The sequence below is a fragment of the Arthrobacter pityocampae genome, from assembly GCF_002927275.1.
GTDB classification, from domain to species: domain Bacteria; phylum Actinomycetota; class Actinomycetes; order Actinomycetales; family Micrococcaceae; genus Arthrobacter_D; species Arthrobacter_D pityocampae.
The window spans coordinates 569,876-626,457 of the sequence record NZ_PRKW01000001.1; the positions used below are offsets into that span (position 1 = coordinate 569,876).

General features: G+C 71.5%; 51 protein-coding genes and 1 tRNA gene (2 of these 52 running past the window's edge). 24 read left to right on the forward strand and 28 right to left on the reverse strand.

Annotated elements, in window-relative coordinates:
* From secA to mtrA, 7 genes are all read right to left on the reverse strand, one after another.
* Window positions 1-640, reverse strand: the beginning of a protein-coding gene (secA, locus tag C4K88_RS02685) for a preprotein translocase subunit SecA (RefSeq protein ID WP_104120061.1). 2,069 nt of this gene lie to the left of the window's left edge; the window shows 640 of its 2,709 coding nt (coding positions 1-640); it begins with the start codon at window positions 638-640; its stop codon lies off the left edge, out of view.
* 120 nt (window positions 641-760) lie between these two features.
* Complete coding sequence (locus C4K88_RS02690) at window positions 761-1,972, reverse strand: winged helix-turn-helix domain-containing protein (RefSeq protein ID WP_104120062.1); 1,212 nt, start codon at window positions 1,970-1,972, stop codon at window positions 761-763.
* A gap of 95 nt (window positions 1,973-2,067) precedes the next feature.
* A complete protein-coding gene (hpf, locus tag C4K88_RS02695) occupies window positions 2,068-2,784 on the reverse strand; it encodes a ribosome hibernation-promoting factor, HPF/YfiA family (protein ID WP_104120063.1) in 717 nt (238 codons plus the stop codon).
* Between the two features lie 108 nt (window positions 2,785-2,892).
* Window positions 2,893-3,897: a ComF family protein gene (locus tag C4K88_RS02700; protein ID WP_146065593.1), complete on the reverse strand. Its 1,005-nt coding sequence runs from the start codon at window positions 3,895-3,897 to the stop codon at window positions 2,893-2,895.
* A gap of 61 nt (window positions 3,898-3,958) precedes the next feature.
* A complete protein-coding gene (locus tag C4K88_RS02705) occupies window positions 3,959-5,713 on the reverse strand; it encodes an LpqB family beta-propeller domain-containing protein (protein WP_104120065.1) in 1,755 nt (584 codons plus the stop codon).
* Window positions 5,713-7,524: an MtrAB system histidine kinase MtrB gene (gene mtrB, locus C4K88_RS02710; protein ID WP_104120066.1), complete on the reverse strand. Its 1,812-nt coding sequence runs from the start codon at window positions 7,522-7,524 to the stop codon at window positions 5,713-5,715. Before mtrB ends, C4K88_RS02705 begins: the two co-directional genes overlap by 1 nt.
* Before the next feature lie 94 nt (window positions 7,525-7,618).
* On the reverse strand, window positions 7,619-8,296 hold the full coding sequence (mtrA, locus tag C4K88_RS02715) for an MtrAB system response regulator MtrA (protein WP_104120067.1): 678 nt from the start codon (window positions 8,294-8,296) through the stop codon (window positions 7,619-7,621).
* A gap of 169 nt (window positions 8,297-8,465) precedes the next feature.
* Here mtrA and C4K88_RS02720 point away from each other — a divergent pair, with 169 nt between their 5' ends.
* The 5 genes from C4K88_RS02720 to C4K88_RS02740 are packed head-to-tail and all read left to right on the forward strand — an operon-like array spanning window position 8,466 to window position 14,195.
* Entirely contained in the window at window positions 8,466-9,806 is a 1,341-nt protein-coding gene (locus C4K88_RS02720) for a DUF7847 domain-containing protein (protein ID WP_167398953.1), read from the forward strand.
* Window positions 9,807-9,849: 43 nt separating this feature from the next.
* Entirely contained in the window at window positions 9,850-10,527 is a 678-nt protein-coding gene (locus tag C4K88_RS02725; protein WP_104120069.1) for a DUF4129 domain-containing protein, read from the forward strand.
* Complete coding sequence (locus C4K88_RS02730) at window positions 10,524-11,732, forward strand: DUF4350 domain-containing protein (RefSeq protein WP_104120070.1); 1,209 nt, start codon at window positions 10,524-10,526, stop codon at window positions 11,730-11,732. The genes C4K88_RS02725 and C4K88_RS02730 overlap by 4 nt, the downstream gene beginning before the upstream one ends.
* Complete coding sequence (locus C4K88_RS02735; RefSeq protein ID WP_104120071.1) at window positions 11,729-12,844, forward strand: AAA family ATPase; 1,116 nt, start codon at window positions 11,729-11,731, stop codon at window positions 12,842-12,844. Before C4K88_RS02730 ends, C4K88_RS02735 begins: the two co-directional genes overlap by 4 nt.
* Window positions 12,845-12,902: 58 nt before the next feature.
* Window positions 12,903-14,195, forward strand: a complete 1,293-nt coding sequence (locus tag C4K88_RS02740) for a DUF58 domain-containing protein (protein ID WP_104120072.1) — start codon at window positions 12,903-12,905, stop codon at window positions 14,193-14,195.
* Window positions 14,196-14,246: 51 nt separating this feature from the next.
* Here the strand turns inward: C4K88_RS02740 and C4K88_RS02745 are convergent, their stop codons facing one another.
* On the reverse strand, window positions 14,247-15,092 hold the full coding sequence (locus C4K88_RS02745; protein WP_104120073.1) for a class I SAM-dependent methyltransferase: 846 nt from the start codon (window positions 15,090-15,092) through the stop codon (window positions 14,247-14,249).
* A 75-nt stretch (window positions 15,093-15,167) separates the two neighbouring features.
* Between C4K88_RS02745 and C4K88_RS02750 the strand changes: the two genes are divergently transcribed.
* Window positions 15,168-15,836 carry a DUF4166 domain-containing protein gene (locus C4K88_RS02750; RefSeq protein WP_104120074.1) on the forward strand — a complete coding sequence of 223 codons (669 nt, stop codon included), beginning with the start codon at window positions 15,168-15,170 and terminating at the stop codon, window positions 15,834-15,836.
* A 114-nt stretch (window positions 15,837-15,950) separates the two neighbouring features.
* On the opposite strand, the gene C4K88_RS02755 is transcribed toward C4K88_RS02750, so the two are convergent.
* The 4 genes from C4K88_RS02755 to C4K88_RS02770 are packed head-to-tail and all read right to left on the reverse strand — an operon-like array spanning window position 15,951 to window position 19,830.
* Window positions 15,951-16,982, reverse strand: a complete 1,032-nt coding sequence (locus tag C4K88_RS02755; RefSeq protein WP_104120075.1) for a uroporphyrinogen decarboxylase/cobalamine-independent methonine synthase family protein — start codon at window positions 16,980-16,982, stop codon at window positions 15,951-15,953.
* Window positions 16,975-17,433: a chorismate mutase gene (locus C4K88_RS02760; RefSeq protein WP_241521665.1), complete on the reverse strand. Its 459-nt coding sequence runs from the start codon at window positions 17,431-17,433 to the stop codon at window positions 16,975-16,977. The genes C4K88_RS02755 and C4K88_RS02760 overlap by 8 nt, the downstream gene beginning before the upstream one ends.
* A gap of 43 nt (window positions 17,434-17,476) precedes the next feature.
* Window positions 17,477-18,610, reverse strand: coding sequence for a tRNA 2-thiouridine(34) synthase MnmA (gene mnmA, locus C4K88_RS02765; RefSeq protein WP_104120076.1), 1,134 nt, complete (start codon window positions 18,608-18,610; stop codon window positions 17,477-17,479).
* A complete protein-coding gene (locus tag C4K88_RS02770) occupies window positions 18,607-19,830 on the reverse strand; it encodes a cysteine desulfurase family protein (RefSeq protein WP_104120077.1) in 1,224 nt (407 codons plus the stop codon). Before C4K88_RS02770 ends, mnmA begins: the two co-directional genes overlap by 4 nt.
* Window positions 19,831-19,934: 104 nt before the next feature.
* On the opposite strand from C4K88_RS02770, the gene folP reads away from it, so the two are divergent.
* The 7 genes from folP (at window position 19,935) to C4K88_RS02805 (ending at window position 25,920) form a co-directional block, all read left to right on the forward strand.
* Complete coding sequence (gene folP / locus C4K88_RS02775) at window positions 19,935-20,879, forward strand: dihydropteroate synthase (RefSeq protein ID WP_438502317.1); 945 nt, start codon at window positions 19,935-19,937, stop codon at window positions 20,877-20,879.
* Complete coding sequence (locus tag C4K88_RS02780; protein ID WP_104120078.1) at window positions 20,876-21,619, forward strand: pyrimidine reductase family protein; 744 nt, start codon at window positions 20,876-20,878, stop codon at window positions 21,617-21,619. The genes folP and C4K88_RS02780 overlap by 4 nt, the downstream gene beginning before the upstream one ends.
* 229 nt (window positions 21,620-21,848) lie before the next feature.
* Window positions 21,849-22,844, forward strand: coding sequence for a J domain-containing protein (locus C4K88_RS02785; RefSeq protein WP_104120079.1), 996 nt, complete (start codon window positions 21,849-21,851; stop codon window positions 22,842-22,844).
* Between the two features lie 9 nt (window positions 22,845-22,853).
* Window positions 22,854-23,321, forward strand: coding sequence for a tRNA (cytidine(34)-2'-O)-methyltransferase (locus C4K88_RS02790; protein ID WP_104120080.1), 468 nt, complete (start codon window positions 22,854-22,856; stop codon window positions 23,319-23,321).
* Between the two features lie 19 nt (window positions 23,322-23,340).
* Entirely contained in the window at window positions 23,341-24,267 is a 927-nt protein-coding gene (locus C4K88_RS02795) for a class I SAM-dependent methyltransferase (protein WP_104120081.1), read from the forward strand.
* 176 nt (window positions 24,268-24,443) lie between these two features.
* The gene (gene sigK, locus C4K88_RS02800) at window positions 24,444-25,061 is read left to right on the forward strand and encodes an ECF RNA polymerase sigma factor SigK (protein ID WP_104120082.1); all 618 of its coding nucleotides are present in this window, start codon (window positions 24,444-24,446) and stop codon (window positions 25,059-25,061) included.
* Window positions 25,062-25,077: 16 nt separating this feature from the next.
* The gene (locus C4K88_RS02805) at window positions 25,078-25,920 is read left to right on the forward strand and encodes an anti-sigma factor (RefSeq protein WP_167398954.1); all 843 of its coding nucleotides are present in this window, start codon (window positions 25,078-25,080) and stop codon (window positions 25,918-25,920) included.
* A gap of 77 nt (window positions 25,921-25,997) precedes the next feature.
* Here C4K88_RS02805 and C4K88_RS02810 read toward each other — a convergent pair whose 3' ends face one another.
* The 4 genes from C4K88_RS02810 to C4K88_RS02825 all read right to left on the reverse strand — a co-directional run bounded on the left by C4K88_RS02810 (window position 25,998) and on the right by C4K88_RS02825 (window position 30,040).
* Window positions 25,998-26,750: a PIG-L deacetylase family protein gene (locus C4K88_RS02810; protein ID WP_104120084.1), complete on the reverse strand. Its 753-nt coding sequence runs from the start codon at window positions 26,748-26,750 to the stop codon at window positions 25,998-26,000.
* A gap of 1 nt (window position 26,751) precedes the next feature.
* Entirely contained in the window at window positions 26,752-27,699 is a 948-nt protein-coding gene (locus C4K88_RS02815; RefSeq protein ID WP_104120085.1) for an electron transfer flavoprotein subunit alpha/FixB family protein, read from the reverse strand.
* Window positions 27,700-27,743: 44 nt separating this feature from the next.
* Complete coding sequence (locus C4K88_RS02820; protein ID WP_174705198.1) at window positions 27,744-28,571, reverse strand: electron transfer flavoprotein subunit beta/FixA family protein; 828 nt, start codon at window positions 28,569-28,571, stop codon at window positions 27,744-27,746.
* A 167-nt stretch (window positions 28,572-28,738) separates the two neighbouring features.
* A complete protein-coding gene (locus C4K88_RS02825) occupies window positions 28,739-30,040 on the reverse strand; it encodes a S1C family serine protease (RefSeq protein ID WP_438502318.1) in 1,302 nt (433 codons plus the stop codon).
* Window positions 30,041-30,456: 416 nt separating this feature from the next.
* Between C4K88_RS02825 and C4K88_RS02830 the strand changes: the two genes are divergently transcribed.
* The 6 genes from C4K88_RS02830 to C4K88_RS02855 all read left to right on the forward strand — a co-directional run bounded on the left by C4K88_RS02830 (window position 30,457) and on the right by C4K88_RS02855 (window position 37,577).
* Entirely contained in the window at window positions 30,457-32,553 is a 2,097-nt protein-coding gene (locus C4K88_RS02830; RefSeq protein ID WP_306418594.1) for a TPM domain-containing protein, read from the forward strand.
* A gap of 55 nt (window positions 32,554-32,608) precedes the next feature.
* A complete protein-coding gene (locus tag C4K88_RS02835) occupies window positions 32,609-33,427 on the forward strand; it encodes a PspA/IM30 family protein (RefSeq protein WP_104120088.1) in 819 nt (272 codons plus the stop codon).
* A 141-nt stretch (window positions 33,428-33,568) separates the two neighbouring features.
* Window positions 33,569-34,960 (forward strand): cryptochrome/photolyase family protein, encoded by a 1,392-nt coding sequence (locus C4K88_RS02840; protein WP_104120089.1) that lies wholly within the window; start codon window positions 33,569-33,571, stop codon window positions 34,958-34,960.
* 291 nt (window positions 34,961-35,251) lie between these two features.
* Window positions 35,252-35,689, forward strand: coding sequence for a DUF7144 family membrane protein (locus C4K88_RS02845; protein WP_104120090.1), 438 nt, complete (start codon window positions 35,252-35,254; stop codon window positions 35,687-35,689).
* A gap of 117 nt (window positions 35,690-35,806) precedes the next feature.
* On the forward strand, window positions 35,807-37,207 hold the full coding sequence (locus C4K88_RS02850) for a hypothetical protein (protein WP_104120091.1): 1,401 nt from the start codon (window positions 35,807-35,809) through the stop codon (window positions 37,205-37,207).
* The gene (locus tag C4K88_RS02855) at window positions 37,200-37,577 is read left to right on the forward strand and encodes a DUF1622 domain-containing protein (RefSeq protein WP_241521666.1); all 378 of its coding nucleotides are present in this window, start codon (window positions 37,200-37,202) and stop codon (window positions 37,575-37,577) included. Before C4K88_RS02850 ends, C4K88_RS02855 begins: the two co-directional genes overlap by 8 nt.
* Before the next feature lie 40 nt (window positions 37,578-37,617).
* Here the strand turns inward: C4K88_RS02855 and C4K88_RS02860 are convergent, their stop codons facing one another.
* From C4K88_RS02860 to C4K88_RS02880, 5 genes are all read right to left on the reverse strand, one after another.
* Window positions 37,618-38,238, reverse strand: a complete 621-nt coding sequence (locus C4K88_RS02860) for a hypothetical protein (protein ID WP_104120092.1) — start codon at window positions 38,236-38,238, stop codon at window positions 37,618-37,620.
* 66 nt (window positions 38,239-38,304) lie between these two features.
* Window positions 38,305-38,886, reverse strand: coding sequence for a DUF6286 domain-containing protein (locus tag C4K88_RS02865; protein ID WP_146065595.1), 582 nt, complete (start codon window positions 38,884-38,886; stop codon window positions 38,305-38,307).
* The gene (locus tag C4K88_RS02870) at window positions 38,883-39,353 is read right to left on the reverse strand and encodes an Asp23/Gls24 family envelope stress response protein (RefSeq protein WP_104120094.1); all 471 of its coding nucleotides are present in this window, start codon (window positions 39,351-39,353) and stop codon (window positions 38,883-38,885) included. The genes C4K88_RS02865 and C4K88_RS02870 overlap by 4 nt, the downstream gene beginning before the upstream one ends.
* Before the next feature lie 5 nt (window positions 39,354-39,358).
* Entirely contained in the window at window positions 39,359-39,541 is a 183-nt protein-coding gene (locus tag C4K88_RS02875) for a hypothetical protein (protein WP_104120095.1), read from the reverse strand.
* A gap of 164 nt (window positions 39,542-39,705) precedes the next feature.
* Window positions 39,706-40,227, reverse strand: a complete 522-nt coding sequence (locus tag C4K88_RS02880; protein WP_104120096.1) for an Asp23/Gls24 family envelope stress response protein — start codon at window positions 40,225-40,227, stop codon at window positions 39,706-39,708.
* A gap of 406 nt (window positions 40,228-40,633) precedes the next feature.
* Here C4K88_RS02880 and C4K88_RS02885 point away from each other — a divergent pair, with 406 nt between their 5' ends.
* Genes C4K88_RS02885 through C4K88_RS02895 form a run of 3 tightly spaced genes read left to right on the forward strand, consistent with a single transcriptional unit; the run spans window position 40,634 to window position 42,301 of the window.
* Window positions 40,634-41,317 (forward strand): RNA polymerase sigma factor, encoded by a 684-nt coding sequence (locus C4K88_RS02885; protein ID WP_206604331.1) that lies wholly within the window; start codon window positions 40,634-40,636, stop codon window positions 41,315-41,317.
* Window positions 41,308-41,910, forward strand: a complete 603-nt coding sequence (locus tag C4K88_RS02890; protein ID WP_104120098.1) for an Asp23/Gls24 family envelope stress response protein — start codon at window positions 41,308-41,310, stop codon at window positions 41,908-41,910. The genes C4K88_RS02885 and C4K88_RS02890 overlap by 10 nt, the downstream gene beginning before the upstream one ends.
* Complete coding sequence (locus C4K88_RS02895; protein WP_104120099.1) at window positions 41,900-42,301, forward strand: hypothetical protein; 402 nt, start codon at window positions 41,900-41,902, stop codon at window positions 42,299-42,301. Before C4K88_RS02890 ends, C4K88_RS02895 begins: the two co-directional genes overlap by 11 nt.
* Before the next feature lie 54 nt (window positions 42,302-42,355).
* On the opposite strand, the gene C4K88_RS02900 is transcribed toward C4K88_RS02895, so the two are convergent.
* From C4K88_RS02900 to C4K88_RS02910, 3 genes are all read right to left on the reverse strand, one after another.
* Window positions 42,356-42,429 (reverse strand) — tRNA-Met (locus C4K88_RS02900).
* Window positions 42,430-42,496: 67 nt separating this feature from the next.
* On the reverse strand, window positions 42,497-45,451 hold the full coding sequence (locus tag C4K88_RS02905) for a UPF0182 family membrane protein (protein WP_277621630.1): 2,955 nt from the start codon (window positions 45,449-45,451) through the stop codon (window positions 42,497-42,499).
* 327 nt (window positions 45,452-45,778) lie between these two features.
* Complete coding sequence (locus C4K88_RS02910) at window positions 45,779-46,873, reverse strand: YlbL family protein (protein WP_241521668.1); 1,095 nt, start codon at window positions 46,871-46,873, stop codon at window positions 45,779-45,781.
* 354 nt (window positions 46,874-47,227) lie between these two features.
* Between C4K88_RS02910 and C4K88_RS02915 the strand changes: the two genes are divergently transcribed.
* Entirely contained in the window at window positions 47,228-48,670 is a 1,443-nt protein-coding gene (locus tag C4K88_RS02915; protein ID WP_104120312.1) for a zinc-dependent metalloprotease, read from the forward strand.
* Here C4K88_RS02915 and C4K88_RS02920 read toward each other — a convergent pair.
* From C4K88_RS02920 to nudC, 3 genes are read right to left on the reverse strand one after another with little or no spacing between them, the layout of a single operon-like run.
* A complete protein-coding gene (locus C4K88_RS02920; protein WP_104120101.1) occupies window positions 48,667-49,233 on the reverse strand; it encodes a M48 metallopeptidase family protein in 567 nt (188 codons plus the stop codon). The two genes, C4K88_RS02915 and C4K88_RS02920, sit on opposite strands and share 4 nt — an antisense overlap.
* Before the next feature lie 3 nt (window positions 49,234-49,236).
* Window positions 49,237-51,390 carry an ATP-dependent DNA helicase UvrD2 gene (locus tag C4K88_RS02925; protein ID WP_104120102.1) on the reverse strand — a complete coding sequence of 718 codons (2,154 nt, stop codon included), beginning with the start codon at window positions 51,388-51,390 and terminating at the stop codon, window positions 49,237-49,239.
* On the reverse strand, window positions 51,342-52,298 hold the full coding sequence (gene nudC / locus C4K88_RS02930) for an NAD(+) diphosphatase (RefSeq protein ID WP_104120103.1): 957 nt from the start codon (window positions 52,296-52,298) through the stop codon (window positions 51,342-51,344). The genes C4K88_RS02925 and nudC overlap by 49 nt, the downstream gene beginning before the upstream one ends.
* Window positions 52,299-52,459: 161 nt before the next feature.
* Here nudC and C4K88_RS18220 point away from each other — a divergent pair, with 161 nt between their 5' ends.
* Entirely contained in the window at window positions 52,460-54,034 is a 1,575-nt protein-coding gene (locus C4K88_RS18220; RefSeq protein WP_438502319.1) for a phosphotransferase, read from the forward strand.
* A 101-nt stretch (window positions 54,035-54,135) separates the two neighbouring features.
* On the opposite strand, the gene C4K88_RS02940 is transcribed toward C4K88_RS18220, so the two are convergent.
* A protein-coding gene (locus C4K88_RS02940) for an ATP-dependent helicase (RefSeq protein ID WP_241521669.1) crosses the window boundary here: on the reverse strand, window positions 54,136-56,582 show its 3' portion. Its footprint extends 991 nt past the window's final position; the window shows 2,447 of its 3,438 coding nt (coding positions 992-3,438); its start codon lies beyond the right edge, outside the window; its stop codon occupies window positions 54,136-54,138.

The window sequence follows — 56,582 nt, forward strand, 5'->3', positions numbered from 1 at the left end:
GGATGGAGTCGACCTCGTCCACGATGGCGAAGCTGTGGCCGCGCTGCACGAGCTCCGTGGCACTCCAGGCCATGTTGTCGCGCAGGTAGTCGAAGCCGAACTCGTTGTTCGTGCCGTACGTGATGTCCGCGGCGTACTGCTCGCGGCGCGTCGCCGGGTCCTGCTTCGAGAGGATGCAGCCGCTGGTCAGCCCGAGGAAGCGGTAGACGCGTCCCATGAGGTCCGACTGGTACTCGGCCAGGTAGTCGTTGACGGTGACGACGTGGACGCCCTTGCCGGACAGCGCGTTGAGGTAGGCGGGCGCGGTGGCGACGAGGGTCTTGCCCTCACCGGTCTTCATCTCGGCGATGTTCCCCAGGTGGAGGGCGGCGCCGCCCATCAGCTGGACGTCGAAGTGGCGCAGGCCGAGCGTGCGGCTCGACGCCTCACGGACCGCGGCGAAGGCCTCGGGAAGGAGATCGTCCAGGGTGGCGCCGTCGGCGAGACGCTTCTTCAGCCGATCGGTCTCCCCGCGCAGCTCCGCGTCGGACATCTCGCGGAATTCGTCCTCCAGGACGTTGATCGCGTCAGCGTAGTTCCGGAGCCGCTTCAGTGTCTTCTTATCGCCGGTGCGGAGAACTCGTTCAAGAAGTGATGGCACTGGTATTTACTCCCAATCTGATGCTGCCGAGGATGGCGTCTCTAGTCTAGGGGACGACGTTCCGCCTCCCGCTGCAGGTCCCCTGCGGCGCGCTGCAGCGCGGCCGAACTGCATATGCGCTCAGAGTAGCGTGCCGGCCTGCGCGGAGAGCGCCGGGGCGAGGTCGCCGCGGTCCTCGACGACGACGTCGTCGAGTCCCAGCCACTGCGCGAGCAGGCGCAGTTCGTCGGCGAGCTCTGCCGCCGTGTCGGCGGGGGCATCGGACTGCGCATGCGCGGCGCGGACCAGCAGGCGTCCGGCCGCCCGGTCCGCCTTGAGATCCACGCGCGCCACGAACGAGTCGCGCAGCAGGAAGGGCAGCACGTAGTACCCGTGGGTGCGCTGTTCCGCCGGCGTGTAGATCCCGATGCGGTAGTGGAAGCCGAAGAGCCGGTGGAGCCGGTCCCGCTCGAAGACCACCGAGTCGAAGGGGCTGAGGAGTGCCCTCCCCCGGGCCCGGCGCGGGTGGACCGCGGTCGGGTCCAGGTACCAGGGCTCCGTGCCGGCGTCGACGGTCACGGCCTCCAGTGCCCCGGCGTCCACCAGGGCGTCGAGAACGGCCCGCGTCTGGCGGACGGGGGTGCGGAAGTAGTCGGCGACAGAACGCGCGGACGCGACGCCGAGCGCCCCCGCGGCCCGCCCGGCCAGTACGGAGAGGGACTGCGTCCGGTCCGGGGCGACGACGGCGAGCGCGGGGTCGGGCAGGATGCGCTCGATGGGGGCGTACAGGCGCTCGAACTGGTCCGACCGTCCGGCGGAGCCGATCTCCCCGCGGGCGAACAGATCCTCGAGGACCCGCTTCGTGGCGGTCCACCGCCACCCCCACCCGTCGGCGGGGCGTCCGGTGTCCCCGCCGAGCAGGCGCTGGACGGTCGAGGCGCTCAGCGGCGTCCCCGCGCCGAGGAGCTCGAGGATCGCGGTTTCGAGGGACTCGCGCAGAGCGGGCGGCATCCTGTCCGCACCCATCCACGTCCGGCGCTGCCATGCCCTCAGGTGGGGGAACAGCTCGGGCGGTACGAGGCTCGCCTCGTGGGCCCAGTACTCGACGAGCCGGCGCGGGGACCGGGAGGAGAGGGCGTCGAACCGGGCGCGGTCGTAGGGGCCGAGGCGGGAGAACAGCGGCAGGTAGTGGGACCGGGCGAGGACGTTCACCGAGTCGATCTGGATGACCTGGAGGCGTCGGGCGGCGCTCGCGACGGCCCGCGCCGAGGGGGCCGCCTCACGGCGGGGGCGATGCAGTCCCTGGGCGGCGAGGGCGATCCGGCGGGCCTGGGCGAGGGTGAGGTTCGGCATGGGCTCCTGCACGGAACTGCCTCCGCGCAGGACGCGGAGGCAGTTCCGGTAGATGTCGATGGGGTCACGGCCTGGGGCGGCCGGGCGTGGCGCGGCTAGGCGGACGCCGCCTCCTGAGCGCGGTAGGCGAGCAGCTCCTCGGTTCCTTCCGAGCCGTTCGAGTCGAGCGTGATGACGCCGTAGGTCCAGGCCTGGCGCCGGTAGACCACCGACGGAGCCCCGGTCGCGGAGTCGACGAAGAGGTAGAAGTCGTGTCCCACGAGCTCCATGCTGTCGACGGCGTCGTCCAGGGTCATCGGGACGCCGGAGAAGACCTTGCGGCGGATCAGGACCGGCGAGTCGCCCGCGGGGACGTCGTCCGGCGCGGCATAGGCGTCCTCGGGCTGCGGTGCAGGCTCCTGGGCGGCCGGAGCCTCCGCTGCCACGTCGAGGTAGAGGGGCTTCGCGGGATCGGCCGGTTCGAGCGCGGCCGTGGCCACGCGGACGGCCACCGGGGTGTGGCGGCCGTGATGGACCTTGCGACGGTCACGGGCACGGCGCAGTCGCTCGAGGAGCTTGCCGTACGCGAGGTCGAAGGCGGCGAACTTGTCGGCCGCGGAGGCTTCGGCCCGGACCACCGGGCCCCTGCAGATCACCGTCAGTTCGACGGTGAGGGAGGTCTCCGCCATGCGGGCACTGGGCTCCTTGGTGATTTTCGCATCGACGCGCTGCACCTTGTCGCCGAGTTGCTCTATCTTGTCGATCTTCTCCGTCGCGTACTCACGGAAACGGTCCGATACCGCCAGGTTCCGACCATTGATCACGAATTCCATGGTGCCCTCCACATCACTAGGTGATACGGCGGCGGTCGAGGCGTTTCCGCAGAGCCGCCGCCGACGGGTACGTATCGTCGCTGTGTTGTACCCGTACTTCAAGGTAGTTCACCCCCCTCCGTAATTCACCCTTCGCCACTCCGGAACTTCCTGTACGTCGACGGACGGAGTCTGTGTAGGGTCGTGGACATCATGCCCGCCGGGTGAGGACGTCGCCGCGATCACCACCGCGCCCAGGACCCGCGCTCCGCAGCCGCGCAGCACGCGGTGCACCTCGCCGATCGTCGCCCCGGTGGTGAGGACGTCGTCGACGATGATGCAGTCGCGGTCCGCGAGCACGGCCCGCGCATCCCTCCGGCCGCGCATCGAGTGCAGGACGTTCGCGCGGCGCCGGCGCCGGCCCAGGCCCTTCTGCCCTCCGCGCGGCCCGGAAAGCGCGGCCAGTCCGTCCCGGACGAGTCCTCCGCGCACCAGCACACGCCCCACGCGGGACACCGCCGACCTGTGACGGACGCCCGCAGCGAGCATCGCGCCGGCGGGGAGGCCGCCCCTCCGGTCCAGGCGGGACAGCAGCAGCAGCAGCGGGTCGTAGCCGCGCCGTCGGCGTGACGAGGCACGGCCGGGCACCGGGACGAGCAGCACCGGACGGACCCCGCCCGGACCCGGCCGGGCACGGCACAGGTGCTCCACGGCTTCGTGCAGCGCACCGGCCAGGGCCGCCTCCACCGGGCCCGCGAGGTCCACGTGCCCGTGGTTCTTGAAGGCGAGCAGGACTCCCGACACGGCGCGCCCGTAGCGCCCGGCGGCGACGACGGGGAGCGGACCGTAGGTCGGGTCGGGGTCGTGGGGGCCGCGGGCCGGCCCGGGAGCGACGTCGGGCAGGACGACGTCGGGCAGGGACTCCGCTCCTGCTTCCGCCCGGAACGGACGCGCCGTCGCGCGCCGGAAGGCGGCGCTGCACGGAGGGCAGAGGGAGGTGTCCCACCGCCCGCAGAGCACGCAGGACGACGGCAGGACGAGCGCAGCGAAGGCAGCGAGGGCCGCCGCGGTGCGCCGATAGGGCTGCCCGAGGACGATCCGGTCCAGGACGGACGACGGGTCGGGAATCTGCATGCCCCAGCGCACCATGCGGCGTCGCGGGCTTCGTGCGGTACCGCCCCTATGTGGACATCCGCTACCCCGGGAAGGCCGGGTCCGTCACCGTGAGCTGCTCGTCGACCCAGCTGCCTCCGATGCGCCGGTAGAGCGTGCCGCCCGCCTCGGCGTAGAGGGTGTCCTCGGCGTCGGATCCGGCACTGATGCCGACGACGCCGTCGAGCGCGGCCATCGCCTGGCGGTCGCCGTCGAGCTGGAGGATCACCGGGGTCGCTTCACCTGCTCCGACGGACGAGGCGACGATCACGCTCTGGCCCGCCCACGTCGCCGTGTCGATCGACCCGTCGGTCGGCAGCGTCAGCGGCGTGGTGAGCGACTGCGGAACGCCCTCCGTCGAGCGCGTGATGCCGGCCAGCAGCACCTCGCCCACGCCACTCCGATCCGTGACGACCAGCGCGCGGGATCCGTCGCGGGCGATGCGGAGTTCCCTGACGCTCCGGTCGCCGAGCCACCCGGCCGAGAGGACGGCGGAGTTCGCCTCCGTGCCACCCGGGGGAACGGCGAGGACCTCGGTCCGGCCGTCGACCGCCCGGGTGGTCCAGACCCAGTTCTCGGGATCGAAGGAGGGTTTCGTGAGGTTCCTGCCCCCGACGACGGCGCGCGCCTCGCTGCCCGGTGCCGTGACGTAGAGATTCTCCCGGTCGGCGTCGAGGAAGGCGTAGGCGCTGCCCGAGACGGACGTGGCGGGGTCCCGTGGGTCGAGTTCTCCCACGGGGTCCAGTCCCTCGATGTCGGTGACGGCGCCGTTGCGGACCCGTACCAGCTCGCCCTCCGCGACGGCCACCTGCTCGCCGCCGACGTCGGGGGTCAGCTCGGGGACGATCAGGTCCGGAGCGGGCGGTCCCAGCTGGATGGGCTGGTCGCTGGCCATCTCCACCGACGTGACGTCGTTCAGGTCGAGCAGGTTGACCGCGAGCTGCTGGTTCATCTGCTGGAGGGCGAGGTTCGTGGCGTTCTCGAGGACCTCCGGCGAGAGCTCGACCGTCGCCTTGCCGGACGTGATCGGGACGGAGTCCCGGGCGAGCGTGACCCCCTCGGGGAAGGCGCTGGTGACTGAGCCCTGCAGGTAGGGCGCCGGACCCGCGAGCATCGCGCCGACGATCCGCGCGGTCACCCCGGTGCGCCGGACGAACCAGCGGGCGTCGGGCACCCAGTGCCGGTAGTTGCTGCTGTAGAAGTACAGGCTGTGCGAGATCAGGAGGTCGCGGGCACTGCTCTGGGCCAGCATGATGCCGTCGGGGATCTGGTCGATCCGCCATTCGCCGTCGAACTGGACCATCCGCACACCCAGGGTCTCCGTCGCGGGCACGACGGTGTTGGTGCGCACCCCGCGGGCGTCCACGGTCCCCGCCGTCTCGAGCTGGATCTGGTAGACGCCCTCGGCGGCGCGCTTCTCGACGCGCGGGTCGCCCCGGAACAGGACGATCCGCTCCTCGGGCTGCCACGTGTCCCGCAGGTCGGGACTCAGGAACTGGCGTGCCACGCTGTACCCGTCACCCGCACCCGTCCCGGCGGTGATGAAGTCGCGGAGGATCTGCTCGGGCGTCGCCCCGGGCGCGGGCCCCTCGGGGTCGAACACCGGGGCGACGGCGTCCGGCTCGCCGTCGGGCACCTCGATGACCCCCACCGGTCCCTTCGTCGGGATGGCCGAGCACCCCGTGAGCACGAGGAGGCAGGCGACGAGCAGCACGGCGAGCCTGGCCGCCCAGGCACGGGCGCCGCTGTCGACGCCGGCGGGATGCGCGCGCCGCATGATCGTGACGTGATGTCCCACTACTCCCCCTCGCTCGGTTCGCGTGTTCGTTCCGCCGGGATGTCGTGGGCGGATGGGTCCGGGCCGGGCCCGGGACCGGCCACCGCCGGCGGCGGTGGCAGGGCCAGGGGCGACGACGTCAGCGCCGTGCCCTGCGTCCTGGGCAGCGTCAGGCGGAAGCAGGCTCCCTCTCCGGGCCTGCCCCAGGCCTCGAGCCAGGCGTTGTGCAGCCGCGCGTCCTCCATGGCGATCGACAGTCCGAGCCCGCTGCCGCCGGTCGTCCTCGCCCGGGCGGGATCGGCCCGCCAGAAACGGTCGAACGCCCGCGAGGCCTGCAGCGTCGTCATGCCGATGCCGTGGTCCCGGACCGCGACGGCGACCGCCTCGGGGCCGCACGCGATGTGGATCTCCGTCGGCTTCCCCTCGCCGTGCTCGAGGGCGTTGACGATCAGGTTGCGCAGGATGCGGTCGATCCGGCGCGCATCGGCCTCCACGATGCACCGTGTCCCCTGCGCCACGATCGTGAGGTCCGAGCCGAGCCGCTCCGCCAGGGGCCGCGCCCCGTCGATCGCGTGCTGGACGAGCTGCACGATGTCGACCGATTCCGCCTCGAGGACGGCCGCTCCGGCGTCGAACCGGGAGATCTCGAGCAGGTCCGCGAGCAGGTCCTGGAACCGCTCCACCTGGTCGAACAGGATCTCGGCGGACCGCTTGTTGACGGGGTCGAACTCCTCGCGCGCATCGTGCAGGACCTCCGCGGCCATCCGGACCGTGGTGAGCGGGGTCCGGAGTTCGTGGGAGACGTCGGACACGAAGCGCTGCTGCATCTGCGACAGCTGGGCGAGCTGGGTGATCTGGTCCTGCAGGCTGCCGGCCATGTGGTTGAAGGAGACGCCGAGCCGGGCCACCTCGTCCTCGCCCCTGACCTCCATGCGCTCCTGCAGCTGCCCCGCGGCGAGCTTCTCGGAGACGGACGCCGCGTGGCTCACCGGCCGGACGACGCTCCGCGTCACGTACCAGGCGATCGCCCCGATGACGAGCAGGAGGACGACGCCGGCCAGCCACAGCACCCGGTGGATGTCGTCGAGGGTGGTCTGCATCGCCGACAGGTCGTAGTAGACGTACAGCGCGTACGAGGCCTGGTCCGGCGGGAGCTGCACCTGGGTGCCGAACGCGATGCCGGGGGCGTTGGTGGCACCGCTCTCCGTGACGGGGATCGTCATGGGCGCCCAGTGGATGTCCGGGCTGTCCGCGACGGTGTCCTGCAGGTCCGGCGGGAGCATGCTGGCCGTCACGCCCTGCTGGCTCACCGTCGTCGGGATGAGGACGTTCCCCGAGATCGGGACCAGGATCGCGTGGCGGGGCGCGTCGGTGTCCAGGCTGACGAGGGCCTCGACGGAGTCCAGGACGAGGCGGCTGGTGGTGTCGCTGTCGGTCGCGGAGGAGTCCCTGAAGACCGCCTTCGTCCGGGTCAGCTCCTCGGTGGCCTCGGCGCTGAACTGGTCGAAGCGCTGGTCGTAGAGGGCGCCGGCGATCTGGTTCGAGAGGAAACCGCCGACGGCGACGAAGGAGACCGACGTCAGCAGCATCGTGGCGACGACGGTTCGGAACTGGAGTGACCGGCGCCAGTGCTGCGCCACCGACTGCACCAGCGAGCGGGAACGGGCCGACGCGGCGTGCAGCCGGGAAGCGACCGGGCCGGTCGGCGTGCGCCGACCTGTCGTGGCCTGGTCCGTCGCGGGCGGGGCGACCCCCGGAACGGGCCGGTCCGCGATGCGGGCGTCCGTCGCTCCGGTGCCCGGACCGGCGTGCACCGCCGTCGACGGAGTCATCGGAGCGGGCCCGGCGGCAGACCCCGCCGCGGCGGGGTCTCCGTCGGCGGGAGGAGTGCGGGAGCCGGAGGAGCGGCTGTCCGCCCTCCCTCCATCACCCCTGTCCGGCCTTGTACCCGACACCACGCACCGTCAGGACGATCTCGGGCGCCTCGGGATCGCGTTCGATCTTGGAGCGGAGCCGCTGCACGTGGACGTTGACGAGCCGTGTGTCGGCCGCATGCCGGTACCCCCACACCTGTTCGAGGAGGAGTTCACGCGTGAAGACCTGCCACGGCTTCCGGGCGAGGGCCACCAGCAGATCGAACTCGAGGGGGGTCAGCGAGACCCGCTGCCCCGCGCGCACCACCTCGTGGCCGGCCACGTCGATGCTCACGTCGCCGATCCGCAGGGTCTCGGGGGCCTTGGACTCCGCCGGTCGCAGGCGCGCACGGACCCGCGCCACCAGTTCGGCCGGCTTGAAGGGCTTGGGAACGTAGTCGTCGGCACCCGATTCGAGGCCGCGTACGACGTCGGAGGTGTCGGACTTCGCAGTCAGCATCACGATGGGGAGATCGGATTCCGCGCGGATCTGGCGGCACACCTCGATCCCGTCCATGCCCGGCAGCATCAGGTCCAGCAGCACCAGATCGGGCTGCGTGGAGCGGAAGACGCCGAGCGCCGCCGCACCATCGGCACAGAAGACCGGGTCGAAGCCGTCGTTCCGGAGAACGATGCCGATCATTTCGGACAGGGCCTCGTCGTCGTCGATGACCAGTATGCGTGCCTTCATGCCTCAATACTGGCCTATCGGCCCAGCAAAGTCCCATCCGCCGCGGGGTGCGGGACGGCGCGTCGCACACGGCCCTGCGCGGCTGCCTCGAACGGGCGCACGTCTCACTATGATGCTGGAGGGGGCCGCTGATCGCCTGCCTCCGGAGAACACCGACCGAGGGGATGCCATGAACGAGCAGGTGGAGGGTTCGCCGGACGGCCGCCCGGCGGACGACCGGACGCCGCCCGGACAGACCGGCCCGCCCGTTCCGGCCAACCCGTGGGGGCAGCCCCAGGGCCCGTCGCGTGCCGACGCCCCCGGACACCCCGGCCCGCCCCCGACCGGGGGCTTCCCGCCGCCCTACGGACAGAGCGCGCCGCCCTCCGGACAGACCGCACCGTCCGGGCAGCCGCCGCAGTACGGACCTCCTCCGGGCAGCCAGGGCTGGGGCACGGTCTACCCCCCGCGCGGGCCGGGACAGGGCGGCCCCGGGTTCGATCGGCACCCGGGCTACCAGGCCCCGCCGAAACCGGGAGTCATCCCGCTGCGCCCCCTCGGCCTCGGAGAGATCCTCGACGGCGCGTTCCAGGCGTGCCGCAAGAACCCTCTGGCGACGTTCGGGATCGCCATCCTCCTGCAGGCCGTCGTCGCGCTCGTGACCGTGCTCCTGCTCGGAAACTTCATGTCCTCCCTCGAGGTCTTCGAGTCCGCGACCCCCACGGAGGACGACCTCATCGGCGTCGCCGCCGGCATCGGAGCCCTCGCATCCGTCGCCGGAGTCGTGTCCGGGGTCGCGCTCCTCGTGCTGCAGGGCATCCTGGTGATCCCCATCGCCCGCGCCGTCATCAACCAGAAGACCACCTTCGGCCAGGCCTGGCGGCTCGCCCGCGGACGCATCCTCCCGTTGCTCGGTTTCGGGCTGCTGGCTTTCGCCGCGAGCCTCGTCGGGCTGGCCCTCCTCGTGGGCATCTCGGCGCTCGCGATCGTCGGGCTGAAGGAGTACTCGGCCCTCGTCATCGTCCCCCTCGTGCTCGGCGCGATCGCCGCCCTGGTGTGGGTGAGCACGAAGCTCGTCGTCGCCCCGGCCGCCCTGATGCTGGAGGGCACCGGACCCTGGACGTCGATCAGGCGCTCGTGGCAGCTGACCCGGGGCAACTGGTGGCGGACCTTCGGCATCGTGCTCCTGACGAGCATCATCGTCTCGATCATCACCTCCGTCATCTCGGCGCCGCTCTCCTTCGCCGTGACGCTCCTCTTCGGCTTCAGCACCAGCACGTCCGCCACGCCGGACGCCCTGGATTCGCTGCCCGTCCTCGCCGCCTCCCAGGCCATCACGGCCCTGTTCACCGCCGTGGGGTACGCCTTCCAGGCGGGGGTCACCTCCCTGCTGTACGTCGACCTCCGCATCCGTCGGGAAGGCTTCGACGTCGTCCTCATGCGCGAACACGAGCAGGCCGGTGCCGGGACGACGGACCTCCTGCCCGGCGGCACCACCTCGTTCGGCCACCAGCCGGGCGGACCGGCCTGATGCCGGACGGCGCCGCAGCCGGTTCCCCCTCCGGGGGACGCGCATGAGCGGTGGGGTCCGTCTCCTCCTCACCCCCGACGCGGACGAGGCACGGCGCCTGCTGGAGGAGGAACTGGCCGAGCCGGCGTACGTCGAGGCGCAGCCGGGCCTGCTCGAGCGGCTTCTCGGTGAGCTCCTGCGCGGCCTCGCACGGCTCCTCGACGGGGTGGGCGGGCTCGCGCCGGGGCCGGGCACCCTCGTGCTGGCCCTGGGCGCGGTGCTCATCGTCGTCGTGGCCGTCGTGCTCGTCAGACCACGGCTGAATGCGCGCGGCCGGGCGCAGGACTCCCCCGTGTTCGACGACGCCGGGACGCGCTCCGCCGACCACCACCGCCGCCGGGCCGCCGCCTTCGCCGCCGACCGGGACTGGAACGGGGCCGTCGCCGAGCTGCTGCGGGCGGTCATCAGGTCCGCCGAGGAACGCCTCCTGGTCGCCGATCAGCCGGGACGGACAGCCACGGAGGCGGCCGCCCAGCTCGGCGCCGTCGTCCCGCCGCTGTCCGAGGACGTCGCCTGGCTGGCCGACCTGTTCAACGAGACCCATTACGGGAGCGGCACGGCGTCCGAGGGCGCCTACCGGCGCGCGACCGGGATCGACGCGCGCCTCACGGCCGAGCGCCCCTCCCGGTCCGCGGGCACGACGTCACCGACGACACCGGCGACACCGGCGGCACCCCGATGAGCTCGGACCGGGAGGTCATGGGCGACGGCGGCAGCGCACTCACGACCGCCCGTACCGGGCTGCGGCGGTCCCGTCCCGTGATCCTCGGGGTGATCGTCCTCGCCGTGATCCTCCTGGTCAACCTCCTGTCCGGTCCGGAGGAGGACTCCCGCCCGCTGTCCCCCGGCAACGCGGCGCCCCCGGGGGCACGCGCGGTCGCGGAGGTCCTCGCCGCCGAGGGCGTCGACGTCGAGCGCGTCGACTCCTACGACGACGCGCTCGCTTCCCTCGAGGCGGGCCCGGCGACCCTGTTCCTCCACGACCCCCAGCAGTACCTGAGCTCGAGCCAGGTGGAGGAGCTGATCGTCCTGGCGGACCGCGCCGTCCTCGCCGCGCCGGGCGAGCGCCAGTTGGCCGGCCTCGGCGACGACTTCGCGCCGGTCGGCGCCGTGCCCCTCGAGCTCGCCGGCGACGCCCCGACCGTGGCAGCCGGCTGCACCGACGGAGACGCGACCGCCGCCGGGACGCTCACGGCGGGCGGGACCGCCTACTCGGGTGCCGTCGAGTGCTTCCCCGTCACGGTCGAGGACGGCGGCGGGGACGCTGCCGGGGACGCCACGGGCGGCCTGTACACGACGAACAGCGACGGGTCGGTGGCCGTCCTGGGCGCCCCGTCGATCCTGTCCAACGCGGCCGTCACGGACGCGGGCAACGCTGCCCTCGCCCTGCGTGCGCTCGGATCCTCGCCCACCCTCGTCTGGTACGAACCCACCGGGGCGGACGTCGTCGCCACCGGGGAGGGCATCGACCCGAGGACGCTCCTCCCGCCCTGGGTGGATCCACTGCTCCTCTGGCTCCTCGCCTGCGCGGTCCTCGCCATGCTGTGGCGGGGACGGCGCATGGGGCCCCTCGCAACCGAGCCGCTGCCCGTCGTCGTCCGCGCCGCCGAGACGGCGGAGGGCCGGGCCCGGCTCTACCAGGACTCCCGGGCCGTGGGCCATGCGGCAGCCACCCTGCGTGCGGCATGCCTCGCCCGGATGGCCCGCCGGCTCCGCGTGGACCGTGGGGCGTCCGCCGCGGAGGTCATCGACGCCGCAGCCCGCCACAGCGGCCGGCCGAGGACCGACCTCGAGCAGCGACTGCTCCACCTCCCGACCACCAACCATGAGCTTGTGCTCTGGGCACAGGACATCCTCGACCTCGAGAAGGAGATCACGCCGTCATGAACCAGACCCAACACTGGCAGGATGGGCAGGCAGCACCGGACGCACCCGACGCGGCAGCGGGAGGCGCCCATGAGGCGCTGCGCGGCGAGGACCGGGGCGAGCAGACCGGTCGGCCCGGGCACGCGGGTCGAACCGATCAGGCCGACCAGGCCGCTGCCGACGGCGCGTCGGCCCGGGACGCGCTCCTGCGGGTGCGCTCCGAGGTGGGCAAGGCGATCGTGGGCCAGGATGCCGCCGTCACAGGCCTGCTCATCGGGCTCCTCGCGGACGGGCACGTGTTGCTGGAAGGTGTGCCGGGCGTCGCCAAGACCCTGCTGGTCCGGACGCTGGCCACCGCGCTGGACCTCGACACGAAGCGCGTCCAGTTCACGCCGGACCTCATGCCGGGCGACATCACAGGCTCCCTGATCTACGAGTCGAAGACCTCCGAGTTCACGTTCCGGGAGGGCCCGGTCTTCACGAACATCCTGCTCGCGGACGAGATCAACCGCACCCCGCCCAAGACCCAGGCGTCGCTGCTCGAGGCGATGGAGGAACGGCAGGTGTCGGCCGACGGCGTGTCGCGCCGCCTGCCGACGCCCTTCCTCGTCGCCGCCACCCAGAACCCCGTGGAGTACGAGGGCACGTATCCCCTGCCCGAGGCCCAGCTCGACCGCTTCCTGCTGAAGCTCACCCTCCCGCTCCCCGGACGCGAGGACGAGATCGAGGTGATCCGTCGGCACAGCGCCGGTTTCGACCCCCGGAACCTCGGGGCGGCCGGTGTGCGGGCCGTCGCGGCTGCGGCGGACATCGATCGGGCGCGGGCCGCGGTGTCGCGGGTCGCGATCGCCCCCGAGGTCCTCGCCTACATCGTGGACCTGGTCCGCGCCACGCGGTCCTCGCCGTCCTTCCAGCTCGGCGTCTCGCCCCGCGGCGCCACCGCGCTGCTCAACACCTCGCGCGCCTGGGCGTGGCTCTCCGGCCGCTCCTTCGTGACGCCCGACGACGTCAAGGCCCTCACCCTGCCGGCGCTCCGGCACCGGGTGGGCCTGCGGCCGGAGGCGCAGATGGACGGTGTCGGCGTGGACGACGTGCTCGGCAGCATCCTCGGCTCCGTCCCCGTCCCGCGGTAGGCCCACCACCCCGCCCGGGCGCGCACCGCCGCGCCGGGGTCCGAGAGGAGCTCTCCCCATGGTCATCACCGGCCGCCTGGTCCTGCTGGCGCTGCTCGGCGTCGTCCCGGTCATCGTGTACCCGGGCGCGACGTCGATCCTGCTGTGGGCGCTGCTCCTCGCGGCGGCCGTCGGCCTCGACCTCGCCCTGGCGGCGTCCCCCCGACGCGTCGGCATCCGCCGCACCCTGCCCGACGGCGTGCGGCTGGGTGAGGCGTGCGCGAGCGTCGTGGTCCTGCGCAACGACACCCCGCGCACCCTCCGCGCCACGGTGCGCGAGGCGTGGCAGCCGTCCGCGGGCGCCGTGGACCCGGAGCAGTCCGTCGTCGTGCCGGCCGGCGAGGCACGACGCCTGACCCTCCGCCTCCGCCCCAAGCGCCGCGGGATCCTCCGTGTGGAGACGGTCACGGTGCGGAGCGCCGGGCCCCTCGGGATGGCCGCGCGGCAGGTCACCGTGCCGGCCCCGGGCGTGCTTCGGGTGCTGCCGCCGTTCAACTCCAAGCGGCACCTCCCTTCCAAGCTGCGCCGCCTGCGGGAGCTCGACGGCCGGGCCGCCGTACAGATCCGGGGTGCCGGCACGGAGTTCGACTCCCTCCGGGACTACGTCCGCGGCGATGACGTCCGGTCGATCGACTGGCGCGCCACGGCGCGTCGCCGCGACACCGTCGTCAGGACCTGGCGGCCCGAACGGGACCGCCGCGTCGTCGTCGTGCTCGACACCTCCCGCACCTCCGCGGCGCGGGTCCTCGACGAGCCGCGGCTGGACACCGGCATCGAAGCCGCGCTGCTGCTGTCCGTGCTGGCCGAGCGCGGTGGCGACAGGGTGCACTTCCTGGCCTACGACCGCAGGCTCCGCGCCCGGGTGGACTCGACCGCCAAGGGCAACCTCCTGGCCTCGCTCGTGACGGCCATGGCCCCGCTCGAGGCGGAACTGATCGAGGCGGACTGGTCCCGTGTCCCCGCCCAGGTGCGGGCCGTGTCACCGCACCGCTCCCTCGTCGTCCTGCTCACCTCGCTCGACGCCGGGTCCGTGGAGGAGGGCCTCCTGCCCGCGCTGCCAGGCCTGACCGAACGTCACGTCGTCGTGGTCGCCTCCGTGCGCGATCCGCGGCTGGAGGAGATGGGCGCGGACCGCTCGACCGCGGCGGCGACATTCCGGGCTGCTGCCGCGGAACGCTCCCTCCTGGACCGCGCCGCGGTGGCGCAGCAGATCCGGCTGCTCGGGGCGGAGGTGGTGGACGCGGCGCCCGCGGACCTCCCGCCACTCCTCGCCGACGCCTACATCAGGCTCAAGGCCACCGGCCGGCTCTGACGTGCCAGGCCGGGCCCCGCCGGTCCGCCCTGGCACGTCCGCCGGGTGCGCTCAGGGCTTCCGGGCGACGATCGTGTACGTGCAGGGCACGAGGTCCCGTTCGGCCTCCGGCCAGGCGAAGCCGTCCGGCACCTCGACCATGCGGGGCGAGAACCTCCACGGGAGGGTCCGCCCCTCCTCGAGGTGGAGGAGCTGAAGTCCTGCACCGAGGAGCGCGGTGACGATGGCGGAGAGCGGGTGCGCCCACTCGTACGTCCGGGAATGGGCCACCCTGCCGTCGCCCGCGTACGTGGAGTCCTCGTCCCACACCTGCGCCTGCCCGGTACCGAAGTACGGGTATCTCAGCTGCAGCCCGTCGGCCGTCTCGTCGAGGGCGTAGAGCACGGGATGGCCGTCCCGGATGTAGAAGGTGCCGCCGGTCCGGAGCAGCCCGGAGACCTGGTCGGCCCAGCGCTCCAGGTCGGGCAGCCAGGTGATGGTCCCGATGCTGGTGTAGACGAGGTCGAAGTCCCCGCTCACGGCCGCCCGGGCGTCGAGGACGTCGGTCTCCACCCACGTCACGTCGAGACCCAGGCGACGGGCGAGCCCGGCCGCCGACCTCAGGGCCCCCGGGGAGAAGTCCACGCCCGTGACCCGGGCCCCGGCCCGCGCCAGGGACACGGTGTCGATGCCGATGTGGCACTGGAGATGGCAGGCGTCCAGCCCGGCCACGGATCCATGCGGGAGGAAGGGCGCCAGGACGCCGAGGTCCGTCCGGACCACGCTGCTGAGGTGGTCCGGGTCGTCGAGGTCACCGATCGCGTACGCCTTCTCGTGCAGCGGCACCCGGTCCTCCCAGTTGTCGCGGTTCGCGGCGCGCGCGGCCGCCCAGTCGATCGCACTCCGGTCCTCGGTCATGGAGCGAGCATACGAGGTCCTGCGCATCCCGCCGGCGTGATTGACTGGGTGTCCGAGCGACGGAAGCGAACCGACATGACCTCGATCTACCAGCAGGCGATGGGCAGCGACTTCGGCCGCCTCCAGCCGGAACTGCGCGACTACTTCGGACTGCACGCCGACAGCGGGCTGTCGGGCTCCGGCCGCGGGGTGTTCGACGTCGCCGGGTGCCCCGCATGGTTCGCCCGCCCGGCCTTCCGGCTCACCGCCCTCGAGAACGCGTTCTTCCCCGAGTACAGCAGCGACGTCCCGTTCACCATCCGCAACTACCCGCACACCGATCCGTTCGGGCGGCCGGCCCTCACAGCACGCAGGGAACTGGATTTCGGGACCGCCCTGCGCGTCTTCGAGGACACGACGTCCCTGCGCGACGGCGTCCTCACCGACTACGTGGGCCGCCACCGCCGCATGGCCACCCTCCTGACGTGCACGGCCACCGACGACGGCCGCATCCGCATGGTGTCCTCGCAGACGCGCCTCTTCGCGGGCCTCCGGCTGCCGCTCCCCGACGCCCTCGGCGCACTCGCCTACGTGGAGCAGTGGTGGGACGACGACGCCGGCCGGTTCAGGATCAGCACGCGGGTCATCCACCGTCAGCTGGGGACCCTGCTCGTCTACGCGGGGAGCTTCGAGTACGCCCTCGAGGAGTTCGACGGCGTTCTGCCCCCCGAGGCCCGACCGCTCCGCTGGGAAGAGCGCGTCTGACCCGACCCTCCGATTCCCTGCCGCGCCGCTGGATTCCCTGCCGCGCCGCTGGGAAGAGCGCGTCCGACCCGACCCCCGGGGCCCGGCCGCGCCCGCGTCGGGTCAGCCTTCGGGTCAGCCTTCGGCGCGGATCTGGTCCAGGGCGTCGGCGGCCTGCGCGAGCCGGGTGAGCGCCCGGGTCGCACCGGTCGGAGTGAGTGCGTCGAGGCCCGGGAGGGCGGTGACCGTCAGCGAGGCGAGCGCCGTCGCCGGCAGCCCGATCCGGCGCCAGACGGCGAGCACGGACTCCGCGAGGACCCGGACCTGCGGGACGCCGGCCCGGCCGTCGAGGATCCCGAGCCAGAGCTGACGCCCGGACTCGATGTCCGCGGCGAGGTCCTCCCAGCGGCGATCGGAGACGCGCCGAAGGTCCAGGGACAGCGCGTGGGCCGCGCTGGACCGGGCGGCGTCGACCGCCACGTCGCCGTGTCCCGGGGCGAGTACGGTGCCCGCGGCCCCGGCGGCGACGACGGACGCCGTCACGAGGTCCCACGCCTCGGTGGCCTCCCGGCGGTCCAGCGCCCGGAGGCTCCGGTAGCCGCTCGCGGTGGGCACCCTGCCCGTGAGGACGTCGTCGGCGTCGGGCTCGTCGAACTGCACCAGCACCTCGGCCCCCCGCGCCACCGCGGACACCCGGCGGACGAGATCCGCGGCTCCCACAGCGAGCGACTCGTAGAGCTCCCGCCGCGCGCCGTGGTCGATGAGGACGCGCTCACCGCCGTGCAGGTGGACGCCGGCCGCCAGCGACAGCGGTCCCTGGAGATGCAGCTTCACGCGCGACGCGGGGCTCTCCTCCGCGCCGGCGACGTCACCGAGGGCGTTGACGTCCGAGGACAGGGCCGACTCCGCGCGGCGCTGGTCCTTGCCGGGCCGCTGGACGAGGCGCCAGCCGTGCGGCTGCAGGTCGAAGGGCAGCTCGACGAGCACGCCGAGCGTCCGTCCGACGGCGTCGCTCCCCGGTCCGCGCGCCGGCAGGGAGGGCAGGAAGGAGAGGTTCGCTCCCCCCAGCTCGCCCCGCACGGCACGGTTCGCCTCGTGCGGATCCGTCCCGGGCCAGTCGCCGGGAGCCGTCGCCCCGACGACGGGTCCGCGCGCGCCGTCAGGCATCGGGCCCGTGCGTTCCCGGAGCCGCGGGCGCCTGGTCGGCGGGGGGCTCCTGCGCCTGGTCGGCGGGCGCGTCGGGTCCTGGTCCTGCGGGCTCGGCGGCCGGCCGCCGGTTCTCCGAGATGGCCTGGTGGTGGCGGATGACCTCGGAGATGATGAAGTTCAGGAACTTCTCGGCGAACGCCGGATCGAGCTGCGCCTCCTCGGCGAGCATGCGGAGGCGGGCGATCTGGGCCGCCTCACGCTGCGGATCACCGGCGGGGAGGGCGTGTTCGGCCTTCAGGTGGCCCACCCGCTGCGTCGCCTTGAAGCGCTCGGCCAGGAGATACACGAGGGTGGCGTCGATGTTGTCGATCGAGCTCCTGACCGAGAGCAGCTCGGCCATCACCTCGGGGGCCACGTCTCCTGCGAGCGAACTGGCGGCCGGGTCGAAGCCGCTGCGTGGATGCGTCATGACTCCAGTCAAGCAGAACCCCGCGGGGCTCCGTGAACTGCGACTAGCCCGGTGCCGGTTCGGGGCGGAGGGCGGAGCGGGCGGAGTCGATGGTCGCCTGCCCGAGCACCCGCGTGCCCTGGTACAGCACCACGGTCTGCCCGGGCGCCACACCGCGCATCGGCTCGACGAGCCGCACCACGAGCTGCTGGGCGCCGTCGGCCTCCTCGACCCTCGCGCGGGCGGCCACGGGATCGCCGTGCGCCCGGACCTGGGCCATGCAGTCGAACTCGTCGCCGGTCCGGACGTCGTCGATGGGCACGCCGGCCCAGGACACCTTGATGCCCCGCATCTCGTCGATGGCGAGCAGGTGCTCGGGCCCCACGACGACCTCGTTCTGCTTGGGCCGGATCTCGAGCACGAACCGGGGCTTCCCGTCGGCCGCCGGGGTGCCGAGCTTGAGGCCGCGCCGCTGGCCGACGGTGAACGCGTTCGCGCCGGGGTGGCTGCCGATCCTCTCGCCGTCGACGTCGAGGATGTCCCCCTCGGTCATGTCGATGCGCTCCTCGAGCCAGCCGCGGGTGTCGCCGTCGGGGATGAAGCAGATGTCGTGGCTGTCGGGCTTGTTCGCGACGGACAGCCCCCGACGCTCCGCCTCGGCCCGCACCTCGGCCTTCGAGGGCGTCTCCGCCAGAGGGAACATGGAGTGCCTGAGCTGCTCGTGGGTGAGCACGCCGAGCACGTAGGACTGGTCCTTGGCCCAGTCGGCGGCCCGGTGCAGTTCGGGGTTCCCGTCGGCGTCCTCCACGACCTTCGCGTAGTGGCCCGTGCAGACGGCGTCGAACCCGAGCGCGAGCGCCTTCTCGAGCAGGGCCGCGAACTTGATCCGCTCGTTGCAGCGCATGCAGGGGTTGGGGGTGCGGCCGGCGGCGTACTCGGCGACGAAGTCGTCGACGACGTCCTCCTTGAACCGCTCGGAGAAGTCCCAGACGTAGTAGGGGATGCCGAGGATGTCGCACGCCCGCCAGGCGTCCCGCGAGTCCTCGATCGTGCAGCAGCCGCGGCTGCCCGTCCTGAGCGTTCCCGGCATGCGGGAGAGCGCGAGGTGGACACCGACGACGTCGTGCCCCGCCTCCACGGCCCGCGCCGCCGCCACTGCGGAGTCGACGCCGCCGCTCATCGCTGCCAGTACCCTCATGAGAACCCTGTTCCTGCCGTCTTGATGGTCGATGCGTGCCCGGCCATGCCGGCCTTGCGGGCGCGGGCGTATGCCTCACCGATCGCGCCCACCACGGCGTCAACGTCGTCGACCGTGGAAGTATGCCCCAGGCTGAAGCGCTGGGCCCCCCGGGCGTCGTCCTCCGTCAGCCCCATGGCGAGCAGCACGTGCGAGGGCCTGGGGACACCCGCGGTGCAGGCGGAGCCGGTGGAGGACTCGATGCCCGCCAGGTCCAGGAGGAACAGGAGGGAGTCCCCCTCGCAGCCGGGGAAGGTGAAGTGAGCGTTACCCGGGAGCCGCGTGCCCTCGGGGGCCGGGTGCGGCACGCCGCGCAGCACCGCCTCCGGGATCGCGCGGCGGACGCCCTCGATGAGGCGGTCCCGCAGCGCGGCCAGCCGGGGCGCCTCGTCGCCGAGGTGGGCGACGGCGTCGTCGGCCGCGGCGGCGAAGGCGGCGATGCCCGCGCCGTCGAGCGTGCCCGACCGGATGTCCCGCTCCTGCCCGCCGCCGTGCTGCACGGGGGTGAGCTTCACCGCACGCCCCACGAAGAGCGCGCCGACCCCCACGGGGCCGCCGATCTTGTGGGCGCTCACGGCCATGGTCGCGAGTCCCGAGTCGGCGAAGGACAGCGGGAGGGAACCGAACGCCTGTACGGCGTCGCTGTGGACGGGGACGCCGTACCGTGCGGCTTCCGCCGTGATCGCCCGGACGGGCTGCACGGTCCCCACCTCGTTGTTCGCCCAGATGACCGTCACGAGCGCAGTGCGCTCCGGCGCCTCGGCGAGCGCCGTCCTCAGTGCATCGACGGAGACCAGCCCGGTGGCGTCGACGGGGAGCCACACCACCTCGGCGCCCTCGTGGCGCTCGAGCCACTCGACGGTGTCCTGGACGGCGTGGTGCTCCACGGTGCTGCAGAGGATCCGCGTGCGGGCGGGGTCCGCCGCGCGGCGCGCCCAGAAGAGTCCCTTGAGCGCGAGGTTGTCCGCCTCGGTCCCGCCGGAGGTGAAGACGACCTCCGAGGCGTGGGCCCCGGCGGCCGAGGCGATCGTCTCGCGGGACTCCTCGACCGATCGCCGGGCACGGCGGCCCGAGCCGTGGAGGGAGGACGGATTCCCGCTCCGGCTGAGTTCGCGGGTGAGGGCGGCGAGCGCGGGCGCCGAGATCGGCGTGGTCGCCGCGTGATCGACATACACGGGCATGACCCGATTCTACGGGGGGCCGAGCCGCGCCGCCGATTCCGGTGGCGCCCGTCACGCAGCGCCGGACACGCCGGGGCGCCGGCCGGCAGTGGTAGAAAGACAGGGTGGACAGTCAAGCAGCGGCTCCTCCCCCCTCCGTCCCCTACCTTCCCGGCTTCCGCCACGCGGTGCACACCTTCGGCGCGCGGACCCTGGATTTCGACCGCCAGGTCGCGCTCATGGCCGTGATCAACCGGACCCCGGACTCGTTCTACGACCGCGGGGCGACGTTCGCGCTCCAGGCCGCCGTGGACGCCTCCCTGCAGGCGGTCGCCGACGGCGCCGACTGGGTGGACATCGGCGGCGCGCCCTTCTCCCCGGGTGATCCCATCCCGGCGGCGGAGGAGATCGACAGGATCGTCCCCGTGATCAGCGCCGTGCGTGCGGCATCGGACGTCATCATCTCCGCGGACACGTTCCTGCCGGAGGTCGCCCGCGCGGCGCTCGCCGCCGGGGCCAGCGTGGTCAACGACACCACAGGGCTGCGGGACCCCGACATGGCCGCGGTGGTCGCCGAGGCCGGCGCCCACCTGGTCATCACGCACAGCCTCGCCGCGCCGCGCACCGTGTACCCGCGGCCCACCTACGACGACGTGGTCCGCGAGGTCGCGGACTTCCTCCTCCGGAAGGTCGACGACGCCGTGCGGCTGGGCATCCCGGAGGACCGCATCCTCCTGGACCCCGGGCACGACCTCAACAAGAACACGCTGCACTCGCTCGAGATCACGCGCCGGTTCGCCGAGCTCGCCGGGCTCGGGTTCCCCACCCTCGCCGCGGTGTCCAACAAGGACTTCATCGGCGAGACGCTCGACCGCCCGAAGGCCGAACGTGTCGAGGGATCGCTCGCGGCCGCCGTGATCTGCATCCTCGGCGGCGCCCGCGTGGTCCGCATGCACAACGTGGCGGCGTCCCGGGCGGCGATCGTCCTCACCGAGGCCGTGCTCGGGTGGCGGCAGCCCGCCTACCTGAAACACAACATGGGCGAGGCCAACGAGCCGGTGACACCATGATCACCTCGCTCGTCCCGGCCACCGGGGCACCGGTCGACGACGACGCGCTGCACCGCATCTACGCCTACCCGGTCGGCGACCGGCCCTATGTCCGGTTCAACTTCGTGGCCGCCGCGGACGGCGCCGCCACGAGTGGTGGCTTCTCCGCGGGGCTGGGCAACGACGGCGACCAGCGCATCTTCGCCGTCCTGCGGCGCCTCGCCGACGTGGTCCTCGTGGGAGCGGGCACGATCCGCGCGGAGGGTTACGGCGGCGAACTAGTCGACGACGACGCCCGCGCGTGGCGCCGCACCCACGGGCTCGCGGCGCACCCCGCCGTCGCGGTGATCTCCGGCAGCCTCGCCCTCGACCCGTCCACCGACTTCTTCCGGAGGGCGCCCGTCCGGCCGCTCGTCCTCACGAGCGCGTCGGCGCCGGCGGACAGGCGTGCCGCCCTCGAACGCGTCGCCGACGTCGTCGACTGCGGCGCCGACACCGTGGAGGCGCACGCCGTGCTCGCCGAGCTCGGCCGGCGCGGCCTGCCGAGGATCCTCTGCGAAGGAGGTCCCGCCGTGCTGGGCGATTTCACCCGGTCCGGGGCCGTGGACGAGCTGTGCCTGTCCATCAGTCCGCTGCTCGTGGGCGGGGACGGACCGAGGATCGCGGTGGGGAGCAGTCCGGACGACGCCCTGGCTCTGGAGCTCTCCTCCCTGCTGACGGAGGACTCCGCCCTCTACACGCTGTACCGGCGCACGGGCTGAGCCCGGGCGGGCGGCGGGACCGGACCGGGCCGGCGAACTTCTCCGCCCGCCGCGGCGTTGTACCAAGGCCTGCATCCGCAGGCCGCCCCGGCACGACGGCGCACGCCGCCGCCCGGGGTCGACCGCTTTTGTCCGGGCCGGTCCGTGCCCCTAGTGTCAGGGGAGACGCCGGACGGCCGTGGCGGCACCTGGCCCACCAGGACCGCCGGACACCAGGAAGGGCCCATCGATGGCAGAGGCACCACGGCAGTCGTACTACGACATCCTCGGGGTACCCCCCGACGCCGACGCCAGGGACATCAAGAACGCCTACCGCCGCGCGGCCCGCGCGGCGCACCCCGACCTCGGCGGCAGCGCGGCCCTGTTCCACGACGTCGCGGTCGCGTACGAGACCCTCGGCGACCCGCGGCGCCGTGAGCGCTACGACGCCGACACCGGACGCGGACGGGCCTCCACCCCGGGAGCCGCCTCCGGCGGTCCCGGCGCCGGCCGTCCCCCCGGAGCCGCGGCGACGGCCGGCCGCACCGGGGCCCCCGCGCCCCGCAGCCCGACGCGCACGAGCGTCGAGGACGACGAGGCCACGAAATCCGCGCCGGTCTACCTGCCGCCGTTCTCGCCGTCGTCCCCGCCGGCCGTCCCCCTGATCCTCGCCGGCCGGCAGCTCCACGGCTCCCCCCGGCAGCCGGGCGTGTTCGCACGGCGGTCGTCCGGTGTCCGCGCGAGGATCGACGGCGAACTCCGGACCAGCGCGCTGCTCGAACGGTCCCTGCTGCCCACCTACCCGGCGGCGCGCCTGGTCAACGGTGTCCGGTTCGAGGACCGCGACGGGACGACGGCGGGCTCCGTCCTGCTCGCCGGCTACCGGATGGCGGTGATCGACTCGTTCACCGCGTCCCCCGGCAACTTCTCCTGGGACGGCCGGTCCCTCCGCCACCAGGGGCGGCCCGTCGGGTTCGAGGTGCCGCGGACGGTGCGCGCGGTGCAGGAGCTCTTCCCGGAGTGCAACGTGGCCGGCTGGGTGGTCATCCACGGAGCACCGGACAATCCCTTCGCCCCGGTGATCGACGTCCCGCCGGGCTTCGACCGTGCCTCGACGGCCCTCGTCCAGGTGGTCAACGCCGGAACGGCCGTCCGGACCATCCGCTCGTTCCTGTCCTCGGGGCCCACGCCGAACGTCGTGCAGCTGCCCGTGCTCGCGCGCCTGCTGGCCGTGGCCGGAAGCTAGGATGAGAACGTGTTCCGCATCCTCTTCCACACCCCGGAGATCCCCGGCAACACCGGCGCCGCCATCCGACTCGCGGCCGTGGCCGGTGCCGAACTGCACCTCGTCGAGCCGCTGGGCTTCAGCCTGGAGGATTCGAAGCTGAGACGGGCGGGACTGGACTACCACGACCTCACGGTGCTGCACGTGCACAGCAGCCTCGAGGACGCCTGGACCGCCCTGCAGCCGGAGCGGGTGTTCGCGTTCACCTCGGAGGGCGACGTGCCCTACACGGACATCGCCTACGAACCCGGGGACGTCCTGCTGTTCGGGCGTGAGTCCGACGGCCTGCCGTCCTCGGTGAAGCAGGACCCCCGCGTCACGTCCCGGGTCCGCGTGCCGATGCTGCCGTCACGCCGATCGCTCAACCTCGCCAACACCGCATCCATCGTCCTCTACGAAGCCTGGCGCCAACAGGGCTTCGCCGGGGCCCAACGATGATCCACGCCTAGGAGCCACCATGTCCGCTCGTTCTGCCGCAACGCTGTCCGACGGCGGGGCCGAGGACCACGACCGCCTCGCCCCGGCCGTCTGGAACCCGGTGGGCAACGCGGTGGTCGCGGCCGCCGACATCCTCGTCGGCGAGCGCGTGCTCGACCTGTTCGCGTCCACGGGGACGGGCACCATCCCGGCCGCGCAGCTCACCGGACCGGACGGGTGCGTCGACGCCGTCGACCGCTCCCCGTCGATGCTGGACCTCGCCGAGGCGAAGGCGGAGGCGCTGGGCCTGGCCGGGGTCTTCTTCCACCGCACGGAACCCGCCCGATGGACTCCCGAGGCGCCGTACGACGCCGTCGTGAGCTGCTACGGCGTCCTCCTGCTCGAAGACCTGGACGCGGACATGGACCGGATCGTCCGGCTCCTGCGGCCGGGCGGGAGGGTGGCCCTGAGCACATGGGACGACGGCGGCCTGGAACCGATCGGGGAGCTGCTCCTCGACGCCCTCCGCGACGTCGCCGGCCCCACCCTGGACCGCCCAACTCCGGACGGTACCGCTCCGGACGGTACCGCTCCGGACGGTGCCGCCCCGGATCGGGAAGGCGCCTCCGACGTCGACCGTCCCGCCCGGCCGGCGACGCCGGCGGGGCCCTCCGGGACGGCCTTCGTCGAGAACTACAGGAAACTGGCCTCCACCGACCGCCTCACGGATTGGCTGCATGCACGGGGCCTGGTGAACGTGCGCGTCGAGCCCTTCGGACTGAGGGTCCCGCTCGACCCCGACACCGCGTGGTCGCTCGCACTCGGCACCGGCTACCGCGGGCTGCTGCCGGAGGACCCCGGCGCCCTGCAGCGTGTGCGGTCGGCCTTCGAGGAGCGGCTCGGCAACGCGTTCGTCCTGAACGCCGATTCCCTGATCGCGGTCGCCGAGTACCAGCCGGCCGGGTAGCTTCTCTCCGCGAACCATCCACGGGCCGGTCAGCATCGAATACCACATGACAGCGGGAAATTCGATATCGGCGGGGGCGTGGCATGGTGCTTGTTCAGGAGGGACGTGCACGACGACCGCGCCACGGCGCCGGGAGCGTTCGAAGAGGGGCCGACCGCGCTTTATGCTGGAGCCCTATGGAAACGCCACGAGTAAGCCGGGTCACCCCAGTCGCTCCTGCATCGGACGGGTTCGTCGCTGATCCCGGCGCCGGTCCCACCCTCACGGACCTGCTGACCAGGATCGCGCGGCAGGACCGCACCGCCTTCGCCCTGTTCTACGAACAGACCTCGAAGCGCGTGTACGGCCTCGCACGGCGCGTGCTCATCGATCCGGAGCTCAGTGAGGACGCCACGCAGGAGGTCTACCTCCAGGTGTGGAACACCGCGGACCGCTTCAACCCCGCCCTCGGCAGTCCGATGGCCTGGTTGATGACCCTGGCCCACCGCCGCGCCGTGGACAAGGTGCGCTCGGAGCAGAGCGCGTCGGATCGTGAGGCGCGGTACGGGGCCGCCACCCAGACGGTGGACCACGACGACGTCGTCGACACCGTGACCCAGCGCCTCGAGGCCGAGACCGTGGTGCGGTGTCTTGACACGCTGACGGCGACGCAGCAGGAATCAGTGAAACTCGCCTACTACGGCGGACTCACCTATCGCGAGGTGGCCGAGAAACTCGGCGTCGCGGTACCGACCATCAAATCGAGGATCCGTGACGGATTGCTCCGATTGAAGACATGTCTGGGGGTGAGCTGAGATGCAGGACAGGGATATGAACCGACAATTCGCCGATGATCTCGGCACGGACCTCGCACGGGGCCACGTCCTCGAGTGGGCGGAACTCTACGCGTTGGACGCCATCAGCACGGACGAACGCCGCGGCATCGACGCGTTCCTGGCGGACGCCGATCCGGCGGTCAGCGCGACGTTCAGCGAGCGTGTCCGCACCTGCCTCGAGACGGTGGCGATCGCCTACGCGGGCGACCAGGAGGACCCGCCGGCGGATCTCTTCGCACGGATCGTCTCACAGCTCCACGGGACCACCGGGACCGCGGACCCGACGCCCGCGCAGACCGGTCCCGCCGCAGGAAAAGCAGCAGGCGGTGCACCCGTCGGTCCGGACGCCGGGGACGAACTGGCCAGGCGCCGCACGGCGAAGGCCTCGCTGTCCTCGCGTGCCGCACGCTGGGTGGTCGCGGCCTCCGCGGCTGCCGTGCTCGCCGTCGGGGGTGTCACCATCGCCCAGAACCTGCAGCAGAGCACCCTCCAGGAGCAGGTCCTCCAGGCCTCGGACGTCAGGACGGCCCAGCTCACCCTTGCCGCGGGCGGCACGGCGGACCTCGCGGTCTCCGGCGAGGAGGACGCGGCCGTGGTGACGCTCAGCGGGGTCCCCGCGCCGGCTCCCGGCTACGTCTACCAGATGTGGCGGATCCCGGCGGACGGAACGGACCCGGAGTCCGTCGGCACGATGACCGGGGACGACGTCGCCGGGACGAAGGTCACGGAACTCGAGGACATCAGCGGCTTCAGCGCGATCGCCATCACCGTCGAACCCGACGGCGGGTCGGCGACCCCCACCCTGCCGATCGTGGCGCAGATCCCGCTCGGCACCTGAGCCGCACGGCCGTGATGCGGCGTCGATGCTGAACCCGTCCGCCGTCGTGCGCGCGCGGTGCCGCGTCGCCGGTCCGGTCAGAAGCCCGCGATCGTCTCGTCGGTGTTGATGCCCACGACGTGGAAGGACTCGGCGCTGCGGCCTTCCGGCAGTCCCCCGCGCCGCGCATTCTCGCGGAGGATGTCCCGTACCCTCGACTGCATCCGCCCGACATCCGGATGCTGGCTGCGATGGGCGCTGATCGCCGCGATCTTCGTGTCCTCGGACCCTGTGACGTCGACGAAGCGGTTCTCGAGATGCGCGGGGCCGCCGTAGAACCACAGCCAGGGCACCCGGAAGCTCCGCAGCCCCGCCGCCTCGAGCTCCGGATACGCGAAGGGGTTCTCGACCGCAGGGTAGATGGCGCGCGTGACCGCCTCACCGCAGGCGAGGTGGTCCGGGTGGCTCTTCTGGATGCGGTCCCAGCTGCGCTCGGGGTGCATGGACAGGACGACGTCCGGGCGGACCTCGCGCATGCGCCGGACGATCTCCCGGAGGACGCCGTCCGTCGGCTGGAGGTACCCGTCCGGCTCGCCCAGGAAGGTGACGTCCGTGACGCCCACGAGCCCGGCGGCCGCGATCTGTTCCTCGCGGCGGAGCGCGGCGAGTCCGGGTCGGTCCTCGTCGGAGAACCCTCCGGCGTCGCCGTCCGTCAGGATGCAGTAGCTGACGTGCGCACCGGCGGCGGTCCACCCGGCGATCGTCGCGGAGGCACCGAAGTCGATGTCGTCCGGGTGGGCGGCGAAGACGAGGACACGGGCGGGAGGTGCGGTGTCCGGCGCGAGCGGCACCCTACAGCCCGCGCTTCCGGATCTCCTCGGTGGCCTGCGGCAACACCGTGGTCAGGTCCCCGACGATCCCGAAGTCGGCGATCTCGAAGATGGGCGAGTCGGCGTCCTTGTTGATGGCGACGATCACCTTGGAGGTCTGCATCCCGGCCTTCTGCTGGATGGCGCCCGAGATGCCCGCGGAGATGTAGAGCTGCGGGGAGACGGTCTTGCCGGTCTGTCCGATCTGCGCGGAATGCTCGATCCACCCGGCGTCGGTGGCGGCCCGCGAAGCGCCGACGGCCCCGCCCAGCGCGTCCGCGAGATCCTCCAGCGGGCCGAAGTCGCCGTCCACGCCACGCCCGCCGGCGACGATCACCCGGGCTTCCGTGAGCTCGGGGCGGCCGCTCACCGGTTTCTCCACCCGGCCCGTGATGCGCGCGGCGGCCCGGGGAAGCTCGACGGCCACGCGGACCTCCTCCGGGGAGGACGGGAGACCCGCCTCCACGGCCTCGAAGCTGTTCGGCTTCACGGTGAGGATCGTGACGCCGGTGGTCACCCGGCAGTGGACGGTGTAGGAACCGGCGAAGTCGGATTTCGTGGCCGTCAGGTCACCCTCGAGCGACACGACGTCGGTGATGACCCCGGAGTCGAGCCGGATCCCTGTCCGGGCCGCGATCTCCTTGGACTCGTAGGAGTTGCCGAGCAGCACGATCCCGGCACCGGAGGCGCGCACGGCCTCGGCCAGGAACGCGGCCTTCCCGGCCACGAGCACGTCCGAGACGGCGGCGTCCTCCGGCCGGTAGTACCGCTGTACGCCGTAGGACCCGACGCCGTCGAGGTAGGCCTGCCCGGCCTCGTCGGCGAGCGCGACGGAGACCTCACCGAGCGACGCGGCGAGCGAGAGGAGTTCACGCTCGCTCTTGGCGAGACTCGCGGCGGGATGGTCGAGGAAGACGAGGACAGAGGTCATGGGGAAACTCTCCTGGAGGGGACGGACGTGCGGACGGGCACCGGTCAGAGGAGCTTCTGCCCGGCGAGGAAGTCGACCAGCCGGATACCGGCATCGCCTTCGTCAGTGATGACGATGCCCTGGCTGCGGGGCGGCCGCGGGGCGGCCGCCTCCACCGTCGTCCACGAGCCGGCGAATCCGACCTCCTCGGGACTCAGGCCGATGTCCGCCAGGGACAGGACCTGGATCTGCTTCTTCTTCGCCGCCATGATGCCCTTGAAGTTCGGGTAGCGGGGGTCGTTGATCTGGTCCGTCACCGAGACCAGGGCCGGCAGCGGGGCCTCGATGGTCTCCGCATACGTGTCGCTGTCGCGGCGCGCGGCGAGCGTCCAGCCGCCGTCGCCGGGCGTCAGGTCGAGCGACGCCGCGAACGTCACCTGGGGAAGGCCGAGGCGTTCGGCCAGCTGCGCCGGCACGAGGGAGGTCTCGCCGTCCGTGGACGCCATCCCGGTGAGGACGAGGTCGAACGGTCCGGCGTGCTGCACCAGGGCGGCGAGTGCCCGGGAGGTGGCGGATGCATCGGAACCGGTGAGGGCCTCATCGGTCAGGTGGACGCCGTCGTCCGCGCCGATCTGGAGGGACTTCTTCACCGCGTTCACCGCGGCGGCGGGGCCCATCGTGATCGCCGTGATGCGGTGCCCGGCCGCGGCGCCCCCGTGGGCCTCGACGAGCTGGAGGGCCGCTTCGAGGGCGTACTCGTCGAGTTCGGAGAGGATGCTCTCCGACCGGACGGTCGTCAGGTCGTCGCCGCTGATGTGGCGATCGAACTGGGCGTCCGGGACATGCTTCACCAGGACCGCGATGCGCAGTCCGCTTGCTGTGGCCTCGTCCATGAATGACCTTCCTCGTCCGGGGATCTTCCCATCGACTAGCTAACCATAGGGTGGCACCGACTGCGGGCGGTGCCGGGCGCACCGTGCACTCCTCCCCGTCAACGAACGGGAGGCGGTCCCCGATCCGGGACCGCCTCCTGGTGCGACGTCGACGACGCCGGTGCCCGCTACTGGGCGGGCGCCTGCGCCAGCGTCACGTCGACCGTCCGCGCGTCGCCGCCGCGCACCACCTCGACCGGTACCTGCTGCCCGACCGACTGGATGCGGACGGCCGCGGTGAGCGACTGGGGGTCGCTGATGGCGTAGGTGCCCACCTTGGTGATCACGTCGCCGGCCTGCAACCCGGCGTCCTCCGCGGGGGAATCCGCCTCCACCCGTTCGACGAGCGCACCGGACGAGAAGGTGGACGTGCTCTGCGCGCCGTCGCTCCCCGCGGCGGTGACGCTGACACCGAGGAAGCCGTGCGTCGCCTCGCCCTCGGCGATGATCTCCTGGGCGATGCGGTCGGCGTAGTTGATCGGGATGGAGAACCCCACACCGATGTTGCCCGTGGACTCGCCCGAACCGCCCGAGGCGATGGCGACGTTGACGCCGATGATCCGGCCGTCCGCGTCCACCAGCGCGCCACCGGAGTTGCCCTGGTTGATGGCGGCGTCGGTCTGGATCACGTTGAGGAAGATGGAGCCCTGCGACTGCGGCTGCTGCTCCGCGGAGCCGCCCGGGGGCAGGAAGTTGAAGCCCTCGCCGTCGTCGGGCTGGGCGCTGTCCGGCTGTTCCTCCGGCACGGCGGAGGACGCCACGCTGATGGTCCTGTTCAGGGTCGAGACGATGCCGTCCGTCACCGTGCCGCTGAGTCCGAGCGGCGCACCGATGGCGATCGCCGTGTCCCCGACGTTCAGTTCGTCGGAGTTGCCGAGGCTTGCGGCGGTGAGGTCCGGGGCGTCGATCTTGATGACGGCGAGATCGCTCAGCGGGTCCGTTCCCACGACTGTTGCGGGGAACACCCGTCCGTCGTTGAGCTTGACCTCCACGGTGGGGTCCGAGACCTGGCCGCCGAGGGTCACGACGTGCGTGTTCGTGAGGATGTGCCCCTCGGTGTCGAGGATGATGCCGGAGCCGGACCCGCCGGAGGTGCCACCGCTGACCGCGATGGTGACCACGCTGGGCGAGGCCTTGACGGCCGCGCCGGTGATGGTGTTCACGTCGTCCGTGTTGTTCACCACGATCGACTCCGGCGCCGACTGGGAGATCGCCGCCGCCGGGTCGTCGTCCAGGGCGCCGAGGGTGGCCGCCGCCACGCCCCCGCCGACCAGACCGGCGGCGAGCACGCCCGCGGCGAAGGTGGCGAGCCCCACGCGCCGGCGCCCCCGGGCCCCTCCGCGAGACTCCTTGGTCGACGCGGTGTGCCCGTGGCCAGGGTTCTGCCCGCCGTAGAACGGCTGGTGCGCCGCGTAGGCGGGGTGGGACACGGAGGGAGCCTGCCGGGGCGGAGTCTGCGGCTGGGGAGGAAGGGGACGGTCGGAGTTACCCGGCTGCTCGTTCATGGGGGTCCTTTCGTTGCTGTTGACCACATCATCGCAACTTTCCCTGAGCCTCCAGCATGCGTTCGCTGGGCGGGATCTGGGAAGTCGCTGGAGAGGCGCGGCTGCAGCACTCCGTCGTCGGGTCGCGTCCCAGTATCCTCCCCGCGGCCGCGCGGAACGCGCCTCCCGCGCGGCCGAGGGAAGCACACCGCGCCTTTCGCTAGGGGCATAGGTGCCGATGGTGGACGCTCCCCCACCCCGACCATAGAATCGGGAAGACAGGGAGCCTCCGGCATCCACCGGCCTCAGTCCTGGGACCGGGCAGGTCCGGAGGACATGCTGAAGGGTCGAGAATGCGAATGATGAGCAGGCGCCTCCGCGTCTCTGCTGTCCTGGGGGCCGCCGTGGCGATCCCCCTGGTCTCGGGCACGGCGGCCTTTGCCGACGCACCCGTCACCTTCCCGCCCGGGGACTACGTGATCGACAACGCGGGGGTCCTCAGCGCCGAGGAGGAGAGCGAGCTCGAAGCCGCCATCACCGACCTGCAGGCCTCGCAGGGCTTCACCGTCCGGGTGGCCTACGTCGACACCTTCGAGAACCCCAGCGGCTCCGCACAGTGGGCCGAGGAAGTGGCGGTCGCGAACGCGGCGTCGGCCGACGAGGCCGTCCTCGCCGTCGCGGTGGACCAGAGCGAGGTGGCGCTCGTGGCCGGTGAGCAGTCCGGGGTCTACTCGTCGGTCCAGGAGATCCGCACGGACTACGTCATCCCGGAACTGTCCGCCGACGACTGGCTGGGCGGTGGCCTCGCGGCGGTGGAGGGGATCGACCAGGCGCTCGCCGGCGGGACCTCCGCCGACGGGGGGACCTCCACGGGCGGCGGCAGCGGCCTCGGCGGGCTCGTCCTCGTCGGCGGGCTCGTCGCCGTCGCGGGCGCCGGCGGCTACATGCTGCTCAGGAACCGCAGCGCCGGCAGCGCCCAGCGCAAGCGCGAGGAATACGGCTACGGGCCGGTGCCGTCCGCGGAGGGCGAGGTCGTGGACCCGCTCGCGGCCCTGAGCGTGGAGGACCTCCGCAAGCGGGCGGGCAGCCTCCTGATCGCCGCCGACGACGCCATCAAGTCCAGTGAGCAGGAGCTCGGTTTCGCGGAGGCACAGTACGGGGCCGAGGCCATCGCCACGTTCTCCCAGGACATCGCGGCCGCGAAGCAGCACATGGGCGAGTCCTTCAAACTCCAGCAGCAGCTCGACGACCACATCCCCGACACCGAGCAGCAGCAGCGCCAGTGGCTCGGGGAGATCATCCGGCGCTGCGAGGACGTGAACGCCTCACTGCAGGAACACAAGGAGGACTTCGACGCGCTGCGCGAGCTCGAGCGGAACGCGCCCGACGCCCTCGGCCGCGCACAGTCCGCCGCGGACGAGGCCCGGCGGCGCTTCTCCGCGGCCGAGCAGACCCTGCGGACCCTGCAGGGCCGATACCTCGACACTGCCACCTCGCAGGTCTCGGACAACATCGAGCAGGCCCGGGAGCGCCTGGCCTTCGTCGACAGCGCGGCGACCGAGGCGCAGTCCCGGATGGCCCAGGACGACACCGGGCGCGCCGTCGTCGCCGTCCGTGCCGCCGAGGAAGCGGTGCACCAGAGCGAGGTCCTCCTGGATGCCATCGACAGGCGGGCGGAGGAGCTCGCCGCGGCCGAGCGCGAACTGGAGCACGCGCTTCCCGACAGCGAGCAGGACCTCGCGCAGGCCCAGGCCATGGACCGCACCGGGCAGTACCGGGACCTCGCCGGGCCGATCGCGGCCCTGCAGTCCGCCGTGACGACGGTACGGCAGGAGCGGCAGAACGGACGCAGCAACCCGCTGGCGCTGCTGCAGCGACTCGAGGCGGCCCACGCACAGCTCGACGCCGCCCTCGGCGGCGTGCGTGACCAGGCGGAGAACACCCGACGCGCCCAGGACGCCCTCCAGCACGCGCTGATCGCGGCGCAGTCGAGCATCTCGGGGACGGCCGACTACATCCGGGCGCGTCGCGGCGGTGTGGGCAGCGAGGCCCGGACCCGCCTGGCGGAGGCCGAGCGCAATCTCGACTACGCCGTCGACCTCCAGCGCTCCGACCCGGTGACCGCGCTGTCCCACGCCCAGCAGGCGACGATGCTCGCCGAGCAGGCGGCCCAGCTCGCGGAACAGGACGTCGACGGTTTCGGCGGCGGCATGGGGATGGGAATGGGCGGCAGGTACGGAGGCCGCGGCGGCGACGGGATGGGCGGCGCCCTGTTGGGCGGCATCCTGCTCGGCGGCCTGCTCAACGGCGGCGGCTTCGGCGGCGGGCACCACGACGGCGGCGCCTTCGGCGGCGGTTTCGGGGGCGACGGCGGCAGCTTCGGCGGCGGCGGCTTCGGCGGCTTCGGTGGAGGCGGCGGCGGCTTCGGGGATTTCGGTGGAGGCGGCGGCGACTTCTAGTCGCGCGAGGCCCGGCAGGACACAACGACCATTCGCAGAATCGAAAGGGAAATCAATGGTAAAGCAGTCGATATTCGGCAGGATGGCTCAGCTCACCCGAGCCAACATCAACGCATTGCTCGACCAGGCGGAGGATCCGCAGAAGATGCTCGACCAGATGGTCCGGGACTTCACCAACAGCATCGCTGAAGCGGAGAGCGCCGTTGCCCAGACCATCGGCAACCTGCGGATGATGCAGGACGACTACAACGAGGACATCGAAAGTGCCCGCAGCTGGGGCAACAAGGCCCTCGCAGCCTCCCGCAAGGCCGACGAGTACCGCGCGTCCGGCGATGCGGCCGACGCCCAGAAGTTCGACAACCTCGCGAAGGTCGCCATCCAGCGTCAGATGTCCTCGGAGAACGAGGCGAAGGGCGCCGAGCCGACCATCGCCTCCCAGACGGAGATCGTCGAGAAGCTCAAGGACGGCCTCAACCAGATGCGGGGCAAGCTCAACGAACTGACGGTCAAGCGTGACCAGCTGATCGCCCGCTCCCGCACCGCGCAGGCGCAGCAGCAGGTGCACGACGCCGTCAAGAGCATCGACTTCATGGACCCCACCAGCGAGGTGGGCCGCTTCGAGGAGAAGATCCGCCGCGAGGAGGCGAGGGTCCGCGGTCAGCAGGAACTCGCGTCGTCGAGCCTGGACGCCCAGTTCGAGAGCCTCGAGGACCTCGGGGAGCAGACGGAAATCGAAGCCCGCCTTGCGGCGCTGAAGTCCGGCACGGGGTCGCGGTCCGCGATCGGCCAGGGTGCCGACGGCGACGGCGACGCCGACACGTCCACGGACACCGCAGCCGCCGGCGCGCCGTCGAAGAGCGAGACCACCTACTGATCCGCTCCTGACCGATCCGTCACCGGCCGTCCGTCAGCCGGCCACCGATCGGCGGAGCACCGGGGGACCGCGGCCGACCGGCTGCGGTCCCCCGCTGCGCCCCCCGCAGGGACTGTCAGGGCCCGCCGGTAGATTGAGTGCATGGCTGTGACTCTGGTGTGGTTCCGCGACGACCTTCGAATCTCCGACAACCCGGCCCTGGCCCGGGCTGCGGAGCAGGGGGACGACGTCGTCGCCTGTTACGTGCTCGACGACGGGAGCGAGGGCATCCGCCCCCTCGGCGCTGCATCCCGCTGGTGGCTCCATCACTCTCTCGCCGCCCTTGCCGCGTCCCTCACCGAGCTCGGGATCCCCCTCGTCCTGCGGCGGGGGGCGCCGGCGGACGTCGTACCGCGCCTCGTCGAGGAGTGCTCGGCAGGATCGGTTCTCTGGAACCGGCGCTACGGCCTGGCGGAGCGCACCGTGGACGCAGCGCTGAAGGAGTCCCTGACGGACCGGGGGGTGGAGGCCACGAGCTTCCAGGCCAACCTCATGTACGAACCGTGGGAGGTGACCTCCGGCGCCGGCGAGGCCTACAAGGTGTTCACGCCCTTCTGGAGGGCCTGCCTGACGTTCCGCACCCCGCGCACCCCGCTGCCCGCGCCCGTCTCCCTCCGGGGCCCGCAGCTGGCGTCCGACGAGCTCGGCGACTGGGGGTTGCTCCCGACGGCGCCCGACTGGGCGCAGGGCCTGCGCGAGACGTGGACGCCCGGTGAGGCCGGCGCCCACGCCCGCCTCGACGACTTCCTCGATGGTGCTGCCCACGGGTACAAGGACAGTCGCAACCTCCCCGCGGTCCAGGGCACGAGCATGCTCTCCCCCCACCTCCGGTTCGGGGAGATCAGCCCGTTCGAGGTCTGGCACGCGGCCCAGGACCACAAGGACAGCTCGACGGCGGAGGACATCCGCGTCTTCGGGTCCGAGCTCGGCTGGCGCGAGTTCAGCTGGCAGCTCCTGTACTTCAACCCCGAACTCGCGACCGTCAACTACCGCCCCGAGTTCAACGCGTTCGCCTGGGAGCGGTCCACGCAGGCGGAGCTGGACGCGTGGCAGCGCGGACGCACGGGTTATCCCCTCATCGACGCCGGGATGCGCCAGATGTGGGAGATCGGCTGGATGCACAACCGGGTGCGGATGGCCACGGCGTCCTTCCTCATCAAGAATCTCCTCATCGACTGGCGCGTGGGCGAACAGTGGTTCTGGGATTGCCTCGTCGACGCCGACGCGGCGAGCAACGCCGCGAGCTGGCAGTGGGTGGCCGGATCAGGAGCGGATGCCAGTCCCTACTTCCGGATCTTCAACCCCGTGCTGCAGAGCAAGAAGTTCGACCGCGAAGGCCGGTACCTCCTCCGCTTCGTCCCCGAACTGGCGGACGCCGACAACATCCACGAGCCCTGGAAGGGAGCGGCTCCTGGCTACCCCGAGCCGGTCGTGGACCTCAAGGAGAGCCGGGAGCGGGCGCTGAGCGCCTTCAAGGCCCTGTCGCAGGGCTGAGCGTCGCAGGGCTGGGCGTGCTCCCCTGCCTCCCACGTGCCGTCGGGCGACGCATCATCCCGGAAGGGTGATTGCGGCCGGGCGGGCCGTCGTGTAGTCGGTCCTGCCCTGCCCCCGCCCGTCCGTATGCTCACCACCTTGGGGTGATGTATGCCCGTGCGCGGTGCGGGATTCTCGGTGTGTCAGACGGTTCGCGCGACCCGGCTCCGGTCAGGGTCACGGTGGACGCCCGCAAGGGCAGAACCGGCCACCCATGCGTCCGCGTGGACGCGCGACTAGGGAGTAGCCACCATGGTGCACGACAGCAAGACCTCGACCAGCAACTACGACCGATCCACACGTGAGCACAGCGAAGGGGCCGTCGGCGTGACCGTTCTCGCGGGCACGCTGATGATCATGACCGGCATCTTCCACGCCTTCCAGGGCTTCGTCGCACTCCTGAACGACACGTTCTACATCGTGTTGCCCGAGTACGTGCTCCAGTTCGACATCACCACGTGGGGCTGGATCCACCTCATCCTCGGCGTCCTCGTGGCGCTCGCCGGTGGTGCGCTGTTCCGGGGGGCCGTCTGGGCCAGGACCGTCGCCGTCATCATGGCGTGTGTCAGCATGATCCTGAGCTTCGCGTGGATGCCCTTCTACCCGCTGTGGAGCCTCACGATCATCGCCCTCGACGTCTTCATCATCTGGGCGGTCACCGTGCACGGACGCGACATCGTCGCCGACTGAGCAACCCGGGCTGCCCTGGTGAGATCTTCGCCGGGGCAGCCCGGCCTGCCCGGCATCCCGGTCACTCATCCCAGGCGTCCTCCCACGCCATCCTCCGACCCGAGAGGCGCACCCCAGATGCATGTCACAGAAACCCGGGACCAGGAAGTCGCACGGCTGTCGGCGGAGGTCGCCCGACTCCGGTCCCAACTCGACGCCTCGTCGGACGAGGCCCCACCGCCCGCAGCCGCGCGGCGGTCCGGACGCGGCCGGGGTCGTGCGTTCCTCGCCGTGGTGCTGATCCTGCTCGGGGCACTCCTCGCCCCGCTCGCCGTCGTCGCGGCATGGACGAAGGCCGAGGTCACGAACACCGACCAGTTCGTCGCCACCGTGTCACCGCTCATCGACGATCCTGCCTTCCAGTCCTACCTGGTCGACGAGATCACGACGACAATCAACGACAGCGTCGACATCCCGACGATCACCTCCGACCTCTTCGACGGCATCGCGACGCTCGACCTGCCGCCCAGGGCCGCCGAGGCGCTCCAGCTGCTCGAGCAGCCGGCCGTGCAGGGCGCCGAGTCCCTGATCACGTCGACGACCGAGCAGCTCATCGCCTCGGACGCCTTCGACCAGGTGTGGGACCAGGCTCTGCGGAGCAGCCACAGCGGGTTGAATGCCGCTCTCAGCGGTGACACCTCCGGGGCGGTCGTGATCAGCGACTCGGGCGAAGTGGGTATCCAGCTCGGGCCCATCATCGCGGCCGTCAAACAGCAGCTGACGGCCCAGGGTCTCACGCTGGCCGACCGCATCCCCGAGGTGGACCGCACGATCGTCGTTGCGCAGTCCGACGAACTCGGCCAGGCCCGCACCGCCTACCAGGCCATCGACGTGCTCGGCTTCGTCCTCCCCTGGATCAGTATCGGGCTGCTCGCCGCCGGTGTCCTCGTTGCGCGGAGGAAGGCACGGGCGCTGATCTGGGCCGGTATCGCCCTGGCGCTGGGCATGGTGTTCCTGGCCCTCGGGGTGGCCATCGGACGCATCGCCGCGGTCGATGCCCTCTCGCCCCAGTACATGCCCTCCAGCACGGCCCAGGCGATCTACGACACCCTCGTGCCCCTGCTCTACTCGACGGCCCTCGCCGTCGGGGTCGCGGGTGTGACGACCGCCGTCGTCGCCTATCTCGCGGGGCCGTTCGACGGCGCCCTCGCGGTGCGTCGCCTCACGGTCGACACCGCCCGGCGAACACGGGCGGCTGCGGAGGGCAACGGGGTCACCACCGGCCGGTTCGGCGAGTTCCTCTACCGCGCGCGCCGGTACATCCGGATCGCGATCGCCGTCGTCGGCGCCGCGATCGTGCTGCTGGTGCGGCCGCTGACGCCCGGTGTGACCCTCTGGACGGCGTTCGGCGCGCTGATCGCCATCCTGCTGCTGGAACTGCTGCAGCGGCCGCCTGCCGTGGAGGTCGACGTGCGGGTCGACGGTGCGCCCGTCGGCGGCGGGGCCGCTCCGCCGCCAAGGGATACCGAGCGTGTTTGAGGAGATCGTCTCCGGCTGGGTGCTCGCCATCGAGATCGTCGGCGCGCTGATCATGATCCTCGGCGCCGGCTTCGCCCTCGTGGCCGCGGTACCGACGATGCGGCGAGCGGACACCCGCGGGACGACGTACGAGCGGTTGCGACGGACCGTGGGCCGCGCGATCCTGCTCGGGCTGGAGGTACTCATCATCGCGGACATCATCCGGACCATCCTCGTGGACCAGACCCCGCAGAGCGTCGTGGTCCTCGGCGGCATCGTCGCGATCCGGATCGCGCTCAGCTTCTCGCTGGAGGTGGAGATCGACGGCGTGTGGCCCTGGGCGAAGTGGCGCGTGGCGGATACTCCTCCTCAGGACTCGCAGGGAGAATGACCACCCTCCGATCGTCGGTGCTCAGAAGACGGTCTGATCCTCAGAGGACGGCAGTCTTGTCCTCGCGCTGCCGGTTTCCGACGGTGATCAGGACAGCGAGGTTCCGCAGCGGGGTCTCCAGGGCCGTTTCGAGGTCGGCTGCCACCTGGGTGTGGACGAGGTACAGCAGGGCTTGCAGGTCCGCGCGGTCGTCGACGCGGACGGTGAGGTTCAGATCCGGTTCGGTGGCGCTTCCCCTGAGCAGCGCGTCTGCTCCGGTGACTCCGGGGAGTCGCAGTACATGGTTCTCCACGGCTTCGGAGAGGACTTTGGGCTCGCACCGGGTGTAGCCGGCAGCTCCTACATCGGAATGCAGCCGGAAGGTGCGGGCAGGATGCCGGCGCGGGACCTGGGCGAATAGCCACAGCAGGGCCAGGAATCCGACGACCACGGCGAGCGCGGTCAGGACAAGGGGCGCCGCCCCGGTGCCGAAGACGTCTCGGAGTCCCGCCGGAACCACGCTGTCGGTGGGTTGCGCGGGGGTGAATCGGGCGTTCAGAGAATTGGTGACGGTGGCAGCAGCGCCACTGGCCAGCAGGAGCCCGGCCGCGCCAAGGAGGAGGACCAGGAGCCCGATGATGGCCAGCCATGTGCGGTTGAGGCGTCCGGCGGTGTCCCTCATGACGTCCTTCTTCCGTTGAATACCGTTGGTGGGTGGCGGGTCGGTCGGACATCGCTCATGAGTGCATCAGTCGTGAGTGGTGCCGACTCGTACCCTGACGACGGGTTTCGGCGTGATCCCGAGATCGTTCATCTTGGTGTCGAGGGATTCTTCGAGGCGATTGCCGAGGTCGCCTGCATCATGCAGTGGTGTGTGGACACTGACCTCCAGCCGCTTGGCGCCGATCCTCACCGAGCTGCGGTCGACTCCGTCGGTGCGATCGACGAGCGCTGCGGCGATCTTGCCGAGCCCGCGGCGGGTGAGGACCGCTTCGGAGTGGCCTGCCCGACGATCCTTCGGCTCGTTCAGTCGAACGGTGCTGTGCTGCCCCGGCAGCAGCGCTGCCAGCAGCAGGATCAGTCCGAGCAGGGTCGCGATGAGCGCTGCGGTGATGACGGTCGGGCTGTTCCACGTGAGGGAAGCGGCGGCTTCGCGTCCTGAGCGCAGAAAGTTCGGCCACGCGCCGGTCGTGAATCGGGTGATCCCGATCCACGCTCCGGCTACCGCAGCCGAGAGAAGGACCAGCGCTGTCAGCGTCGCGGGTAAGGAGCGGCTCGACCGTCGGTGCAATGACCGAGCCGTACCGGCTGCGGTGGCGGAGCGGCTCATGCGAGCTCCCTTCGGCCCTGGCTCCTCGTGACGTCGGCGAGGGTGTCGATGTCGATGTCGATCTGCCGGACGTCGAGTCCGCAGATCCTGGAGACCTCCCCACGGACCCGCTCACGCAACAGCTCGGTGGTTCGCCGCAGCGGTGCCGGGTAGGTGATGCCGACCTTGAGGCGGAGGGACGCGATGAGCCCGTTGAGCTGCACGTCGACCTTCGGCCGCGCCGTGTCGCTGTGGCGGGCGCCGAGGCCGAGGAAACCGCCGGAGGGTCCGCTGACGCCCGGAACGTTCGAGGCCGCGTTGCTCGCCACTTTCTCGATCGCTCGCTCCGCGATGACCAGGGTTCCCCGTGTCGACGGATCGGAACCGGTCGAACCCGGCGAGTCGGGAGAGCGCAGGGTGGAGTGGTGCGTCCGGGTGTGCCTGGCGGAGTCCTCCGTCGATGCCTTCCCTTCGCTGATGTCCCCCATGTCGCTCACCTGCGGGTGGTGGAGCGTCCGGTCAATGCTCCGAGGTCGAGTTTGCCGTCGATGATTCGGGCGACGATCAGTCCGACGGCGCCGAAGAACGCGACGACGACGAACTCGTAGAAACCACCGAATGCCGCAGCCCATCCCAGGACGAGGCCGGCCAGCAGGCCCACAGCTGTTGTGCTCATAATCGGATGCCTTTCCGTACAGTGCCCTCTACGGGCGCATTCACACGAGGTCCGCTGCCCGGAGGGCAGCGATGGGAGGGATCCGCGGGAGTCCCCCTACGTCCGGCTCCGGGGCCACCACCGGCACGACGGCGCGGTCCTGGCGCCGGATGGCAACTCGGGTCCTACTGCAGAGCGGTGTGGGCGGGCTCATCCGTGTCGCGGTCCTCATCGTCGGGGAGGTGCACATCGGTGACGTTGATGTTGACCTCGAGGACCTGCAGGCCGGTTGCTTCCTCGACGGTGGAGATGACGTTGCGGCGGATCATCTGGCTGACCTCGACGATGGACGCGCCGTACTCGACGATGATGCTGAGGTCGATTGCTGCCTGACGCTCACCCTTTTCGACGGTGACCCCGCCACTGACATTCGTCCGTGATCCGGGGATACGCTCGGAGATGCTGCTGAACGCGCGTTGGCTTGCACTGCCCATGGCGTAGACGCCCGGAACTTCGCGAGTAGCGATGCCGGCGATCTTCTGCACGACGGTCTCGTTGATGGTGGTGTTGCCCTGTCGGGTCTGCAGCGGGCCCACCGGCTGCGCCGACTCGGTTTCACGGGACTGCTCCGCCTGACGTGTCTGCTCCTCGCCGGTGTTGGGGACGATTGCTGCCCTGCGTGCTGCGGTGCTCTGATCCTCTGCCATGTGAATCGATCCTCCTGTGTGAGGTGGTGATGTCCTACACCCTTAATGACACCGGCCACCCCGAATCGTCACGTCCACAACGCACCTATTTTGGCTCGGTCCGCCTCCATACCAGCTGACGGACCGCCCGTCCTCACCCGGAGAGCATGAACTGTCCGACACCGAGTGAGCGCCATCAGCACGCAGCGGAATTCGCCGTTCGGATGACTGTTCGCCGCGCATTGCTCCCCCTATGCTGAGCACCACGCCGACAGGCCGCAACTGCAGGGACCGACTGCAGTGTTGGGGGAAGGGGGCGCAGACCATGGCATCCGACCGGACTGCCTCCCAGCCGGAATCATCACGGGGATATGCCCCGGCCTCCGGACCGGAGTCCGAACGGGGCGCCGGGCCGCGCGCTGGATCCGTGCAGTGCACGTCCCGTGCGGCGCCTGCTATCGGGGCGCCCGGGCATCAGGCAGGAGCAGGACCGGCACTGCATGATCTCGACCAGGCCACGATCGTCGCCCGAGCGCAGAACGGGGACGTCTCCGCGTTCGAATGGCTACTCTCCGCCCATGAAGGCGGAGTCTTCCGGCTGGCTCTGAGGATGCTCGGTGATCGTGCGGAAGCCGAGGACATAGTGCAGGAGACGTTCATCGCCGCCCGGCGGAGCCTCCCGGACCTTGCCGCCCCGCAGTCGTTCATTCCCTGGCTCTACCGTGTAGCCACGAACAAGTGCTTCAACCTGCTTCGCAGCCGCAGACGCCACCCGGCCCACCCCGACGCCTTCGACGACGGATCCGTGCCCGCTGGCTCGCACGACGCTTTCGCGTGGGGAGAGGCCGACCCCCGACACCAGGGGGATACCTGCGGTGGACTCTGCCAGGACCCGGCGTTGCGCTACGAGGCGGAAGCGCAGATGCGGGCCCTCACCGGCCTGCTCCAGGCAGTCCCCGCCGGACCTCGTGCCTGCTGGCTGCTGCGCGACGTCCACGAGTTCTCCTACACCGAGATCGCGACGATCGTGCACCTACCGGAGAGCACGGTTCGAGGGCGCATCGCACGGGCCAGACGGATTCTCGCAGAAGGGATGCAATCATGGCGATGAACGGGGGGAAGCCTCGACTGGGGTGCGGACGGCTCATCGATGATGTCTGGGCATCCATCGACCAGCCGGCCACCATTCACGAACGTTCCTGCCGGGACTGTCAGAGCGCACGCGCCGCCCTCGACCACCTCGAAGCAGTGACCAGGTCCATGCGCGAGCGTGACCGCGGCGACGCAGCCCAGCGACCAAGCAGTCGCGTGCGCGAGGCGATCATGGCGGTCGCCCGGGCAGAGGTCCGACGCAGCCGGCGTGTCCCCCTTGCCACGACGCCTCTGGGGACCATCGACATCAGCGAGCAGGCACTCAACGACTTGATCCGCTTCGCTGCGTCCACCCTGCCCGGCGTCCGCGCTCGTCGATGCACTGTTCTCCGCAGCCCGACACCGCAGTCCTCACCAGGAGGTCCGTCATCAGCGGGCGTCGTCGATGGCGGGGACGTGCGCATCACGCTCACCGTTGCGCTTTCCTCGCAGGTGAGGATACCCGCCACCATGACCCTGCTACGCGAACGGGTCGGCACTATCGTGCAGGCCCAGACGGCGATCACCATGCAACAGATCGACATCGGCGTGGAGGATCTCTATGACGCGTGAGCAGCCCTTCGACGCGCGGATCGTCGACCTCGACTCCATCGCCGACACTCTCAGCACCACGCTCGGCAACCACCCGGGCGTCATCCGCCTGGAACCGACCCTGCGCAGTACCATGACGCGCTGGAAGGTCGCATCGGTCGGACACCTCCACCGGAACCTCCGGCACGGCACCCCATCCCCGACCGTCGCCATCCGCGATGGGCTGGTTCTCTCCTTCACCGGCAATGTCCTCACCCTGCACATGGACCTGGCAACGAGCATCTCGAACCCGGCGCTCGGCCTGGCCCGCGAAACGCAGGAAGTCGCTGCCGAGGTCATCCGGGCGAGCGGACTGTCGGTCGGCCACATCGACGTCACCATCCTCGCCATCGAAGGCGCCCCGGCCTCCTGACCCGGAAAAGCAAGAAGTCCGGCCCACCAGGTGGTGGACCGGACTTCTCTTTCGTTGCGGGGACAGGATTTGAACCTGTGACCTCTGGGTTATGAGCCCAGCGAGCTACCGAACTGCTCCACCCCGCGGCGTGTAACTAACGTTACCGGCCGCGGGGTGGAGAAGCAAATCGAGCGGCTGCCCGGGGTGGTCCGGCTACTGACCGCCCGCTGCGGCGGCGCGCTCCTCGGCGTCGAGTGCCCGCTGGATGGCCTGCTCCAGCCGGTCCTGGGCCTGACCGTAGGCGGCGAAGTCCCCGGCTTCGAGTGCTGCGTTGCCTGCCTCGATGGCGTCGTTCGCATCGCTCAGCGCCGCCCGCAGGTCGGCGGCCGGGTCCCCGGTCGCACCGTCCGGAGCGGCGGGGTCGGTCGGAGCGGGGGTGGGCGACGGCGTCGCTCCCTCGCCCTCCACCGGAGGGGCGGCCGGGTCGGCCGGGGTCTCCCCGACGTTGTCCTGGTCGCCGGTCGTGGCTCCCGAATTGCCGCCGAACACCTGGTCCAGGGCCTCGGCGAGGGTCGGCGCGAACCCGACGGTCTCGCCGAAGCTGACCAGGACCCGCCGCAGGACCGGGAAGGACGAACTGCCCGAGGACTGCACGTACACGGGCTGGACGTAGGCGATCCCGCCGCCGATGGGCAGGGTGAGGAGGTTGCCGTTGATGACCTCGGAGGCGCCCTGCCGGAGCAGGTTGAGCTCCTGCGAGACGGTCGTGTCCGAGTTGAAGAGGTTCTGGGCCTGTCCGGGGCCGACCACGGAGTCCTGGCCGGAGCTGTCGAGCAGGGTCAGCTTGCCGTAGTTCTCGTTCTTCACGCCGTCCTCGCCCGTGCCGGCGTCGCCGTTGGCGGCGAGGAAGCCGTACAGCACGTTCCGCGGCGTCTGGCCGACGGGGACGTAGGGGATGAACGGCGTCGTCAGGGAGAACGCCGCCTGCTCCTGGTCGGGCATCTGGAGGGTGAGGTAGAACGGCGGCTGCCGCGGGGTCGACGCCGTCGTCGCGCTGTCCGAGGCCTCCCCCGGGTCCGCCGGGACGCTCCACGCCTCACTGTTGTTGTAGAACGCGTCGGTGTCGGTGACGTGGTAGCGCGCCAGGAGTTCACGCTGCACCTTGAAAAGATCCTCCGGGTAGCGCACGTGGGCCATGAGGTCGGCCGACATCTCGCTGTAGGGCTTGAGGGAGGTCGGGTACACGTTCTGCCAGGACTTCAGGACCGGGTCCTGGTCGTCCCACGCGTACAGGGTCACGGAGCCGTCATAGGCGTCCACCGTGGCCTTCACGGCGTTCCTGATGTAGTTGACGCGCTCCGCGGGGAGCGCGGTCGCCAGGCCCTCGGCGGTCTGCGCGTCCTGGGTGGCCTGCTCGAGTTCCTGCTGCATCGAGTACGGGAAATTGGCGCTGGTGGTGTAGCCGTCGATGATCCACTTCACGCGACCGTCCACGATCGCCGGGTAGCTGTTGCCGTCGAGCGTCAGGTACGGGGCGACCTTGCGGATGCGGTCCACGGGATCGCGGTCGTAGAGGATCTGCGAATCGCTGTTGACCTGGTTGGAGAGCAGCAGGTCCGTGGACTGGAACTTCAGGGCATAGACGAGGCGGTTGAACATGTTGCCGACGTTCGGTCCGCCGTCGCCGCTGAAGGTCGTCCGGGACTCGGCGTCGGAGTTCTCGTTCTGGGGCCGATCGATCTCGGCCGGGGCCTGTCCCTCCGGCGCGCCCACGACCGAGTACTCGGGGGAATCCTCGCCGAAGTAGATGCGCGGCTCGTAGGTGGACTCGTCACCCAGCACCCCGGTGGACGGGATTCCGGACTGCAGGAAGGACGGGCGGCCGTCGGGCTCGACCGTCGAACCGGCCGCGGCCACCACACCGTAGCCGTGCGTGTAGAAGACGTGCTCGTTGACCCAGCCGTCCGGCACACCATTGGTGTCCAGTTCACGGACGGCGATCACCGTGTCCTGGACCTCGCCGTCGATCTCGTACCGGTCGACGTTGAGGGTCTCCGGGAACTGGTAGTACTGGCGGAACTGCTGGAGCTGGCTGAAGGCGTCGGAGACGAGGTTCGGGTCGAGCAGGCGGATGTTGGCGGTGGTCTCGCCGTCAGCACCCAGGGCGCCTGCCGCCGGGATCGATTCCGGCGCATACGCCGCGACGTCGACCTGGTCGAGTCCGTAGGCCTCCCGCGTGAGCTGGATGTTCCGTTCGATGTACTGCTCCTCGAGGCTGAGCTCGGAGGGACGCACCTGGAAGCGCTGCACGAGCGACGGATACACCCCGCCCGCGAGCAGGGCCGTGATGATGAGCATCGCGGTGCCGATCAGCGGCAGCCGCCAGCGGCCCACGAACGCCGAGGCGACGAACAGGGCGGCGACGATGACTGCGGCGACCGCGAGGATGGCCTTCGTCGGGATGACGGCGTTGACGTCCGTGTAGAGCGCGCCGGCCCACGTGCCCTGGTTCAGCAGCGTGTCGTAGCGGTCGAGCCAGTAGTTGAGGCCCTGCAGCAGCAGGAAGAGGGCCGCGACGACGGCGATCTGCACCCGGGCCGCCTTCGTCGTGAAGAGGCCCTTCTCCTCCAGGCGGATGCCGCCGTAGAGGTAGTGCGTGAGGACCGTCGCGATGGCGCTGATGATGACCACGCTGATCAGGAACCCGATCACGAAGTTCAGGAACGGCAGCGTGAACATGTAGTAGGCGTAGTCGAGGCCGAACTCCGGATCCTGGCGGTTGAACGGCTCCTGGTTGATGAACAGCAGGACCTGCTGCCACTGGGAGGACGCCGCCGTGCCCGCGAAGGCTCCGAGGACCACGGGGATGCCGAGCATCAGCAGGCGCCGGATCGGTTCGAGCTGCGCCTGATACCGGTTGAGGTTGTCCTGGATGGCGCTGTCCGGCGCGTAGATGGGCCTGTTGCGGAACGCGATGCGCAGGCTGAAGTACACCGCTGCCGCCATGAGGAGGAACGCGACGACGAAGAGGACGATACGCGTCAGGTTCTCGGTCACGAAGACCTCGAGGAACCCGAGCTGGTTGTACCAGAGCACGTCCGCGTAGACCTGGGACAGGTAGACGAAGGCGATGACGATCACCGCCACGACGATGATCGTCGGGATCAGCGGACTGCGTCGCCTGCTGGTGGTTCCACGTGCTGGGCTCGGGCTACTGCCGAATGGACGGTCTGGTCCGGATGTCACATCTACCTCATCGTTGGCTGCTGCGGGTCACGCCGACCGGTCTTCGGTACCGCTCCCCTGCCGGGCACAAGATGGGGGAGCGTGCCGTCACGCCCTTCGTGATTTCATTCTGCCCTGTTCACGCTCGGCCCGACCAATTAGGTTCCCGCTCCGGGCGGGCAGGGCCGGGATCGTCACCGAACCGTGTTGTGGCCGCCGTCCGAGCGGTGCGGGCGCCGGGTTCCGGCCGGTCAGCAGGGTTCCGGCCGGTCAGCAGGAGGGCACTGCGGCGGGGTCACCTCCGGCACCCAGCGTCTCGACGGCGTCGACGGCGTCGTCGAGCGTCCCGACCTTCACGACCGTCAGTCCGTCCGGGATGTTGCCCACGACCTCGTCGCAGTTGTCGGCGGGTGCGAGGAAGAAGTCCGCTCCAGCAGAGCGGGCTCCGACGAGTTTCTGCGCGATCCCCCCGATCGGACCGACGACGCCGGAGGAGTCGATCGTGCCGGTGCCCGCGAAGTGCCTGCCGCCCGTGAGGTCGCCCTCCGTCAGGGTGTCGATGATCCCGAGGGCGAACATGGTGCCGGCGGAGGGGCCGCCCACGTTGTCGAGCTGGATGGACACGTCGAAGGGGAACTCGAACGTGGAGGCGAGCAGGACGCCCAGCTGGAACTCGCCCTCGGCCGACTCCTTCGGGGTCACCCGGACATCCGTCGCCGCACCGTCCCGGACGATCCCCAGGGTGGCCTCGGCGCCCTTCGCGTCGGCCAGGGACTGGCGGAGGGTCTCGATGGTGTCGATCTCGCGCCCGTCGACGGTGCGCAGGATGTCCCCGACCTCCAGGATGCCCTCCGCCGCGGAATCGTCCGCCAGTCCGGCGACGGCGAGTTCCTCGGTGTAGGCGATCCCCTCGTGGGAGAGCGCCGCGGCGATCGCCGCCTCCTGCGACGACGTCATGGCGACGGCGTTCCGCTCCTGCACGTCGGACGGGGTGGTCCCCTCCGGGTACACCAGCTGCTCGGGCAGGACGTCCGCGTCCGGATCCACCCAGGCCCGGAAGGTGTCGAGGACGTTCACCTGGCCGTTCGGGCCACCACTGACGAGGACGGTCGTCAGATCGAGCTCGCCCTCCGGAAGGAAACTCTCCCTGCCCTCCACCTCGATGAGCGGCCGTCCGTCGATCTCACCAATGGTGTTGAAGGTCGGGCCGGGCGACTCGATGATGTACGGGGACGGCAGCAGCACGGCGGCCGCGCACAGGACGACGGCGAGGCTCCCGGACACGACCATGGCCCGGAAACGCGGGTCCCTCGGCCGGGCGGACTCCTCGGGGCTGTACGTCTCGACGTGGACAGGCTGCGTCACTGTGCTTCTCTCTGTAGGCGCGTGCCGTGCTTCGGCGCCATCAGCGCCTCCCGGCTTACCCAGAGTAGACGCTCCGACCGCCGTCGATCCTGGAGCCGCCCGGGCATTTTCCGCCGACCCTCCCCCGGGCGGTCCGGACCGCCGTGGCGCACCCGGGTGGGCTTTGCCCTCAGCGAACGGTCGGCGGCGTGAGGGACAGCGGTGACGCCGTGCCGGTAGCGTGTTCCCAACAGCCGGCGGGAGTGGGACCCTCCTCCTGCCGGACCCGAGCTACTCCCAGGACCGGTGGTATCAGTGACCAACCCATCCAACCCCTCGAACGACGACGACGCGCCCCAGGACCCGCTGTCCGAGATGCTGGCCAAGATGTTCGGCGGCGGGGCCGGGGGTTTCGACCCCCAGGAGATCGCGAAGGCGGCCGGGCTGCCCTCCGATCCTGCGGCGATGGCGATGATGATGCAACAGGTCCAGGCGATGTTCTCCGCCCCGAGCGAGGGGCCCGTGAACTGGCAGATGGCGCACGAGCAGGCGCGCCGGGTGGCGGCGTCGGACAACGATCCCTCGGTCACCTCGCTCCAGCGCCGGAGTGTCGACGAGGCCCTGAAACTCGCCGAGCTGTGGCTCGACCCCGTCACCGAATTCCCGAGCACCGGGCAGCTCGGCCGTGCGTGGTCCCGCGCCGAATGGGTCGAGGCGACCATGGCCACCTGGCGGCGGCTCACCGAACCCGTCGCGACGAGCATCGCGAAGGCCCTCTCCGACGCCATCACGGGGCAACTCCCCGACGAGATGAAGTCGATGATGGGCATGATGGGCGGACCGGCCTCGATGCTCCAGAACGTGGGCGGCGCGATGTTCGGCATGCAGCTCGGACAGGCCGTGGGCGCGCTGTCGAAGGACGTCATCGGGTCCACGGACATCGGCGTACCCCTCGCCGACGGGCGGATGGCCCTCCTCCCCGCCAACGTCGCGGCATTCGGCGCCGGACTCGACATCCCCGAACAGGAGGTCCAGCTGTTCCTCGCGGTGCGCGAGGCGGCGCACGCACGGCTCTTCACGCACATTCCCTGGCTCACGGGCCACCTCCTCGGCAGCATCGAGCGCTACGCGCGGGGCATCCACATCGACATGGGCAAGATCGAGGAAGCCGCCCGCGACATCGATCCCACCAACCCCGAGAGCCTCCAGGGCGCCCTGTCGCAGGGTGTGTTCATGCCCGAGAAGACGCCGGAGCAGGACGCCGCGCTCGTCCGGCTCGAGACCACCCTCGCCCTCGTGGAGGGCTGGGTGGACGAGATGACCGCCGCAGCGGCGGCGAATCTGCCGTCGGCGGGCGCCCTGCGCGAGATGCTGCGGCGCCGCCGGGCCACGGGCGGTCCGGCAGAGCACGCGTTCGCCTCGCTGGTGGGACTCGAGCTGAGGCCGCGCCGGCTGCGTGAGGCCGCGGCCCTGTGGTCCCTGCTGACCGAGGAGCGCGGCATCGAGGGACGCGACGCCCTGTGGCAGCACCCCGATCTCCTGCCGACCGCCGAGGACCTCGACGATCCCGCCGGCTTCGCCGGGCGCCGGAGGCTGCTGGACTCCTCGGACGCCGACGTCGACGCGGCCCTCCAGCGGCTCCTGTCCGGTGGCTTCGAGGAAACCGACGGCAACGCCGCGGTCGAGGCGGACGGCGAGGCGACGTCCCCGACCGGCTCCGACGACGGCACGCCGGACGGCGGGTCCGACGGCGGGTCCGACGACACCGGACCTGACGGCGGGTCCGACGACGGCACCCCGGGCGACCCGCGCTCCTAGTATTCCTCCGGCGCTCCCGTGAGGTTACGGTGTGCGGCGAAGGCGGCGCCGTCGAGGAACGCCTTGGCGGTCCCTGTGCTCGGGTAGGACGTGAGGAGGTCCCAGAACGCGGCATTGTGCGAGGGTTCGATCAGGTGGGCCATCTCGTGCAGGATCACGTAGTCGACCACCCACGCGGGCATGCCCTGCAGCCTGTGTGAGAGGCGGATGGAGCGGTGGGCCGGGGTGGCCGACGCCCACCGCGTGGTCTGGTTCGTCACCCAGCCGATCGTGGCCGGCACCCCCCTGCCGCCGAGGTATTGCCGCGCGAGCGACTCGGCCCGCCGCCGCAGCGCGGTCTCGCCCTCGGCAGCGGGCTGCACGAGGTACTTCGCGGACATCCGCTCCACCATGCGCTCCACCCACTGCCGCTCCTGGCTGGGCGAGAAGTGTCCCGGGATCGAGACACGCAGCACTCCGTCGCGGATGTCCGCGCTCACCGTGCGCTTGCGCCGCGCCGATCGCCTGACCTCGACGGGGAGCCGCGCAGGGTCCCCCGACCCACCGCTCTCAGGACGTGTCACGTCTCAGGCCGTATCACTGATGATCTCCAGGACGGCCTCGCCGTAACGCTCGAGCTTCGCGGACCCGATGCCCGCGAGCTCGCCCAGCTCGTCCAGGGTCTGCGGCCGAGCCTCGGCGATGGCCACGAGGGTGGCATCGGTGAACACGACGAAGGCGGGGACGTCCTTCTCCTTCGACTCGGCGAGCCGCCAGGCGCGCAGGGCCTCGAACGTCTCCTCCTCGTAGGTGGCCGGGCAGTCGCTGCAGCGACCGATCTTGCGCTCGGCACCGGTGAGAAGTGGGCGTCTGCACACGCGGCAGACCGCCGGCGCGGAGGACTTGCGGGGAGTCTTCGCCCGGGGCTGACGGAAGGACGCCTGGCCGGCGGTCCCCGGCCGCAGGGCGTCGAGGAAACGCGAGGGCTTCCTCGTGGCGCGTCCGCCCGGGGAACGCGAGGTGGACCAGGACATCGACAGGTGGATCCGCGCACGCGTGATCCCCACGTACAGCAGCCGGCGTTCCTCGTCGACGCCCTCCTGGGTGTCGGCGAACGAGATCGGCATGAGCCCCTCGCTCAGCCCCACGAGGAAGACGGCGTCCCACTCGAGGCCCTTCGCGGAGTGGAGGGATGCCAGGGTCACGCCCTCCACGGTCGGGGCATGCTGCGCCGCAGCCCGTTCCTCGAGTTCGGCGACGAACGTCTGCAGGGTGAAGGCCTCACCGCGCACCCTGCTGAGCTCGTCGGCGAGCCCCACGAGGGCGGCCAGCGATTCCCACTTCTCCCGGACGGCCCCGGAGTTCTGGGGGGCGACCGAGGTGTAGCCGAGGGACGCGAGGACGTCACGGACCTGCTGCGGGACGTCGGCGTCGCCCTGCGTGCGTGCCGCGGCCCGGAGCTGCAGCAGCCCGTCGCGGACCTCGCGCCGCTGGAAGAACCGCTCCCCGCCGCGCAGCTGATACCCGATGCCTGCGCTGGCCAGCGCCTGCTCGTAGGCCTCGGACTGCCCGTTCGTGCGGTAGAGGATGGCGATCTCGCTCGCCTTGACGCCCTGCCCCAGCAGGATGCCGATGCGCCGGGCGCACTCCGCCGCCTCGGCGTCGTCGTCGGTGCATTCCGTGTAGACCGGCTCGGGCCCGGCGGGGCGCTGCGCCACGAGTTCGAGCGGCGCGGACCACGTGGTGTCACCCGAACGCCGGTCCACCCCGGTCCCACGGGCGGCGAGCAGCGTGTTGGCGGCGCGCACCACCTGGGGCGTGGAGCGGTAGTCGCGCACCAGCCGGACCACCTGGGCGCCCTCGTAGCGCTTGGTGAAGTCGAGCAGGTGGCGTGAGGTGGCCCCCGTGAAGGAGTAGATGGTCTGGCTGGCGTCGCCCACCACGCACAGGTCGCGGCGCTCGCCGAGCCACAGGTCGAGCAGGCGCTGCTGGAGCGGGGAGACGTCCTGGTACTCGTCGACCACGAACTGGCGGTACTGGGCGCGCACCGTCGCCGCCACCTTCTCGTCCTCCTCGAGGATGGCGACCGTCGTCAGCAGGACGTCCTCGAAGTCGATGAGGTTGCGGTCGATCTTCAGGTCCTCGTAGGCCGAGAAGATCCGGGACACCGTGATGAGGTCCATGCCGGCCGGTTCGGCCCTGCCCACGGCGGCCGCCGTGTAGGCGTCGGGGGTGAGCATCGAGACCTTGGCCCATTCGATCTCCGCGGCGACGTCGCGGATCGCGGCGCGGTCGGTGGACAGGCGCAGGCGGCGGGCCGACTCCGCGATCAGCTGGGCCTTGTGGTCCACGAGGGCCGGCAGGGGGCCGCCGACGGCCTGCGGCCAGAAGTACTGCAGCTGCCGGAGCGCCGCCGCATGGAAGGTCCGCGCCTGGACCCCGCCGGCCCCGAGATCGCGGAGCCGCGTGCGCATCTCCGCCGCGGCGCGCGCGGTGAAGGTCACGGCGAGGACCTGCTGCGGCTTGTAGACCCCGGTGTGCACGCCGTACGCGATGCGGTGGGTGATGGCACGGGTCTTCCCCGTCCCCGCTCCCGCGAGCACGCACAGCGGCCCGGAGAGGGTGCTGGCCACCGTCCGCTGTTCGTCATCGAGTCCCTCGAGGATGCTGTCCTCGAGCAGTTGTCCTGACACTAGGGGCGCGCCTCCGATGGCTCCTCGTCCAGCGGTCCGCCGTACCATCGCTCGATCATGGCCCGCGCGATGGAGACACCGCCGGCCACGACGATCGTCTCGTCGCGGACCTCGGCGAAGAGCTGTTCCCGGGTGAACCACCGCAGCGACCGCATCTCCTCGCCGTCGGGCACGGCGTCCGTGGTCGCTGCCCGCGCGGTGAAGCCGAGCATGAGGGACGCAGGGAACGGCCAGGGCTGGGATCCCAGGTACTCCGGGGACCGGACCTCGATCCCGGATTCCTCCCCGACCTCGCGCACGACGGCCCCCTCGAGGGACTCGCCCGGTTCGACGAAGCCCGCGAGCGTCGAGTAGCGGCCTTCGGGCCAGGCGACCGCGGAGCCGAGCAGGATGCGGTCGTCGTCGTCGATGATGGAGACGATGATGGCGGGGTCGGTGCGCGGGTAGTGCTCGGACCCGTCCCGCAGGCACCGGCGCACCCAGCCGGCGTGACTGAGGACCGTGCGGGCGCCGCAGCGTGGGCAGTGCGTGTGGGTCGCGTGCCAGTTCGCGACCGCGGCCCCCGCCACGAAAAACCCGGTGTCGCGCGCATCGAGCGATGCGGCGATCTCGCGCAGCCCGAACCACTGGTCGGGGGGCGCGACGGCGGCGTCCTCCTCGTCCAGGACGGCCAGGACGACCCGCCGCCCGGCGTCAGCGAACCCTTCGTCGACGCGGCCGAGATAGACGGTCACGTCAGGGCGGGCGATATCAGCCGGGCCGAGGAGGCGGAGGGCGCCATCGACGACCGGGGCCTTCCCACGGACCATCGGCAGGACCCGCGTGTCCGCGGAGGCCCAGAGGTCGTCGAGGAAGTGTTCGGCGGCCCGGGCGTCGCCATCCCGGTCCGAGGCGGCACGCGACAGTGGCAGCGATCCGAGGGGAGGGAGCACGAGGGTCCGAAGTGGATCGGTCATGGTTCCACGGTACGTTCTTGCACTCCCAAAACCCATTCCCGGGGCCCCCGGTGGAGGAGTAGTGCGGGGCCCTGCACGAGTGGTCATCCAGCGACTCGCCGCACTCGTGCGAGCGGCCGGAAGCGAAACGCCCTACGGTTGATCTTGTGAAACGGACACCCATGGAACTTGCAGCCATCGCCAGCGCCGCAGTACCTGGCCTCGCTCCGACCGGCGTCGCCGGCGCCCCTGACGACGCCGCGGACTTCGACTCCGCCCTGCTGGTCGACGACGCAGGGAAGCAGTGGAGGGTCCGCTCGCCCCGGCACGCGGAGGCGAGCATGCGCCTCGAGACCGAGTTGCAGGCCCTGCGCGCCTTCACGCCCGCCATCAAGGCGGAGCTGCCCTTCCTCATCCCGCACATGGCCGGCAGTGTCCGCCAGGGCGAGCTGAGCACGTTCGTGTACTCGCACCTGGCCGGCACCACCCGCCCCCTCGACGCCCTCACCGCCGGCGGGTCGACGATGGCGCAGGAACTCGGCCGGGTGATCGCCGCGATCCACACCCTGCCACCGGAGATGGTGCAGCGCGCCGACCTGCCCGGGTACGAGGCCGACGAATACCGTCAGCGCAAGCTGAACGAACTGGACCAGGCCGCCACCACCGGGAAGATCCCCTCCATCCTGCTGCGCCGCTGGGAACACGCCCTCGAGGACGTGGCCCTGTGGCGGTTCAGCCCGACCGTGGTCCACGGCGATCTCCACGAGGACCATCTCCTCGTCGCCGCCGGCCGCGTCTCGGCCGTCACCGGCTGGACCGACCTGTGCGTCGGCGACCCCGCCGAGGACTTCGCCTGGCTCGCCGCAGCGGAGGACACCGCGTTCGTCGACGCCGTCTACGCGGCCTACGCCGCCGCGCGGTCCACCGCCGTCGACCCCCACCTGTCCCGGCGGGCGGCCCTCGCTGCGGAGTTCGCCCTGGCGCAGTGGCTGGTCCGGGGGATCGCCCTCGAGGACGCCGTCATGATCGACGAGGCCGAGGACATGCTCGCCACGCTCGAGGCCGACGTCGAGTCGATCGAACGCGAACAGCACGAGGCTGCGGAACGGGCCCGGCACGAACACGAGCAGCGCCTCGAATGGGGCGACGAACTGGGCACGGACGCGGACGACGATCACCCCGCGCCGGGAGACGGGGACGCACCGGAGACAGGATGGTCCGGCGCCGACGACGCAGCGCCGCGCCCGACCAACGGCGGCGAGGCGGGCGGTGGCGAAGGCGGGGACAGCGAGGCCGGCAGTGGTGATCTTCGTCATATCGTGGAGCGCCCTGCGCTCGATCCGGCAGCCGGCGATCCCGCTTCCGAGGACCGGCGAGACGACCCGGCCGGGGGATCCCCCGCCACCGGCCCCGAGCGTCCGACGGGACACACCGGATCCCTGGATCCAGACGGCTCTACGAATGGCCCAGGGGGCGGCTCCGCAGGCGCCGAGCGCACCGGCAGCCACCGCTTCGACCCCAAGGCCGCAGCCAACCGGACACACCTCCGTGGGCCGCAGACCGACGACGACGAGCGGCACCGCGACCACGGCTCCCCCTCGGGGTCCTCACTGGCCCATGCACGCCTCACAGCAGGCCGTCAGCGCCCTGCCGTGACCTCGTCGAAGGTCACGGTGCTGAACGGCACCGACCCCGGCACAGGGTCCTCGGACGACGTCGCCACCACCTCCCTGCCGATCATCCAGTCCCGCCGCTGACTTCTCCGCACGGGGAAGCGTCGGGAGTCGGCCGGACCCTGGATCCGTCGGGAGTCGGCCGGTCCCAGTCCCGCCGCTGAACCTGCCTGGTCCGGAGACCGTCAGGAGCCCGCCGGGCCGGCTGCCTGGATGATCCTCTCGAGTTCCCCGGCGTCGGCGAGATCGTGGGGTCGCACCACCAGGTTGGCGGCGACGTAGAAGAACGCCGCGCGGACCTTCTCGAGCGGCACCTCCTTCAGCCGCGACCACGCGAGCCGGTACACGGCGAGCTGGACGGCCTTGGCGGCACGCCGGTCCGGGGACGGCGGCCGCCCCGTCTTCCAGTCGATCAGGTCCCAGCCGCCGTCGGCGTCACGGAACACCGCATCGATCCGGCCGCGCACCACGATGCCGCCGATCTTCGTCTCGATGGGGGCCTCGATGGCGGCGGGCTCCCGCAGGGCCCACTCGGACTGCTCGAAGATCGCGGCCATGTCCGTCAGCCCGAGGGTCTCGTCGACGTAGGCGTCGGCACCGCCGGGGTACTCGCCGAGATCGAGCATCCCGCCGGCCCCGTAGAACTCCTCGATCCAGGCGTGGAACGCCGTGCCCTTGCGGGCGGCGGACCCCGGTTGCCGGGGAAGCGGCCGCCGCAGCTGCTGCATGACGGCCGCGGCGTCCTCCCGCAGTTCCACCAGGGTCGAGGCGGAGATGTGCGACGGCAGGGCGAGGGGGATGCGTTCCCGTTCCCGGGCCTGCCGGGCCAGCGCGAGCCGGACCTCCCGGCCCCAGCGGCCGCCGTCGGGCTCCCCTTCCGGGTCCGGGGCGCCGGCCTGCTCGAGGACCGCCTCGGCGGCACGCTCCATGGACGGCCGCCGGGCGCCGAGGGGATCGAACGGCCACTGCGCCCGCTCTGGGCTCGCGTTCGCCGGGTTCGCGTCCCCCTCGTCGCCGTCCGGGAGCCAGTGCGGCAGGACGATGCCGGCCACCCCGGCGTCGGCGAGCGCCACGAGGGCCGTCAGGTAGGGTGACGGCGCCGACGGTTTCGACCGCCCGCCGCCCCACGCGGACGACGTGCACACCAGGGCGTGCTTCGCCCGGGTGAAGGCCACGTAGGCGAGGCGCCGTTCCTCGCGTTCCGTGTGCGCCCGTGCCTCGTCGGTGAACTCCTTCTCGCTGCCCAGCCATTCCTTCTGGTCCTGCTGCTCCCAGTCCCACTGCGGCAGTTCGGGGGCGTCGCCGCGCAGGGGCCAGGGAATGGCGGAGTCGCCGCTGCTCCAGCGGGAGTCCTTGCCGCTCGGGAACGAGCCGTCGTTGAGGCCCGGCACGAACACCACATCCCACTCCAGGCCCTTCGACGCGTGCACGGTCAGGAGCTGGACCGCGTCCCGGCTGGCCTCGAGCTGCGTCACCGGCAGCCCGTCCTCCTCCTGGTCCGCCGCCTCGAGCCAGGCGAGGAACGCCGGGAGGTCGACGCGCTCCGCGGTGGACACGAAGCCGGCGACCGCCTCCGTGAAGGCGTCGAGGTTACGGCGTGCCTCGTGGATGCTCACGCCGGGTTTCGCGGCAACCTCGATGTCCAGCAGGATCGTGCGCTCGACCTCCCCGATCATGCTGCCGAGGTCGTCGCCCACGAAGCTCCGGAGTCCGCGCAGTTCGCGGCGCAGCACCTCGAGGCGCTGCCGGGCCGTTCCGCTCAGGGTCCTGCCGGCCGACGACACCCAGTCGGCGGGCGGGAGGTAGTCGACGGCCTCGACCAGGCTCCCCGCCTCGGCCAGGTCGGGGGCCACGACGGTGTCCCGGCCCTGCTCGCGGTCGAGCTCGTCGCCGGGTCCGCCGTCGGGCCGGCTGCCCCGGCGGAACATGGCCTCGCGGGTCCGCGCGAGCTGCCGTGACCAGTCCCCGAGCGCCATCAGGTCCGCGGGGCCGAGCCGCCACCGCGCGCCGGACAGCAGACGCAGCATCGAATCGGAACGGTCCGGGTCGCCGAGGACGCGCAGGGTGGCGAGCAGGTCGACGATCTCCGGGGTCCGCAGGAGGCCGCCGAGCCCGACGACCTGCACCGGGATGCCGGCACGCTCGAGCTCGCGCCGGATCGGCTCGAACTGCTTGCGGCCCCGGCACAGCACCGCCATGGTGGGCCGGAGCGGGGACCCGTCGTCGTCGGTCTCGAAGGTGCGCCGGCGCTGCCTCAGGACCTCGCGGGCCACGGCCTCGGCCTCGCTGAGGGCCGGCGGGACGGCCGGTGGCGGTGTGTCCTTCCCCGCGGGGACGTCCGGGGCGGACCCGGCGGCGGGCGCATCCGTGAGGAACCGTCCCAGCAGCACCTCGCCGAGGGGCGCCCCTGGCCGCGCGACGAGGCCGGGGACCTGCTGGACCGCGGTGTTGCGGAGCCACGGCGCCGGCACGTTGAGGGGAGCCGACACCGTGTTCGCGGCCTCGAGGATGGAGGTCGCGTTCCGCCAGGCCACGGACAGATGTGCCACCTCCGACGGCGTCCGGCCCTCGGGGGTCACCCGCGGGAACGCGGTACGGAAGGTGCCGAGCTGTCCCGCGGACGCCCCCCGGA

Coding starts and splice junctions, on each gene's coding strand:
- C4K88_RS02785 (WP_104120079.1), top strand. CDS start 21,849: ATGGCAGAGGCACCACGGCAGTCGTACTACGACATCCTCGGGGTACCC.
- C4K88_RS02795 (WP_104120081.1), top strand. CDS start 23,341: ATGTCCGCTCGTTCTGCCGCAACGCTGTCCGACGGCGGGGCCGAGGAC.
- C4K88_RS02850 (WP_104120091.1), top strand. CDS start 35,807: ATGCATGTCACAGAAACCCGGGACCAGGAAGTCGCACGGCTGTCGGCG.
- C4K88_RS02875 (WP_104120095.1), bottom strand. CDS start 39,541: ATGAGCACAACAGCTGTGGGCCTGCTGGCCGGCCTCGTCCTGGGATGG.
- C4K88_RS02830 (WP_306418594.1), top strand. CDS start 30,457: ATGAGCAGGCGCCTCCGCGTCTCTGCTGTCCTGGGGGCCGCCGTGGCG.
- C4K88_RS02835 (WP_104120088.1), top strand. CDS start 32,609: ATGGTAAAGCAGTCGATATTCGGCAGGATGGCTCAGCTCACCCGAGCC.
- C4K88_RS02805 (WP_167398954.1), top strand. CDS start 25,078: ATGAACCGACAATTCGCCGATGATCTCGGCACGGACCTCGCACGGGGC.
- C4K88_RS18220 (WP_438502319.1), top strand. CDS start 52,460: ATGGAACTTGCAGCCATCGCCAGCGCCGCAGTACCTGGCCTCGCTCCG.
- C4K88_RS02745 (WP_104120073.1), bottom strand. CDS start 15,092: ATGACCGAGGACCGGAGTGCGATCGACTGGGCGGCCGCGCGCGCCGCG.
- C4K88_RS02740 (WP_104120072.1), top strand. CDS start 12,903: ATGGTCATCACCGGCCGCCTGGTCCTGCTGGCGCTGCTCGGCGTCGTC.
- C4K88_RS02755 (WP_104120075.1), bottom strand. CDS start 16,982: ATGCCTGACGGCGCGCGCGGACCCGTCGTCGGGGCGACGGCTCCCGGC.
- sigK (WP_104120082.1), top strand. CDS start 24,444: ATGGAAACGCCACGAGTAAGCCGGGTCACCCCAGTCGCTCCTGCATCG.
- C4K88_RS02690 (WP_104120062.1), bottom strand. CDS start 1,972: ATGCCGAACCTCACCCTCGCCCAGGCCCGCCGGATCGCCCTCGCCGCC.
- C4K88_RS02815 (WP_104120085.1), bottom strand. CDS start 27,699: ATGACCTCTGTCCTCGTCTTCCTCGACCATCCCGCCGCGAGTCTCGCC.
- C4K88_RS02880 (WP_104120096.1), bottom strand. CDS start 40,227: ATGGCAGAGGATCAGAGCACCGCAGCACGCAGGGCAGCAATCGTCCCC.
- C4K88_RS02760 (WP_241521665.1), bottom strand. CDS start 17,433: ATGACGCATCCACGCAGCGGCTTCGACCCGGCCGCCAGTTCGCTCGCA.
- C4K88_RS02780 (WP_104120078.1), top strand. CDS start 20,876: ATGATCACCTCGCTCGTCCCGGCCACCGGGGCACCGGTCGACGACGAC.
- C4K88_RS02860 (WP_104120092.1), bottom strand. CDS start 38,238: ATGAGGGACACCGCCGGACGCCTCAACCGCACATGGCTGGCCATCATC.
- C4K88_RS02750 (WP_104120074.1), top strand. CDS start 15,168: ATGACCTCGATCTACCAGCAGGCGATGGGCAGCGACTTCGGCCGCCTC.
- C4K88_RS02845 (WP_104120090.1), top strand. CDS start 35,252: ATGGTGCACGACAGCAAGACCTCGACCAGCAACTACGACCGATCCACA.
- nudC (WP_104120103.1), bottom strand. CDS start 52,298: ATGACCGATCCACTTCGGACCCTCGTGCTCCCTCCCCTCGGATCGCTG.
- C4K88_RS02725 (WP_104120069.1), top strand. CDS start 9,850: ATGAGCGGTGGGGTCCGTCTCCTCCTCACCCCCGACGCGGACGAGGCA.
- C4K88_RS02865 (WP_146065595.1), bottom strand. CDS start 38,886: ATGAGCCGCTCCGCCACCGCAGCCGGTACGGCTCGGTCATTGCACCGA.
- C4K88_RS02840 (WP_104120089.1), top strand. CDS start 33,569: ATGGCTGTGACTCTGGTGTGGTTCCGCGACGACCTTCGAATCTCCGAC.
- C4K88_RS02890 (WP_104120098.1), top strand. CDS start 41,308: ATGGCGATGAACGGGGGGAAGCCTCGACTGGGGTGCGGACGGCTCATC.
- C4K88_RS02730 (WP_104120070.1), top strand. CDS start 10,524: ATGAGCTCGGACCGGGAGGTCATGGGCGACGGCGGCAGCGCACTCACG.
- mnmA (WP_104120076.1), bottom strand. CDS start 18,610: ATGAGGGTACTGGCAGCGATGAGCGGCGGCGTCGACTCCGCAGTGGCG.
- mtrB (WP_104120066.1), bottom strand. CDS start 7,524: ATGACTCCGTCGACGGCGGTGCACGCCGGTCCGGGCACCGGAGCGACG.
- C4K88_RS02925 (WP_104120102.1), bottom strand. CDS start 51,390: ATGGTACGGCGGACCGCTGGACGAGGAGCCATCGGAGGCGCGCCCCTA.
- C4K88_RS02735 (WP_104120071.1), top strand. CDS start 11,729: ATGAACCAGACCCAACACTGGCAGGATGGGCAGGCAGCACCGGACGCA.
- C4K88_RS02700 (WP_146065593.1), bottom strand. CDS start 3,897: ATGCAGATTCCCGACCCGTCGTCCGTCCTGGACCGGATCGTCCTCGGG.
- C4K88_RS02915 (WP_104120312.1), top strand. CDS start 47,228: ATGCTGGCCAAGATGTTCGGCGGCGGGGCCGGGGGTTTCGACCCCCAG.
- C4K88_RS02870 (WP_104120094.1), bottom strand. CDS start 39,353: ATGGGGGACATCAGCGAAGGGAAGGCATCGACGGAGGACTCCGCCAGG.
- hpf (WP_104120063.1), bottom strand. CDS start 2,784: ATGGAATTCGTGATCAATGGTCGGAACCTGGCGGTATCGGACCGTTTC.
- mtrA (WP_104120067.1), bottom strand. CDS start 8,296: ATGAAGGCACGCATACTGGTCATCGACGACGACGAGGCCCTGTCCGAA.
- C4K88_RS02720 (WP_167398953.1), top strand. CDS start 8,466: ATGAACGAGCAGGTGGAGGGTTCGCCGGACGGCCGCCCGGCGGACGAC.
- C4K88_RS02895 (WP_104120099.1), top strand. CDS start 41,900: ATGACGCGTGAGCAGCCCTTCGACGCGCGGATCGTCGACCTCGACTCC.
- C4K88_RS02820 (WP_174705198.1), bottom strand. CDS start 28,571: ATGGACGAGGCCACAGCAAGCGGACTGCGCATCGCGGTCCTGGTGAAG.
- C4K88_RS02770 (WP_104120077.1), bottom strand. CDS start 19,830: ATGCCCGTGTATGTCGATCACGCGGCGACCACGCCGATCTCGGCGCCC.